The 57,671-nt window shown below is 45.9% G+C and carries 44 protein-coding genes (2 of these 44 cut by a window edge); 24 read left to right on the top strand and 20 right to left on the bottom strand.

All coding sequences use genetic code 11. The features are described 5' to 3' along the window. Positions 1–606, bottom strand: partial view of a tyrosine--tRNA ligase gene (tyrS, locus tag ACQEXP_RS10665; RefSeq protein WP_269377421.1) — the 5' portion only. Its footprint begins 582 nt before the window's first position; only the first 606 of its 1,188 coding nucleotides appear in the window; it begins with the start codon at positions 604–606; the stop codon falls past the left edge of the window. Between the two features lie 129 nt (positions 607–735). Between tyrS and ACQEXP_RS10660 the strand changes: the two genes are divergently transcribed. Continuing rightward, positions 736–2,022 (top strand): peptidoglycan DD-metalloendopeptidase family protein, encoded by a 1,287-nt coding sequence (locus tag ACQEXP_RS10660; RefSeq protein WP_269377422.1) that lies wholly within the window; start codon positions 736–738, stop codon positions 2,020–2,022. A 32-nt stretch (positions 2,023–2,054) separates the two neighbouring features. Here ACQEXP_RS10660 and ACQEXP_RS10655 read toward each other — a convergent pair whose 3' ends face one another. The 3 genes from ACQEXP_RS10655 to erpA form a co-directional block, all read right to left on the bottom strand. Beyond that, on the bottom strand, positions 2,055–5,171 hold the full coding sequence (locus tag ACQEXP_RS10655; protein ID WP_426969796.1) for an efflux RND transporter permease subunit: 3,117 nt from the start codon (positions 5,169–5,171) through the stop codon (positions 2,055–2,057). Positions 5,172–5,182: 11 nt separating this feature from the next. After that, positions 5,183–6,265 carry an efflux RND transporter periplasmic adaptor subunit gene (locus tag ACQEXP_RS10650; protein ID WP_426969794.1) on the bottom strand — a complete coding sequence of 361 codons (1,083 nt, stop codon included), beginning with the start codon at positions 6,263–6,265 and terminating at the stop codon, positions 5,183–5,185. 252 nt (positions 6,266–6,517) lie between these two features. Beyond that, positions 6,518–6,859, bottom strand: coding sequence for an iron-sulfur cluster insertion protein ErpA (gene erpA, locus ACQEXP_RS10645; RefSeq protein WP_006878298.1), 342 nt, complete (start codon positions 6,857–6,859; stop codon positions 6,518–6,520). 252 nt (positions 6,860–7,111) lie between these two features. On the opposite strand from erpA, the gene hemL reads away from it, so the two are divergent. The 14 genes from hemL to ACQEXP_RS10575 all read left to right on the top strand — a co-directional run bounded on the left by hemL (position 7,112) and on the right by ACQEXP_RS10575 (position 29,579). After that, positions 7,112–8,404, top strand: a complete 1,293-nt coding sequence (gene hemL / locus ACQEXP_RS10640; RefSeq protein WP_269377426.1) for a glutamate-1-semialdehyde 2,1-aminomutase — start codon at positions 7,112–7,114, stop codon at positions 8,402–8,404. Positions 8,405–8,689: 285 nt separating this feature from the next. Beyond that, on the top strand, positions 8,690–9,775 hold the full coding sequence (locus ACQEXP_RS10635) for an AI-2E family transporter (RefSeq protein ID WP_269377427.1): 1,086 nt from the start codon (positions 8,690–8,692) through the stop codon (positions 9,773–9,775). A 79-nt stretch (positions 9,776–9,854) separates the two neighbouring features. After that, a complete protein-coding gene (rsmC, locus tag ACQEXP_RS10630; protein WP_426969793.1) occupies positions 9,855–10,877 on the top strand; it encodes a 16S rRNA (guanine(1207)-N(2))-methyltransferase RsmC in 1,023 nt (340 codons plus the stop codon). Positions 10,878–11,086: 209 nt separating this feature from the next. Continuing rightward, complete coding sequence (locus ACQEXP_RS10625) at positions 11,087–14,473, top strand: response regulator (protein ID WP_426969791.1); 3,387 nt, start codon at positions 11,087–11,089, stop codon at positions 14,471–14,473. 655 nt (positions 14,474–15,128) lie between these two features. After that, the gene (locus ACQEXP_RS10620) at positions 15,129–16,811 is read left to right on the top strand and encodes an ABC transporter substrate-binding protein (RefSeq protein ID WP_269377431.1); all 1,683 of its coding nucleotides are present in this window, start codon (positions 15,129–15,131) and stop codon (positions 16,809–16,811) included. 172 nt (positions 16,812–16,983) lie between these two features. Next, on the top strand, positions 16,984–17,970 hold the full coding sequence (locus tag ACQEXP_RS10615; RefSeq protein WP_269377432.1) for an ABC transporter permease: 987 nt from the start codon (positions 16,984–16,986) through the stop codon (positions 17,968–17,970). A 2-nt stretch (positions 17,971–17,972) separates the two neighbouring features. Then, positions 17,973–18,998: an ABC transporter permease gene (locus tag ACQEXP_RS10610; protein WP_426969788.1), complete on the top strand. Its 1,026-nt coding sequence runs from the start codon at positions 17,973–17,975 to the stop codon at positions 18,996–18,998. Between the two features lie 2 nt (positions 18,999–19,000). Beyond that, positions 19,001–19,984: an ABC transporter ATP-binding protein gene (locus ACQEXP_RS10605; RefSeq protein WP_138972153.1), complete on the top strand. Its 984-nt coding sequence runs from the start codon at positions 19,001–19,003 to the stop codon at positions 19,982–19,984. A gap of 41 nt (positions 19,985–20,025) precedes the next feature. Next, positions 20,026–21,021, top strand: coding sequence for an ABC transporter ATP-binding protein (locus tag ACQEXP_RS10600; RefSeq protein ID WP_426969787.1), 996 nt, complete (start codon positions 20,026–20,028; stop codon positions 21,019–21,021). A 69-nt stretch (positions 21,022–21,090) separates the two neighbouring features. After that, positions 21,091–22,812 (top strand): glycoside hydrolase family 9 protein, encoded by a 1,722-nt coding sequence (locus tag ACQEXP_RS10595; protein ID WP_426969785.1) that lies wholly within the window; start codon positions 21,091–21,093, stop codon positions 22,810–22,812. A 1-nt stretch (position 22,813) separates the two neighbouring features. After that, the gene (locus tag ACQEXP_RS10590) at positions 22,814–23,689 is read left to right on the top strand and encodes a BadF/BadG/BcrA/BcrD ATPase family protein (RefSeq protein ID WP_426969783.1); all 876 of its coding nucleotides are present in this window, start codon (positions 22,814–22,816) and stop codon (positions 23,687–23,689) included. 9 nt (positions 23,690–23,698) lie between these two features. Next, the gene (locus ACQEXP_RS10585) at positions 23,699–25,612 is read left to right on the top strand and encodes a beta-N-acetylhexosaminidase (RefSeq protein ID WP_269377437.1); all 1,914 of its coding nucleotides are present in this window, start codon (positions 23,699–23,701) and stop codon (positions 25,610–25,612) included. Positions 25,613–25,700: 88 nt separating this feature from the next. Next, positions 25,701–28,109, top strand: a complete 2,409-nt coding sequence (locus ACQEXP_RS10580; protein WP_426969781.1) for a GH36-type glycosyl hydrolase domain-containing protein — start codon at positions 25,701–25,703, stop codon at positions 28,107–28,109. Between the two features lie 57 nt (positions 28,110–28,166). Then, entirely contained in the window at positions 28,167–29,579 is a 1,413-nt protein-coding gene (locus ACQEXP_RS10575; protein ID WP_426969779.1) for a phosphoglucomutase/phosphomannomutase family protein, read from the top strand. 216 nt (positions 29,580–29,795) lie between these two features. Here the strand turns inward: ACQEXP_RS10575 and ACQEXP_RS10570 are convergent, their stop codons facing one another. The 3 genes from ACQEXP_RS10570 to ACQEXP_RS10560 all read right to left on the bottom strand — a co-directional run bounded on the left by ACQEXP_RS10570 (position 29,796) and on the right by ACQEXP_RS10560 (position 31,234). Next, positions 29,796–30,209 (bottom strand): hypothetical protein, encoded by a 414-nt coding sequence (locus ACQEXP_RS10570; RefSeq protein ID WP_426969777.1) that lies wholly within the window; start codon positions 30,207–30,209, stop codon positions 29,796–29,798. Positions 30,210–30,375: 166 nt separating this feature from the next. Further along, entirely contained in the window at positions 30,376–30,795 is a 420-nt protein-coding gene (locus ACQEXP_RS10565) for a hypothetical protein (RefSeq protein ID WP_426969775.1), read from the bottom strand. Continuing rightward, positions 30,785–31,234, bottom strand: a complete 450-nt coding sequence (locus ACQEXP_RS10560; protein WP_426969774.1) for a hypothetical protein — start codon at positions 31,232–31,234, stop codon at positions 30,785–30,787. Before ACQEXP_RS10560 ends, ACQEXP_RS10565 begins: the two co-directional genes overlap by 11 nt. A gap of 111 nt (positions 31,235–31,345) precedes the next feature. Between ACQEXP_RS10560 and ACQEXP_RS10555 the strand changes: the two genes are divergently transcribed. Beyond that, positions 31,346–31,906 carry a DJ-1/PfpI family protein gene (locus tag ACQEXP_RS10555; protein WP_426969772.1) on the top strand — a complete coding sequence of 187 codons (561 nt, stop codon included), beginning with the start codon at positions 31,346–31,348 and terminating at the stop codon, positions 31,904–31,906. Positions 31,907–31,974: 68 nt separating this feature from the next. After that, positions 31,975–32,250 (top strand): ribbon-helix-helix domain-containing protein, encoded by a 276-nt coding sequence (locus tag ACQEXP_RS10550; RefSeq protein WP_269377441.1) that lies wholly within the window; start codon positions 31,975–31,977, stop codon positions 32,248–32,250. A gap of 9 nt (positions 32,251–32,259) precedes the next feature. On the opposite strand, the gene ACQEXP_RS10545 is transcribed toward ACQEXP_RS10550, so the two are convergent. From ACQEXP_RS10545 to hrpB, 10 genes are all read right to left on the bottom strand, one after another. Continuing rightward, positions 32,260–33,291, bottom strand: a complete 1,032-nt coding sequence (locus tag ACQEXP_RS10545) for an ABC transporter ATP-binding protein (RefSeq protein ID WP_426969770.1) — start codon at positions 33,289–33,291, stop codon at positions 32,260–32,262. After that, positions 33,291–34,916 (bottom strand): ABC transporter permease, encoded by a 1,626-nt coding sequence (locus ACQEXP_RS10540; RefSeq protein WP_269377443.1) that lies wholly within the window; start codon positions 34,914–34,916, stop codon positions 33,291–33,293. The genes ACQEXP_RS10545 and ACQEXP_RS10540 overlap by 1 nt, the downstream gene beginning before the upstream one ends. A gap of 220 nt (positions 34,917–35,136) precedes the next feature. Further along, a complete protein-coding gene (locus ACQEXP_RS10535) occupies positions 35,137–36,153 on the bottom strand; it encodes a Fe(3+) ABC transporter substrate-binding protein (RefSeq protein WP_269377444.1) in 1,017 nt (338 codons plus the stop codon). A 161-nt stretch (positions 36,154–36,314) separates the two neighbouring features. Next, positions 36,315–37,544, bottom strand: a complete 1,230-nt coding sequence (locus ACQEXP_RS10530) for an ammonium transporter (protein WP_426969767.1) — start codon at positions 37,542–37,544, stop codon at positions 36,315–36,317. A 26-nt stretch (positions 37,545–37,570) separates the two neighbouring features. Then, positions 37,571–37,909, bottom strand: a complete 339-nt coding sequence (glnK, locus tag ACQEXP_RS10525) for a P-II family nitrogen regulator (RefSeq protein WP_269377446.1) — start codon at positions 37,907–37,909, stop codon at positions 37,571–37,573. Positions 37,910–38,098: 189 nt separating this feature from the next. Continuing rightward, entirely contained in the window at positions 38,099–38,470 is a 372-nt protein-coding gene (locus ACQEXP_RS10520) for a YacL family protein (RefSeq protein ID WP_269377447.1), read from the bottom strand. 212 nt (positions 38,471–38,682) lie between these two features. Next, entirely contained in the window at positions 38,683–41,271 is a 2,589-nt protein-coding gene (gene acnB / locus ACQEXP_RS10515; protein ID WP_269377448.1) for a bifunctional aconitate hydratase 2/2-methylisocitrate dehydratase, read from the bottom strand. 297 nt (positions 41,272–41,568) lie between these two features. After that, a complete protein-coding gene (locus ACQEXP_RS10510; RefSeq protein WP_426969765.1) occupies positions 41,569–43,857 on the bottom strand; it encodes a patatin-like phospholipase family protein in 2,289 nt (762 codons plus the stop codon). 86 nt (positions 43,858–43,943) lie between these two features. Continuing rightward, positions 43,944–46,319: a penicillin-binding protein 1B gene (mrcB, locus tag ACQEXP_RS10505; protein WP_426969763.1), complete on the bottom strand. Its 2,376-nt coding sequence runs from the start codon at positions 46,317–46,319 to the stop codon at positions 43,944–43,946. Then, positions 46,316–48,769, bottom strand: coding sequence for an ATP-dependent helicase HrpB (gene hrpB, locus ACQEXP_RS10500; protein WP_426969761.1), 2,454 nt, complete (start codon positions 48,767–48,769; stop codon positions 46,316–46,318). Before hrpB ends, mrcB begins: the two co-directional genes overlap by 4 nt. 54 nt (positions 48,770–48,823) lie before the next feature. Here hrpB and sfsA point away from each other — a divergent pair, with 54 nt between their 5' ends. From sfsA to panC, 7 genes are all read left to right on the top strand, one after another. After that, the gene (gene sfsA / locus ACQEXP_RS10495; RefSeq protein ID WP_269377451.1) at positions 48,824–49,537 is read left to right on the top strand and encodes a DNA/RNA nuclease SfsA; all 714 of its coding nucleotides are present in this window, start codon (positions 48,824–48,826) and stop codon (positions 49,535–49,537) included. Positions 49,538–49,676: 139 nt separating this feature from the next. Then, complete coding sequence (gene dksA, locus ACQEXP_RS10490) at positions 49,677–50,123, top strand: RNA polymerase-binding protein DksA (RefSeq protein WP_006878271.1); 447 nt, start codon at positions 49,677–49,679, stop codon at positions 50,121–50,123. Between the two features lie 77 nt (positions 50,124–50,200). Beyond that, complete coding sequence (gluQRS, locus tag ACQEXP_RS10485) at positions 50,201–51,091, top strand: tRNA glutamyl-Q(34) synthetase GluQRS (protein WP_426969759.1); 891 nt, start codon at positions 50,201–50,203, stop codon at positions 51,089–51,091. A gap of 81 nt (positions 51,092–51,172) precedes the next feature. Beyond that, on the top strand, positions 51,173–52,534 hold the full coding sequence (pcnB, locus tag ACQEXP_RS10480) for a polynucleotide adenylyltransferase PcnB (RefSeq protein WP_269377453.1): 1,362 nt from the start codon (positions 51,173–51,175) through the stop codon (positions 52,532–52,534). A gap of 2 nt (positions 52,535–52,536) precedes the next feature. Continuing rightward, positions 52,537–53,022, top strand: a complete 486-nt coding sequence (folK, locus tag ACQEXP_RS10475) for a 2-amino-4-hydroxy-6-hydroxymethyldihydropteridine diphosphokinase (protein WP_269377454.1) — start codon at positions 52,537–52,539, stop codon at positions 53,020–53,022. Positions 53,023–53,044: 22 nt separating this feature from the next. After that, positions 53,045–53,839, top strand: coding sequence for a 3-methyl-2-oxobutanoate hydroxymethyltransferase (panB, locus tag ACQEXP_RS10470; RefSeq protein WP_426969757.1), 795 nt, complete (start codon positions 53,045–53,047; stop codon positions 53,837–53,839). 12 nt (positions 53,840–53,851) lie between these two features. Further along, positions 53,852–54,754, top strand: a complete 903-nt coding sequence (panC, locus tag ACQEXP_RS10465; RefSeq protein WP_269377455.1) for a pantoate--beta-alanine ligase — start codon at positions 53,852–53,854, stop codon at positions 54,752–54,754. A 62-nt stretch (positions 54,755–54,816) separates the two neighbouring features. Here panC and ACQEXP_RS10460 read toward each other — a convergent pair whose 3' ends face one another. The 3 genes from ACQEXP_RS10460 to ACQEXP_RS10450 form a co-directional block, all read right to left on the bottom strand. After that, a complete protein-coding gene (locus ACQEXP_RS10460) occupies positions 54,817–55,587 on the bottom strand; it encodes an ABC transporter permease (RefSeq protein WP_269377456.1) in 771 nt (256 codons plus the stop codon). Position 55,588: 1 nt separating this feature from the next. Then, positions 55,589–56,506 (bottom strand): ABC transporter ATP-binding protein, encoded by a 918-nt coding sequence (locus tag ACQEXP_RS10455; protein WP_426969756.1) that lies wholly within the window; start codon positions 56,504–56,506, stop codon positions 55,589–55,591. 172 nt (positions 56,507–56,678) lie between these two features. After that, positions 56,679–57,671: the 3' portion of a SulP family inorganic anion transporter gene (locus ACQEXP_RS10450; RefSeq protein ID WP_269377458.1), read on the bottom strand. 678 nt of this gene lie beyond the right edge of the window; the window shows 993 of its 1,671 coding nt (coding positions 679–1,671); the start codon falls outside the window, past its right edge; its stop codon occupies positions 56,679–56,681.

Below are 57,671 nucleotides of genomic sequence, written 5' to 3'. Positions count from 1 at the left end.
TTGCAGCTCACGACCCATCAATAAGTTAAACTTCTGGTCAGTACCACCCAGTTCAACGTCTGTCTCCATTGCTACTGAGTCATAACCTTGTAGGAGTGGATACATAAACTCATGGATAGCAATTGGCTGACCGCCAGTGTAACGCTTTTTAAAATCATCACGTTCCAGCATACGAGCAACCGTTTGATTTGCAGCAAGGCGAATCATACCCTCTGCACCTAGCTCAGAAAGCCACTCAGAGTTAAATTGAATCTTAGTTTTCGCTGGATCAAGAATCTTAAACACCTGCTCTTTATACGTTTCTGCATTACGCAGTACGTCTTCGCGAGTTAGAGGTGGGCGAGTTGTGTTCTTACCTGTTGGGTCACCAACCATACCAGTGAAATCACCGATTAAGAACGTCACATCATGACCAAGTTCTTGGAACGCACGTAGCTTGTTCAAAATAACTGTGTGGCCTAGGTGTATATCAGGAGCCGTTGGATCGGCACCCAGTTTGATGCGAAGAGGACGACCCTCTTTCAACTTAGCAATCAGTTCTTCTTCTGGAATCAGTTCATCAACACCGCGCTTAATCTCCGCTAGTGCAGCTTCAATGCTCGCCATTCTTGTTCACTCCCACAGATTTGGCAAAAATTTGTTAGTTTGCCATCTTACTTGAATAGCGATGCTTTTTGAAACCAGTTAGACTAAACAGCTGAGCTTTTTTACTGAATTTTTTAGAACGGACATACGATGTTGTCTCTTTTTGCTCGACTACCTTGGATTCATCGAGCCCTTATCGCCTTTTTCAGCGCATTTATTGTCATCGCGCTATTTCTGCCTGCTCCTAACGATCTCCGTCAAGAAGAGAGCAACTATCAAGTGGGTAAAGCTTACCCATTAACGCTGAATATCGACCAACTTGCTCAGCAAGAGTCCATCTCCCCACTGGCAGTTTTGCGTTGGGAAAAACACACCATTGGTACTGGTGACAGTATGGCTCTACTGTTTCAACGTGCAGGGCTATCATCTCGTTTGCTTTATCAACTGACATCGACCAATAAGGACATTGAGACGCAACTTACTCGAGTGAGACCGGGAGACACCTTCGAGCTGGGCTTTGACGCCGACAATGAGCTGATACAAATTAAACGAACTCTCAGCCCCTATGAAAGCTTTCTAGTGACTAAATCAGAAACGGGTTATCGATCTTCATTCGACAAAAAAGAACTGTTTTACCAATACAACTACGCTGAAGCGGATATCACCTCAAACTTCTGGAATGCAGGCGTCAATGCCGGTTTAACCGCAAACCAAATTATGGAGTTAGCCGGTATTTTTGGCTGGGATATCGACTTTGCGTTGGATATTCGTAGTGGTGACAACTTTAAGATTCTCTATCAAGAGAAGGTGGTTGAAGGAGAAGTCGTCGGAAGAGGAAAGATCATTGCCGCCGTATTTACCAACCAAGGGGATACATTCAAAGCCATTTTGGATGATAAAACGGGCAACTACTATGACGAGAATGGCCGTGCAATGAAAAAAGCATTCTTGCGTTCACCCCTTGATTTCCGTCGTGTGACCTCTAACTTCAATCCGACTCGACGCCATCCAGTGACGGGCAAAGTCGTTGCCCATCGAGGAACAGACTATGCTGCACCTGTCGGAACGCCTATTTGGGCTGCGGGTGACGGTATTGTGCAAAAATCTAGCTACAACCAGTTCAACGGCAACTACGTCTTTATTAAGCACAGCAATACTTACATTACTAAGTATCTCCACTTAACAAAACGTACCGTGAAAACCGGTCAGAGGGTTAAACAAGGTCAGACAATCGGCACCCTTGGAGGCACAGGTCGTGTCACTGGTCCACACTTACACTATGAGTTTCTAGTTAATGGCGTCCACAAAAACGCTAGGACGGTCAAATTGCCACAGTCTAAATCACTCACAGGTTCAGACAAGGCGACCTTCATTGCCAACGCGAAGATCAGATTAGATAAACTGAATCGCTACGGTGAGTTACTTGCTACACCATAAGTCAAAGGCCCGGATCATCCGGGCCTTTGTCATTAATCGGCTTCAATAACTCTATTACCCTGCTCTTCCACTTTATGCTCTTTGCCCAGCATTAATAAACACGGAGTCAATACTAGAGTGAGAACAGTGGCAAACGCCAGACCACCAGCAACGGCTGTGGCGAGTTGCGACCACCACTGGGTACTAGGTGCACCAAATTCGATTTTTTGGTTGATCAGGTCGATGTTCATTTCCAGTACCATCGGCAATAAGCCAAGAATCGTCGTTACTGTCGTCAGCATCACAGGTCGCAGACGTTGAACTCCAGTTCGCAGTATTGCTTCTCGCTTATCTAAGCCACGATTACGCAATTGGTTATAGGTATCGATCAAAACAATATTGTTGTTGACCACAATGCCTGCCAACGCAATAACCCCTATCCCAGACATAATGATACCGAATGGCTTCTGGAATATTAGCAAGCCAACAAACACGCCGACGGTTGAAAATAGTACGGCACTTAAAATTAAGAATGCCTGATAAAAGCTATTGAACTGAGTAATTAGAATAAGCGCCATTACCACCAATGCCACAAGGAAGGCATTTTGTAGAAAAGCAGAAGAGTTTTCTTGCTCTTCATTCTGCCCACGAATTTTAAACTCAACACCATCAGGTAAACCGAGCTCAGCGACCGCTTGATTGATTTTGGGCAACTCGAGAGCCAGGTTATAACCCTCTTTCATATCCGCCATAATATTGGTGACCCGATGCCCATCAATGCGTCGTATCGTGTCTTGCTTGTGCTCAGGTACGATAGTCGCAAAGTTAGTGATAGGAACTAAGCCGGCTTGAGTTTTAACTCGAAGTTGATCAAAACGACCTATGTCGCGCTTGTCCTGCGGGTAACGAACCAAAATGTCGACTTCTTCATTGGCATCATCAGGCAGATAATCACCGATTTTCAGACCATTCGTCACAAACTGGACCGTATTACCCACTAAGGTCGCATCGGCAGCAAAACGAGACGCGTCATCACGACGAATGTCGATCTGCCAATCTATGCCATCTTTACTTGAAGTATCACTTAGATTGGTAAAAGCCGGATAATTGTCAGCCCAATGCCTAACTTTTTTAGCCGCCGCATCCAATTCAGCAGGGATACGAGCCGATAGCTCTATCACCAGATCATGTTCAACCGGTGGACCAGCATCAGGGAATTTATACTCAATTTCGACCCCAGCATAACCATCCGTTTGAAGCTTGAGTTCCTCAATGATCTCTTTGACCTTGCGGCGATACTGCCAATCAACAGGAGTAATCTGAATCTGACCAATTTCATCATCGCCACCGGTCCGCGTATACACACTCTCAAACTCATCATGATTGAGCATTACCGCTTCAATATCGCGAATAATCACATCTTTCTCATCCAAGGAAAGATCACCATAAGATCGGACTTTGACCGTGAAAAACGGTGGATCTACTTCGGGGAAAAACTCCGCCCCCAAACCTGCTTTGGCGTAGGTAAAACCAACGCCAATCGCAAGCAAAATGGCGCTAATGAGGATTTTGATCGGGTGCTTTATCGCAATGTCTAAGGTATGGAAGTAGAGCTTAGTAATACCTGTTGCCTTAGAAAAATCGCCATCATGTAGAGCAACCATTTTCTCCCGTTGCGCTTTAGTCACATGCTGAGGTCGTCCTATTAAACTGCCTAAAACAGGCACCAATAGTAGCGCCATCGCTAGAGATGCGCTCAAAGTCGCAATCAGAGTCAGCGGCAGATACTTCATAAATTCGCCAGTGACATCTGGCCAGAAAAGCAAAGGGGCAAAAGCGGCTAGTGTGGTCGCCGTGGAGGCGGTAATCGGCCATGCCATTCGCTTGGCGGCGTCACGATAAGCTTCCCTTCTTGGCGTGCCTTCTTGCATACGTCGATCGGCAAACTCAGTCACAACGATAGCACCGTCAACCAACATACCTACCGCCATGATCAATGAAAAGAGCACGACAATATTGATGGTTAGGCCAAAAACAGACAGAACCAGCAAACCGGTTAAGAATGAGCCTGGAATCGAAATACCCACCAACAAGGCAGTACGAACACCAAGAATGGCAATAATGACAATCACAACCAAAATGATCGCTGACAAGATATTGTTCTGCAGATCGCTGAGCATCATCTCAACATCTTTAGACTGATCCCAAGTGTATTTGACCATCAGGTTATTCGGCCAATCTGGACGCGCTTGAGCTTCAGCCAACACCGCTTTTATTAACGCGACAGTCTCGATGATATTCTCTCCAGCGCGTTTTTTGGCATCAAGTACAACGGCAGATTTTCCATCTAGACGTGCGTAGCTTTCTGGATCTCGGAATGCCCGTCTAACGGTTGCCACATCACCAAAGGTAATGACCTGCTTACCATCAACCTTTACAGGTAATTCAAGCACATCTTTAAGCGAATCGAAGACCGAAGGAACCTTAACCGAAAAGCGCCCATACCCCGTATCAACGAAACCTGCGGCAACCACTCTGTTATTTAGTGCGATCAGATTGTAGATATCCCCCTGATCTAAGCCATAACTCTCCATCAGTAGTGGATCAACAATGATCTCAACAATATCCTCGCGATCACCTGCAATATCCACTTCTAGGATTTGGCGGTAACTTTCCAGCTTATCTCTTAACTGACGCGCTATCTGCACGATGGTTCGCTCGGGTACCGTACCGTAAAGTACAATTGACAGCGCAGGTTCCTCCGATGCCAAAGTCACTTCATTGACTGTCGGTTCATCGCTGTCGCTGGGTAATTTGGGTTTTGCCAAATCAACCGCTTCACGCACATCGGCCATCGCTTTGTTCAGGTCGACACCAACACTGAACTCAAGCATTACTGAGGCATGACCTTCAGAAGCGGTAGAGGTCATCTCTTTGACCCCTTCAATGGTTCTCAATTCTTGCTCAATCGGGCGAACAAGCAATCGTTCGGCGTCTGATGGCGATATGCCCTGATGGCCTACCGACACATAAATAATCGGAATTGTAATGTCAGGGCTAGATTCTTTAGGAATGGTGATATACGTTCCCGCACCGGCGAATAGAATAAAAACCAGAAGCACCATCATGGTTCTAGTACGAGATAGAGCCGCATCAATCAATGCATACATAGTGTCGGCTCCTATCTGCTTTGCTCAATCGCAATTACACTATCACCATCGCGCACAAATCCCTGCCCAGTAGTGATGATATCGACTTGCTCACCGAGTCCCGTCAACCAAACCCCATCCTGTTCCGCTTTAACCAGCTTTATTGGCACAAATTTGACCTGATTAGCGACCAGTGTTTTGACACCTAAGTTGCCCATTTCATCCAGAGCCAGCATTGCAGGGGTAATTTTAATTGCCAGCTGGTCTTGAAGGTTGAGTTTCACTTCAGCACTGACACCCGCTGGGATTTTCTGCCCAGGGTTTGCCAGTTCAATTTCAATTGGGAAAGTGTTTGTTGCAGGAGAGGAGACTCGTGATATGTAACGCACCGCCCCCATGGCTTGGTCACCATTAATAAAACGAACACTCGCTTGTTGATTAAGCTCTAACGCTTGAATGTGTCGCTCGCTCACGTCGGCTTCAATCACTATCTTGCTTAAATCGAGTAATGTCGCGACAGGATCACCAACTCCAACAAAATCACCCGTTTCAATAAACAGATGATCCACTACGCCTGTAAACGGCGCTTTTACCGAGGTATTACGCAAAGCAATTTGGGCATTGCTCACCATCGCTTTCGCTTCGACTAAACCAGCCTGAGCCGTAGTAAACGCTACCTCACCTTGCAAACCTTTACTTTTGAGAGACTGTGCGGCTTTATATTCCTTCTCTTTCACTTTCAGCAAGGCTTCGGCACGCTGCAACTGACTCTCTAAATCGCCCTTATCAATCAGCGCAATCACTTGCCCCTGCTTAACACTTTCACCCTTAGTTACCTTTAACTGGACAATTTTGCCGGCAATTTCTGCCCCGAGTCTGGCCTTTTTATTTGGCGCAGTCCGTCCGTAAAGCTCAATGGTTTTGTGTGTTGATTCGGCGACAAACGAGGTGAACTGAACTTTGGCTAATGGAATGTCTTCAGTCTCTTGGTGAGGCGTGGTGTCTTGTGCTTTCAACATTCCTACCCCCAACCAAAGAGAGAGGAGTAATACCAATATCAGTGACACAAGATAAGGTCTAACCGCAAGAAAACGCAGAGGAGAAATACTAGCCATAACTATCCTTATTATTTCTATATCACATCCAAAACAAACAACAGCAGCGACTTACGGCTACACGTTGTGGATATAGCAATTCACAGAGTTCTACTGCGAATGTATCAATTAGGATATAAATTAACCGTCCAAAAATAAAATGACATTGATGACTATTTATCTGAGGTCTCAGTTTCTGGATAAATAAGGAAGGAAAAGCCAGTAGTAGATAGGCAATAGGCTGCAGAGGGACTGCAGCCTAGAAAGAGAAATTTAAACGCTGAATGAAGCACCGCAGCCACATGTTGTGGTCGCATTTGGGTTATTCACAAAGAAACGCGAGCCCTCAAGCCCTTCAGTGTAGTCCACTTGGCCACCAACTAAATATTGAAGGCTCATAGGGTCAACTACCAAAGTCACACCACTGTTTACGATGGTTGTGTCTCCTTCATTCACGTTCTCGTCAAAAGTGAAACCATATTGGAAACCACTGCAACCACCACCAGTAATGTAAACTCGCAGTTTCAGGTTCGGGTTCTCTTCTTCAGCAATCAATGCACCTACTCGCTGAGCCGCTGCATCTGAAAATGTTAGTGGAATATTTACTTCGCTCACGATGATCTCTCTCAGTCGTCTGGCTCCAGAATGACTGAACTTTCTGGAACTTCATCTTTTAATATTAGGGGGATTATCTAATACCTGAGTGAAGCGTTCAAGTATTCACCACTTTTGAAGCAACTTTTTATCCCAATTCTTCTTTATTTGCTGTGAAACTACTCAGAATGTGCAGCAAAGCGTTTTATTGTATGGGAATCGACAGGTACAATGCGTCCCAAATTGGTCCGAGCAATCAAAAGAGGATATCCCATGACCAAATCCGCAGATCTATTTGAGAAAGCACAGCAAACCATTCCTGGTGGCGTGAACTCTCCTGTACGTGCTTTTAACGGCGTTGGCGGCGCACCGATTTTCGTTGAACGAGCTGACGGCCCGTTGATTTTTGATGCTGACGGCAAAGCGTACATTGATTATGTGGGTTCTTGGGGTCCGATGATTCTTGGTCACAACCACGCGGTAATTCGTGAAGCGGTTATTGACGCAGCACAGCGCGGTTTGAGCTTTGGCGCACCAACCGAAATGGAAATCGCGATGGCTGAACTGGTTTCAGAACTTGTACCATCGATGGAACAAATTCGTATGGTGAGTTCAGGCACTGAAGCAACCATGAGCGCAATTCGTCTTGCTCGTGGTTATACAGGTCGCGACAAAATCATGAAATTTGAAGGTTGTTACCATGGTCATGCAGACAGCCTGCTCGTTAAAGCGGGTTCGGGTGCTCTGACTCTTGGTCAACCAAGTTCACCAGGTGTTCCAGCGGATTTCGCCAAGCACACTCTAACAGCAACATTTAACGATTTAGACTCAGTGCGCGAACTCTTTGCGGCAAACAAAGGTGAAATCGCATGTATTATCGTTGAGCCCGTTGCTGGCAACATGAACTGTATTCCGCCAGTGGAAGGGTTCCATGAGGGACTGCGTCAAATCTGTGATGAAGAAGGCGCGCTTCTGATTTTTGATGAAGTAATGACAGGTTTCCGCGTAGCTCTAGGTGGCGCTCAGGCTTACTACAACATCAAACCAGACCTAACAACATTAGGTAAAGTTATTGGTGGTGGTATGCCAGTGGGTGCATTCGGTGGTCGCAAAGAAGTGATGCAATACATTGCACCTACAGGCCCTGTTTACCAAGCTGGCACTCTATCAGGTAACCCTGTAGCGATGGCGGCAGGTTTCGCTTGTCTGAACCTACTCAAAGAAGAAGGTAACGAAAAGCGCCTTGCTTCTAAAACTAAACAGCTAGCAGATGGCTTTAAGCAACTAGCAGACAACCACGGTATTCCTCTTGTCGTCAATCAAGTTGGCGGAATGTTTGGTTTCTTCTTTACCGATCAAGAAAGCATCACCAGCTACGAAGACGTGACTAAGTGCGACATCGAGCGCTTCAAACGTTTCTTCCACCTAATGCTGGATCACGGCGTTTATCTTGCGCCATCGGCTTTCGAAGCGAGCTTTACTTCTCTGGCACACGGCAGCAAAGAGATTGAAGCGACGCTGGAAGCGGCAGATCGCTGTTTCGCTATCATCGCACAAGAAGCTTAACCTCTACTGCATCAAGCAGAAGCTTAACCTCTACTGCATATGGAAAAGGCTGCATTGAGCAGCCTTTTTTATTGCCAGTTAAACAAGACTAACAAAACCAATCCTGCCATTACCAAGGCGAACCAAGGTATAGAAGGTTTGCGTTTTGATGCTGACTTACAGCCTTTGTCATTATTACAGCATCCCATGTTTTGACTCACCTCTGATACAAATCTGATTCTTGATTGATAACTGCCTGTTTTAAAGCCATTATACTGATACATCGTCAAACAATTGGACAAGATTGTGTCAGATAAAATTAAAATAACCTCCAGTCACTGGGTACTAGTGATAGCCCTGTTGGCTGCAGCGTTCGCGTGTTTTTTATTGGTAGAACCTTACATCAATTCGATCGTAATGGCGTTTATCATTTCGCTGTTGATGTTCCCTATTCATGATTGGATTGAGAGCAAACTGCCAAATCATAAAAATGTGGTTTCTCTGCTCTCCTGTGTTGTGTTGACCTTTATCATTGTCGTCCCACTACTGTTCGTCTTTGCTGCTATCGTTCAGCAAGGATCTGCATTTTCTCAAAACGTTTATCAATGGGTCACTCAAGGGGGCATCCAAACACTCTTCGAACACCCTTGGGTTGTGAAAGGTTTGTCTTTAGCGAACACTTACTTACCTTTCGATAAGGTAGAGCCTCAAGAGATTGCTCAGAAAGTCGCGCAGTTTGCCACGAGTTTTGGCAGTAATCTTGTCGGTATCAGCGCGAAGATTTTAGGTGATGCGACTAACTTCCTAATGGACTTTTTCCTGATGTTATTCGTGCTATTTTTCTTACTTCGAGATCACGATAAGATCATCAGTGCTATCCGCCATATCCTTCCTTTGTCACGCAGCCAAGAAGATAAACTACTGGATGAAGTTGAGCAGGTAGCTAAGTCTGCCGTCATGGGTTCATTCCTGACTGCAATTGCTCAAGGTATCGCGGGTGGACTCGGTATGTGGCTCGCCGGATTCCCAGGTCTATTCTGGGGAACCATGATGGGCTTTGCTTCATTTATTCCGGTTGTTGGTACTGCGCTCATTTGGATCCCAGCAGCAATCTACCTCTTCCTCATAGGAGATACCACATGGGCTATCTTCCTGACCGTTTGGAGCGTCGCTGTGGTAGGTTCGATAGACAACTTGCTCCGTCCATTCCTAATGCAAGGTAGCGCAGGAATGAACACGCTAATGATCTTCTTCTCTTTATTAGGTGGTCTACACTTATTTGGCTTAATTGGCCTAATCTACGGCCCGATCATTTTTGCTGTGACCATGGTATTGTTCAATATCTATGAAGAGGAGTTTCAAGGCTTCTTAGATCAACAAGATCGCAGCTAAACAGCAAAACGGTTTAATACTTCAAGATGAGGGAGGATTGTGCGAAAATCCCCCCTCATTTTTTTCTACTGAGTGCTCTATGTCTGCCTATATCGCGCCAAGTCAAATTGCCGAGCGACAACTTGCTTACTTCGAAGGTAAACACGTTCTTGTTGCTGGTGAAGCTGAAGACCTATTTCCTGTTGAACTGGTAAAACACTGTCAGTCTGTAACCGTCTTTACCACCAACTATGGTTATCATCGTCAGCTTGAATCCTATTCGCAAATTACCCGTGTCTTTGGTGCAGAGTTCACACAACAAACTCAGGCAGATTTGGTCCTGCTCTACTGGCCAAAAGCGAAAGCGGAAGCCGAGTATCTGCTGGCCATGTTGATGTCCAAGCTAGGAACCGGAACTGAAATCGTGGTTGTGGGTGAGAATCGCTCTGGTATTAAAAGCGTTGAGAAAATGTTTAAGGCCTATGGCCCGATGACTAAATACGACTCCGCACGCCGTTGTTCTTTCTACTGGGGGCAATGTACTCAGGCACCCGCAGCTTTCCAGCTAGATGAATGGTATAAAACCTATCAGGTTAGCTACAAAGAGCGCACTCTGACCATTAAAAGCTTACCGGGTGTGTTCAGTCACGGAGAGTTTGATATTGGCAGTAAACTGCTGCTCGATACCCTACCCGATCTGACTGGCAAGGTTTTAGACTTTGGCTGTGGAGCGGGAGTCATCGGCAGCGTGATGGCACTACTTAATCCAGACATCGAGCTAGAAATGTGTGACATCAGCGCACTCGCGGTAGCGTCTAGCCAAGCCACACTCGAAGCTAACGGTTTGACTGGTCATGTTTTTGCCTCTGATGTTTATTCGGATACCAGTAAGGATTACAACTTCATTATCAGTAATCCTCCTTTCCATGCAGGTCTCGATACTAGCTACAGCGCAACGGAGACTCTGTTGGCAAAAGCGCCACAACATCTAAACCCGCACGGACAACTATTTATCGTTGCCAATAGTTTTCTTAAATATCAGCCGATTATTGAGCAAGCCTTCAGTAATTGCGAGACGCTAAATAAGACCAATAAATTCGCGATTTATCACGCTAAGAAGTAGTCGACTTGCCCAATTCTTACCAAGGATTGGGCAACATCTCCCCTCCCAAAGTAAAAACTGCGCTTTTCTCCACGCTTTCCTTGCAACTTACTTGTCAAAGTAAAAAAACTCGTTAATTTTGTCACTATAGGAAAATAACGTTTTTATCCCGCTTACAGGTTTTTAGGCCCCAACCTTTAAGCCGAACTCTTGGAAACTCTAGTTAGATCATGTTTAAGTTGTATCGGAAACAGAAATTTAAGCGTCTTCAAAGCACTCTGATGCTGGCATTTCTGGTCTTAAGTATCACACCTCTTACCGTTATTGCTATCTTCTTCTTGCAATCACACACCAAAGACTTGCAAGAGCAGAGCACATTGCATTTGGTTTCTGTTCGCGATAGCAAGCAGCAGCAAGTCGTCGACTACCTATACGCTAAAGAGTCGGAAGTCATGGGATTTGTACGCTCAGAGTTAGCGTATGCGAGTGGTGGTCGATTCTACGGCTTGGTCAATGCATTTGGCAGCTTAGGCCTTGATATTGAGCAGGCACGCGAGTACGCACAAAAGCGCTATATCCAAGGTTCGGGCGATCAAATCAAAACCTCTATTTTGCCTCAGTCTAGCCTCTTTAATGGTACAGAGCGCTATCGCTTGCTCCATAAACGCTATCACTGGGCTTATCTGGAACTGCTCAAACGTTCAGATTTCGATGACATCTTATTGGTCGATCGAGAGGGAAACGTCACTTACTCGACGTATAAATATGACAATTTCGGCACTAACTTGCTCACTGGTAAATATAAAGATGCCAACTTGGGACGCACTTTTACCAAACTAAGAAATCTGGTCACTGAAAAACGTAAAACCAACGAAGACTTTACGCCAGTTATTATTTCCGATTTTGCACAAGAGCAAGGCAAGTCAGTGGCATGGCTAGGCGCACCCATTGTGCAGCAAGGTTATCTGCACAGCTACGCCATGTTTCGTCTGCCGAACAACGGCATAACCAAGCTCATCGCTGATACCAAAAACATCCCTTCAATGAAGACCCTTTTGGTTGGTGCCGATCATCAATCCCGTACTCTCGCATACCAGCAGGAAGATATTGATAAAAGTCGACAAGTGGTGGATCTCGCCTTGTCTGGATTAACCAGCTTTGGAACCTACTCAAACTCAGAGAAAGAGGCCACCATTGCCGCCTACGCGCCGATTTCGGTTAAAGGTATCGACTGGGCACTGGTCGTTGAAGTACCAGAAAGTGTAGCCTTTGCTCGCGTTCATCAACTTGAAACTGTGTTTATTTTCGCGATGTTAACGGCGATCTTACTGGTTGTTATGGCCTCCCACTACCTGTCCAATTTCATCACATCCCCACTTCTTAAATTGACTTGGGCTGCCGAGAAGGTATCCGCTGGCGATCTTGATGCCACCATGATCAACACGCAGCGTAAAGATGAAATCGGGCGTCTTGCGGTCAGTTTTGAGCGGATGCAACGCTCAATTCGTGAAAAGATCCTCTTAATCAAAGAGCAAAATGAAGAGCTAGAAAGCAACCTCAAACTCATTCAAAAACAAAATGATGAGTTACAACTCGCCAATAAGCTCAAAGATGAATTCCTCGCGACAACCTCTCATGAGTTACGAACGCCTTTACACGGCATGGTGGGGATTGCCGAGGCACTCACTTCAGGAGCTAACGGCCCGATCACAGCAGAGCACAAATACCAGTTAGATATCATTATCAGCAGTGGTCAGCGTCTTGCTACCTTGGTTGATGACTTACTTGATTACCATAAGATGCGTTATGGAAACTTGGATATCGACACCAGTGCCGTAGATTTATCCGGTTCAACGCGCTTAGTACTTGAGCTTTCTTCCCATCTGCTAGGTAACAAACCCATCAGAATTATCAACCAAGTACCTAGTGACCCCGTGTGGGTAAGTGCTGACCCGCAAAGACTTGAACAGGTGCTATATAACTTGGTTGGCAATGCAATCAAATACACCAGCGAAGGTAAAATCGTCATTTCTGCGAACGTTATCGACGATCATATCCGTGTTCAGGTCGTCGATACTGGCCAAGGTATTCCTGCTGACCAACTCGAACATATTTTTGAGCCTCTGATTCAAGCGGGCAGCGACTCAAGCCGCTACCGTCAAGGCGCAGGACTGGGCTTGTCTATCAGTCGTCAGTTGATCGAACTGATGCAAGGGTCTTTGTACGTGAGTAGTCAGCCAATGGTTGGCACCACGTTCAGCTTTACATTGCCTATCGCGAGTGAAGAGCAAATTCAGCAAGCAAACCACTATGAAGCGCCCCACTTTATCGCGCCAGATAGTGGAGAGATAGAGTTAGCCGAACCTGTTAGCCTACCAGAAAACCCTGAAGGCCCTCTGCTGCTCGTGGTTGATGACGAGCCTGTGAACCTTAGAGTCTTGGATAGTTTCCTAAGACTTGAAGGCTATCGCGTGCGCACGGCTAAAGATGGTCACGAAGCACTGGAATCGATTGAGAAAGAGAAACCAGAGCTACTCTTACTGGATATTATGATGCCAGCTATGAGCGGATATCAGGTGTGTGAAACGGTACGTAAAAAGTACGATCATGCCGCCCTGCCTGTCATCATGCTGACTGCACTTAATCAAACGGATGACCGAATTCGCGGGTTTAACGCCGGGGCTAACGATTACCTGTCGAAACCATTTAACAAGCAAGAGCTTGCTGCCCGTATCATTGCCCATCTAACGGCCAGCAAAGCTGAACTACGCCGACTTGAGAACCAACAACTCCAGCTTGAACTCAAGCACCGAGCAATGGTTGAAGCCAGCCTGTTAGAAACTCAAGGACGCTTACTCGAGCAACTAGAAACGGCGCCAGAAGCCATCATCTGTATTCGCGAAGATAACAAGATTCGCTTTGCCAATGAGGCGGCTTCAAAGCTATTTAAACGATCCACCGAACAACTAAAACGCTCAAGCGCAGACGAACTTATCGCACCCAAATTCCTTAATGTTGAACAAGAGCATTACTGCGGTACGATTGATGTTTACGTCGAAGATGTCCGACAGCACCTTTCTGCGGATATTTTGAAACTTCCTCAAGGTTCAGGCCTGCGTTCGATTTACATCTTCAACGTTGGCGGCAGCATCAATGCAAGCCGCATTAATAACTTGGAAACCGCAATTGAAGCGTTGTCCAGTTTTGCCTTTGAAGGTGATAAAGCCAAACTGCAAGAACTCAAAGAACTGGGAGGAGAGTTTACGCGATTGGCTGATCGAGTTGCCGGAGACAGTAAATCCAAACAAGATATTATGCGCGAAGTGTTAGTTGACGCGATGACAAGCGCACTCAACTACTGGGAGTCCGTCACAGGACAAACCAAGTTCTCGTTCGCAGAACAAAGTGGTTTATGGCGCGTCTATCTCGACCGCAGTACTTTGCAAACACGCACACTCGATAAATATCTACGTACCGAGACGCTACCGAAGACACCGCGCTGGAGAACGGTTCTAAGCTCACTGGATTACATCCTAGAGCACTGTAACGAACAAGGCCCAGAGAGAACGCATATTGAAGGGCTAAGAGATAAACTTCAGCACTTACTGACAAGCTAATACACCTTCAATGCCAAACTAAAAAGCCCGCAGTAAGCGGGCTTTTTAGTCTCATCATTTTGCCTTGGTTAATGTTCAAATACAGTTATTACGACTCGTAAAACAACCTATTGCTTGCCGCCATTTAGCCCCTATTTTTTTGTCTATCAGGTACTCTAATTGATACGAAACCACCAAGAATGCGTAAAAAGAACTCAGTTTGCGAAGCCAATCACAACAAGACGGCAGTTTTAATTTAACCAAAAAAATTAACAGAAAACCTCCAAGTGACCCACATCTCACATTTTACACTCACAAAAGTAAGCCTTATAAAATAAAGAAAATGAAGTTAGCAACCACTTACAAACAAACTAACAAACATGGACTATTGCGACTCACTTCAAAGGCCTTTTCGTGATTACAATTTAATCAAATTTGGGATTTTTAACAGTATTAACGGAGATGGTGATGGTTTTGACGTTTTTAACGGGAATAGCAATTGCGAAAATTGACGTTAAGGTGTTTTCTTAGTGTGCCTAAGGCCTACAGGCCACTCTGGATTTTCATATCACCTCCGATTGAAAATCATTAACAAGAGGTGGGCCTTAGTGAGTGTTTATCAATTGATGACATTCCATTCCATAAGTGAAATGAAAGCAAATAGTAAGGAACAGCTATGCTTGCCAACATAAAAAAAACAGCACTAGCAACAGCAATTATTGCTACAGCAACTACCGGATTCGCATCGGTAGCTACAGCCGCTGAACGTAGTGAACTAACTATCCACCCTAAAGAGTTCACAACTTTTGTTCGTAACTTTAACCCATACTTAGGTGCAACTCACTTGCACACTACTTGGGACTTCATTTACGAGCCTCTAGTTGTGTTCAACGAAATGCACGGTAACACGCCAGTATTCCGTTTAGCAGAAAACTTTAAAATGGCTGACGACCTAAAGAGCGTAACTTTCGATATTCGTAAAGGCGTGAAATGGTCTGACGGCGAAACATTTGATGCTAACGATGTCGTGTTCTCTTTCAACCTAGTTAAAGAGAAATCAGAGCTAGACCAAAGCGGTATCAACTCTTGGGTATCTTCTGTTGAGAAACTAAACGACTACCAAGTTAAATTTAACCTAACAGAAGCGAACTCAAACGTTCCTTACGAAATTGCTAAAGTACCTGTTGTACCTGAGCACATTTGGAAAGACGTGAAAGATCCTTCAACCTTCACTAACGAGAACCCTGTAGGCTCTGGTCCATTTACAGAAATCGATACGTTCACTGCTCAGCTATACATCCAGTGTGCTAACCCGAATTACTGGGATGCAGACAACCTAGATGTTGACTGTCTACGTGTTCCTCAAATTGCAAACAACGACCAGTTCCTAGGTAAAGTTGTTAACGGTGAAATGGACTGGACGTCTTCATTCATTCCTGACATCGACCGTACTTACGCTGCGGCAAGCCCTAATCACCAGTACTGGTACCCGCCAGCAGGTACTCAGGCGTTCGTTGTTAACTTCAAAAACCCTGATGCAGCGAAGAACGAAGCACTTACTAACGTAGACTTCCGCCGTGCATTCTCTATGGCTCTAGACCGTCAAACTATTATCGACATCGCGTTCTACGGTGGCGGTACAGTGAACGACTTCGCATCTGGCCTTGGCTATGCATTCGAAGCTTGGTCTGACGAAAAGACTCACAGCAAGTACAAAGGCTACAACACATACAACGTTGAAGGTGCTAAAGAGTTACTGAAGAAAGCGGGCTTTAAAGATGTAAACAAAGATGGTTTCGTTGACACTCCATCTGGTAAGTCTTTCGAGCTACTAATCCAATCTCCAAACGGTTGGACTGACTTCAACAACACCGTTCAACTTGCAGTTGAGCAACTTGCTGAAGTAGGCATCAAAGCGAAAGCACGTACTCCAGATTTCTCTGTTTACAACCAAGCAATGCTTGAAGGTACGTACGACGTAGCTTACACAAACTACTTCCACGGTGCAGACCCATACACTTACTGGAACAGTGCTTACAACTCAGCACTTCAATCTGGTGAAGGTATGCCTCGCTTCGCGATGCACTTCTACAAAAATGACAAGCTAGATGGCCTACTAAACAGCTTCTACAAAACAGCTGATAAGAACGAGCAGCTAGAAATCGCTCACGGCATCCAGCAAATCATCGCTTCTGACCAAGTTACGATTCCTGTAATGTCTGGTGCTTACATGTACCAATACAATACAACTCGATTCACTGGTTGGTGGAACGAAGAAAATCCAAAAGGCCGTCCAAACATTTGGGCTGGTATCCCAGAGCGTCTACTACACGTACTGGACCTAAAACCAGTTAAATAAGTAGTTGTTCTAACGACGCGGCATACGCTCTGTATGCCGCAAAATCCCCCAACGTTTTGATGTGTTCTTTATATGGCGCCAGTCGTCAGGGGATTGTTCGCTCTAAATTTTGTTTTCGCTAGGAGCGACCTGAAACCAGAAACAGGGAAAATCTGGGTAAGTAAGGTGAGTTATGGGTTATTTTTTAAGACGTTTGTCGTTCTATTTGGTCGCATTGTTAGTTGCTGCGACATTAAACTTTATTATTCCTCGTGCAATGCCGGGAGATCCGGTAACCATGATGTTCGCTAACGCTTCGGTACAGGTGACTCCGGAACGTATCGCTGCGATGAAAGAGCTGCTCGGCTTTGTTGAGGGCGGACTCTTTACTCAATACATCGCCTACATGAAAAACATCCTCAGCTGGGAACTTGGTACTTCGATCCAGTTCTACCCACTATCAGTGAACCAGCTACTAGGTGGTGCATTCGGCTGGTCTCTGTTCCTAGCAGGCAGTGCCGTTATTCTCTCATTCTCTTTGGGTTCAGTGCTGGGTATTTTTGCAGCATGGAAACGTGGCAGTAAGTACGACGCTTTTGTCACTCCAGGCATGCTTATCATTCAGGCGGTTCCTCAAGTCGTTATCGCCATGTTGACGCTATTCGTCTTTGCTATTGGTCTGAAGTGGTTCCCTACTGGCTACGCATACACCGCAGGCACCGTGCCTGATTGGACAAGCTGGGCATTCTACAAGGACGCCGCATATCACGCTGTGCTACCGCTATTCTGTGCTTCGATCATTCAAATTGGTGGCTTCCTAGTCAACATGCGTAACAACATGATCAACTTGCTTGCAGAAGACTACATCACTATGGCCAAAGGTAAGGGTCTGAGTGAGAACCGTGTGGTATTCAACTATGCCGCGCGTAACGCTCTACTTCCAAGTGTTACTGCACTTTCAATGTCGCTAGGTATGGCCATCGGTGGTCAGCTAATCGTTGAAATCATCTTCAACTACCCGGGTCTAGGTACTGTATTACTTAACGCTATCCACGCTCGTGACTACCAAGTTCTTCAGGGTCAATTGATCATCATGACGATGTTTATGCTGTCATTTAACCTTATCGCCGACATGCTTTACGTAGTACTTGATCCTCGCCTTCGTAAGGGAGGGAAATAATTATGAAAGATCTATTTAAACTGATTCTAGGTAACGCTTACGCTCGTACGGGCTTAACCATTGTTGTACTGTTCATTTTCATGGCGATTGCCGCACCTTTGGTTACCAAACACGCGCCAGATAAGCGCACGGGCAATCCACATGAATACCCAGGTTTCGTCGTTAAGTCAGCAAAAGCAAATCCTGATGGCTGGATCGCACAAAACCTAGCCACCGATCGCCGTACCATGTTGTTGTCGAAAAAAGCAGATCACGTACTGGGTACTAGCCGTATGGGTCGCGACATCTGGTCACAACTGGTTTACGGAGCTCGTATCTCTCTAGGTGTTGGCTTCGGTGCAGGTATCACTGTTTGTTTCCTAGCGACGATCATTGGTATCTCTGCGGGTTACTTCGGTGGCCGTGTTGACGATGTCCTGACCGCAGCAATGAACATCATGCTGGTTATTCCTCAGTATCCTTTACTGTTCGTACTCGCCGCCTTTATCGGTGAAGCAGGCCCGTTAACCATTGCCATCATCATCGGCTGTACCTCCTGGGCATGGGGGGCAAGGGTAATCCGCTCTCAAACTCTGGCTTTACGTGAAAAAGAGTTTGTAAAAGCGGCAGAAGTTCTCGGTGAATCATCGTTCCGTATCATCTTTGTTGAAATCTTACCAAACCTTATCCCAATCGTAGGCGCGAGCTTCATTGGTTCGGTTATGTACGCAATCGGCATGGAATCTATTATTTCGTTCCTAGGTCTAGGCGACCCTAGCACCATCAGTTGGGGCATCATGCTTTACAACGTACAGACCTCTTCAGCAATGCTAATCGGCGCTTGGTGGGAAGTTCTTGCACCTTGTGCAGCCTTAACTCTACTCGTAACAGGTCTTGCTCTACTGAACTTTGCGGTTGACGAAATTGCTAACCCGCAGCTTCGCTCTCACAAAGGTATGAAACGCTGGAAAAAACTGGCTGAGCAGGACAAGAAAGAGCGCCAGCCAGAACTGCCACCACAAAATGCACTATGGAGCGGAGATAAATAATCATGACAGCACCACTCATTTCTATCCGCAACCTTTGCGTTGACTACATTACTGATGCAGGTGACGTACGTGCCTGTAACAATGTGAGCTTTGATATTGCACCTGGCGAAGTATTTGGCCTTGCAGGCGAGTCTGGTTGTGGTAAATCCACCGTTGCTTTCTCTCTGATGCGCCTACATAAGCCACCAGCGTTTATCACAGGTGGCGAGGTTATCTTTAATGGTGAAGACATCCTTAAATACAGCGATGAGCGCATGCAATCGTTCCGTTGGAGCGAGATGTCTATGGTCTTCCAAAGTGCGATGAATGCGCTTAACCCAGTATTGACCATGGAAGATCAGTTCTGCGACGTAATCATGCGCCACACGAACATGACACGTGAACAGGCTCGTAAACGTGCAGAAGGATTGCTTGAAATCGTAGATATTCACCCTAGCCGTTTGAATGACTACCCTCACCAGTTCTCTGGTGGTATGCGTCAACGTCTGGTTATCGCGATTGCACTGGCGCTAAATCCAAAAATGATCATTATGGATGAGCCAACCACCGCTCTCGACGTAGTGGTTCAGCGCGAAATACTGCAAAAGATCTACGCGTTAAAAGAAGAGTTTGGTTTCTCTATTCTGTTCATTACTCACGATCTCTCTTTGATGGTCGAGTTCTCAGATCGCATCGGCATCATGTATTCCGGTGAGTTGATTGAAGTCGCACCATCAAAACAGATTCTGGAAAGTCCTTACCACCCTTACACGAAAGGTCTGGGTAGCTCTTTCCCTCCATTAACTGGCCCAAAAACGAAGCTTACTGGTATTCCAGGCAACCCACTTAACCTTCTAGAAATACCACAAGGTTGTCGCTTCCAAGCTCGTTGTGACCGCGTGCATGAAACATGTACTCAAGTCCCAACCGCACTAAGACAAATTGAGCCAAATCGTTTCTCTAACTGTCACCTCTATGGCGAGCCGATTGCACAGAGAAAACTCTAGCAAGACGCTGAGAAACAAAGAAAAGATTACTGGAGACAAATATGAGCAAAGATTTTGGCCAACTACTTGTTGAGGGAAAAAACCTAGTAAAGGATTTCCCGATCAACAGTAATGCCCTAAACCAACCTATGATGCGTGCGATCAACGACGTATCTTTCAAAATGTACAAAAGCCGCGGCCTATCCGTGGTTGGTGAATCAGGTTCGGGTAAATCCACTACAGCGAAGATGATCGCTAAAATGTACGCGCCAACAGCAGGTGTGATTGAGTACAAAGGCCGTGACATTCAAACCATCGATTCACGTTCGGATCTGATGGCATACCGAGAAGGCGTGCAGATGGTTTGGCAAGACCCATTTGGCTCACTAAACCCTACTCATAACATCTTTCACCATATTGCACGACCACTGCTTATCCACAAGAAGGTGTCACCTGGCAATAAGAAGGAACTGGAAGAGCGCGTTTATGATTTGCTTGAGCAAGTTGGTCTGATCCCACCCAAAGAGACATCACAAAAATTCCCGCACCAGCTATCAGGCGGTCAGCGTCAGCGTGTCAACCTTGCCCGTAACATCGCGGTTGGTGCTGAAGTTGTGCTCGCCGACGAACCAACATCAATGCTGGACGTATCGATTCGTGCAGGTGTCCTAAACCTGATGGAAGAGATGAAGTTCGAAAAGCAGATGTCTCTACTTTACATCACTCACGATATCGCAACCGCTCGTTACATTGCGGAAGATCTGGCAGTTATGTACGTAGGACACATGGTTGAATGGGGAGATACTGACGAGATCATCCACGATCCTCAACACCCATACACGCAACTTTTGGTCTCAGCCGTACCAGATCCAAGTAAGTCGATTCACGAAAAGCTCAAAGGTAACAAAGGCGAGATTCCGTTGTGGACACCAGCCTCAGCGGGCTGTCCATTTGCCGGACGCTGCCAACACGCTACTGATAAGTGCAGTGAGAAGTTACCAGAAGTAACTCAATTGTCTGACAACCACTTTGTGCGTTGTTACCTATACGAAAATTAATGCCATAAGAGCCAGGAGCACAAGCTCTTGGCTCAACAACTCAATCACACCCTATTTTCGGAGATTTTGATGCTGCTACTTACTAACCATATTGGTTATGAAGCCCTTGGGCCTAAGCAGGCTGTTTTGATGACACGTAAAGCACGTCTTTCATCTACCACTGCGCTGTTAGTCTGTGCTGATAGTCACCAAACTGTAGCGACTTTTGCTGTCGAAAAAGGCACAAAAGTGGCCAATTGGCACCAAGGGAATTTTTTTCGCATCGAGTTCTCATCATTCGAACGCTCAGGTCGTTACTACCTGCGTGTCGATAACCTACGCTCTGAAGTTTTTAGCATTGCACAGGGATTACTGTTTAACACTACGCTTTCAGATGTTCTGCACTACTTTAAGTCTCAGCGCTGCGGCGGACGCTTTGACAAGCAAGATCATTCGATCCCTCTACTTGGCTCAGAGACTCGCGTTGACGTACACGGTGGCTGGTATGATGCATCCGGAGATGTGAGCAAATACCTTAGTCATCTCTCTTATGCCAACTATCTCAACCCTCAGCAGACCCCTATGGTGGTCTGGAATCTACTTCAAGGGTTAGAACAACTCAAAGAGAATGAGCAAGTCGCTCAATTTACTAAAGTACGCATGACAGAAGAAGCGCTGTTTGGCGCAGACTTCTTAGTTCGAATGCAAAATGAACAAGGCTTTTTCTATATGACCATTTTTGATAAGTGGTCAAAAGACACCAAGCAACGCGAAATCTGTGCATACGAAACTCAACAAGGGCATAAATCAGACGATTTCCAAGCTGGCTTCAGACAAGGTGGTGGCGTTTCAATTGCCGCTTTAGCCGCCGCATCACGCCTAGATGAAAGCGGTGAATACTCATCGAATGATTACCTTAAAGCGGCAGAAAAAGGCTACTGGCATTTACGCGAATGCAACACTCAATATCTCAATGATCAGCAAGAGAACATCATTGATGAATACTGCGCCCTACTTGCCGCCGTTGAGTTGTATAAATCGACACAGAAATCAGAGTACTTAAGTGAAAGTCGTCAATGGGCTGCAAAGCTTCACAGCAGGCAACGTAGCGATGACCGCTTTGATCATTTTTGGTCAGCCAATCAAGACGGCTCTCGCCCTTATTACCATGCCGCAGAAGCAGGTTTACCCACCCTTGCTCTATGCCACTATTTATCGATTGAAAGCGATCCACAACAGGCGGCTATCAGCCAATCTGTTGTACAGAGAAGTGTTGAGTTTGAACTGGCGATTACTCAAGCAACAGCCAACCCGTTTGGTTACCCACGCCAATATGTAAAAGGTGTTGGAGAACAAAAACGCGATGCTTTCTTTGTCGCCCAGAACAACGAAACAGGTTACTGGTGGCAAGGTGAGAACGCTCGTTTAGGTTCCTTATGTGCCATGGCGTTTTTCGCACTACCACATATCCAAAACCAAGAAACGAAACAACAACTACTGCGTTTTTCTCAAAACGCTTTGAACTGGATCCTTGGTCTCAACCCATACCACATGTGCATGCTTGATGGCCACGGACACAATAATCCCGACTACCTTCCTCAGTATGGATTTTTCAACGCAAAAGGGGGGGTCTGTAACGGTATCACCGCTGGCTTTGAAGATGCGCAAGATATCGCTTTTAATCCGCCGGGACAAAAAGACGACATGTTGCAGAACTGGCGTTGGGGGGAGCAATGGATCCCTCATGGTGCTTGGTACCTACTGGCCGTAATTACTCAATTTAGCCACTTTTGTCAGCAAGAGGAGCAGTAACATGACGCTTTACTATGTCGGGATAGACGGTGGCGGTACTTCATGTCGAGCACGCATTCGCGATGCGGCAGGTCAGTTGGTCGGCGAAGCCAAAAGCGGCAGCGCCAATATCTTACTGGGTGTCAACGTCGCCATGGAATCGATTATCGATGCGATTGCTCAGGCAGCCACGCTTGGTGGGCTGACAGAAGCCGACTTCAGCAAGATGCATGTAGGTTTAGCTCTAGCAGGGGCTGAGCAAAAGTCTGCATGGCAAGACTTTATGGCACAACCTCATCCTTTTGCTTCCGTCGTACTCAATACGGATGCTTACGGTGCTTGCATCGGTGCCCATAACGGTGACGAAGGCGCCATTATGATTGCTGGTACGGGTTCGTGCGGTATCTATCTTAGCGGTAATCAGCAGCATGTGGTTGGTGGTCGTGAGTTTCCAATATCTGACCAAGGTGGTGGCGCGGTTATGGGCCTACGCCTAATTCAACAAGTCCTGCTGGCTGATGATGGTATCGTCGAGAAAACGCCACTTGCAGAGCATGTTCTTGGCCACTTCAACCATGATATCGACCAAATCGTCACATGGTCTAAAAACGCGTTACCACGCGACTATGGTCAATTTTCCCCTGCGATTTTCCACTATGCAACCGTAGGCGATAGCCTTGCTATCTCAATGCTTAAGCAGACGGCTGCTGACATTGAGATGTTCCTAGTCGCTCTAAACCAAAAAGGAGCCACTCGTATCTGTTTGATGGGTAGCATTGCTGAGCGAATCAAGGCTTGGCTATCACCTCCGGTACAAGCTTGGGTGGTTGACGCTCAGTTTGATGCCATTGAAGGTGCCCTTATGTTCGCGGCTAAACCCGAACATAACTTGTATTAAGGATCTGTAATGAGCTTTCGTGTCGAACTCGCCGTTCTATCTGAACAAAAACAGTTTTGTCGCTTTGGCTTAACTGTCCATAATCTTTCTGATCAGGATCTTGCTCAGTGGCAGATCCAATTCATTACTGATCGCTATATTCTGCCAGACAGTTTCACTAACGGGACGATCAAGCAGATCGGTAGTTTCTGCACCGTAGTGCCTGAATGTGACATTCTCACGGCTAATCAACACTACTACTGTGAGTTCAGCATCAACACAGCGCCCTTGCGTTTTTACACTGATGGGTTCAAAGATGCCCTGATCATTGCTAACGACGGTGCAACACAGTACCCAGTCACTTTAACGCCGATAGCGCTTGCCTCTCCCTATAGAGAGCGCACCCAATTGCCAGAGGTCGAGAGTGCGTCAATTGCATTGATTCCCAAGCCTCACAAAATTGAGCAACTGGACGGAAGTTTTCGACTGACTCGCTCCAGCCAAATAACATTACAAACTTCGCTGGCTGAAAAAGCCGCGACGTGGCTGCAAGTTGAGCTCGAGCGATTGTTTGAGTTTACAGTACAGACCATCGGGCAAAGCGATATCGTGTTTCGCAACAATCCTACCCTTGACGAAGGTGAATACCATCTTACCGTCAGCGGAACGGGGATCAGACTAGAATCAGGGTCACATGCTGGGTTTGTTCATGCCAGCGCCAGCTTGCTTCAACTCATTCAATTCAGTCAGCAAAACAAAGAGTTATCGGTACCTTATGTAAAAATTCATGATGCACCACGCTTTAAATACCGTGGCATGATGCTCGACTGTGCTCGCCACTTTCACTCAGTGGATATGGTCAAACGGCTGATTAACCAATTGGCACACTACAAGTTTAATACCTTCCATTGGCATCTCACTGATGATGAAGGATGGCGAATTGAAATAAAGGCATTCCCTCAACTAACCGAGTCGGGAGCCTACCGCGGTCCAGGTACCGTACTGGAACCACAATACAGTCACTTAAATCAATGTTACGGCGGTTACTACAGCCAAGAACAGATTAAGGACGTCATCGCTTACGCGCAAGAACGAGGCATCAACGTCATTCCGGAGATTGATATCCCAGGTCATTGCCGTGCAGCAATCAAATCACTACCAGAGTTGTTGTGCGACCCTGCTGATCAATCCCAATATCACAGTATTCAACATTATGACGATAACGTCCTATCACCAGCTTTGCCTGGCACTTATCAGTTTTTAGACAAGGTACTAGAAGAAGTTTCTGAACTCTTCCCTTCTCCTTGGGTACACATTGGTGCAGATGAAGTCCCTGCTGGTGTTTGGCTAGAAAGCCCTGCCTGTCAGGAGTTGATGGCTCAAGAGGGCTACCAAAGCGCTAAAGAGCTGCAAGGACACCTACTCCGTTACGCAGAACAGAAACTGCGTTCACTGGGTAAACGTATGGTCGGATGGGAAGAGGCTCAACACGGTAATAAAGTCAGCAAAGACACGGTTATCTACTCTTGGCTGAGTGAAGAGGCGGCTCTTAACTGCGCTAAGCAAGGTTTTGACGTCATTCTCCAACCTGGCCAATCCACTTATCTCGACATGACTCAAGATTATCGTCCAGAAGAGCCTGGCGTTGATTGGGCGGCGGTGATCCCACTGGAGAACGCCTACCGCTATGAGCCATTGGCGCAAGTGCCAGATACCGACCCGATTCGCAAACGTATTCTAGGAATTCAGTGTGCTCTGTGGAGTGAAATTGTCACTCACCAGTCACGATTGGATTACATGATATTCCCAAGACTCACTGCGCTGGCTGAAGCCTGCTGGACTGACAGAGCAGGTCGAGATTGGCTCGACTATCTATCACGGTTGAAAGGCCATTTACCTTTGCTCGACAAGCAGCAAATCGAATATCGCCAACCGTGGAATTAACAAAGGTGCAAATGCATGGCATTTGCAGTTTTCTCTAGCATTAAAGTTTTGGCTACCAAAGTGGTAGCTTGGTAAAAAGGAAATTAACATGAAATACGGCTATTTCGATAACGACAATCGTGAATACGTCATTACTCGACCTGACGTCCCTGCACCATGGACGAACTATTTAGGCACAGAGAAATTCTGTACGGTTATCTCGCATAACGCGGGGGGATACTCTTTCTACAACTCGCCTGAATATAACCGTGTTACTAAATTCCGCCCGAACGCGACATTTGATCGTCCAGGGCACTATGTGTACCTACGCGATGACGAAACTGGTGATTACTGGTCAATCTCATGGCAACCAGTAGCGAAAAGCCTAGACGAGGCGAACTATGAAGTTCGTCATGGCCTTTCATACTCGAAATTCAAGTGTGAGTACAACGACATCACTGCAACCAAGACACTATTTGTTCCTAAAGGTGAAGATGCAGAAATTTGGGATGTTGTGATTAAGAACACTTCAGACAAGCCTCGCACTATCAGCGCCTTCTCGTTTGTTGAATTCTCATTTAGCCACATTCAGTCGGACAATCAGAACCACCAGATGTCTCTATACTCGGCAGGTACGGCATACAAAGATGGTGTGATTGAATACGACTTGTATTACAACACCAACGATTTTGAAGGATTCTACTACCTAGCTTCTACATTTGAACCAGACTCTTACGATGGTCAGCGTGACAGCTTCCTAGGTTTATACCGCGACGAAGCAAACCCGATTGCTGTAGAGAAAGGTAAATGTTCGAACAGCGCTCAAATCTGTTACAACCACTGCGGTTCACTGCATAAACAATTCACGATTCAACCGGGTGAAGAAGTCCGCTTTGCTTACATTCTGGGTATCGGTAAAGGCAACGGCGAGCGCTTACGCGCTAAGTATCAGGATCTAGCAAACGTTGATGCAGCATTTGCGGGTATCAAAGCTCACTGGGACGAACGTTGTTCTAAGTTCCAAGTGAAGTCACCAAACGAAGGTCTGGATACCATGATCAATGCTTGGACTCTTTACCAAGCTGAAACATGTGTTGTCTGGTCGCGTTTTGCTTCCTTCATCGAAGTTGGTGGTCGTACTGGTCTTGGCTATCGTGATACCGCTCAGGATGCAATTTCAGTCCCACATGCCAACCCTGCGATGACACGCAAGCGCATCGTTGATCTTCTTCGCGGTCAGGTAAAAGCGGGATACGGTCTGCACCTATTCGATCCAGACTGGTTTGATCCTGAAAAAGCTGACGTTAAGCCTTCAAAATCACCAACAGTCGTACCGACACCATCAGATGAAGATAAGATCCATGGCATCGAAGATACGTGTTCTGACGATCATCTATGGCTGGTTCCTACCATCTGTAAATACGTGATGGAAACAGGTGAACACAGCTTCTTTGATCAAGTCATCCCATACGCAGATGGCGGTGAAGCAAGTGTTTACGAGCATATGAAAGCCGCTTTAGATTTCTCTGCCGAGTACGTAGGTCAAACTGGCATCTGTAAAGGTCTACGAGCCGACTGGAACGACTGTCTAAACCTAGGTGGCGGTGAATCTTCAATGGTGTCTTTCCTTCACTTCTGGGCACTACAAGAGTTTATCGACCTTGCTAAATACCTTGGCAAAGACGCTGATGTTGCTAAGTACACTGAAATGGCAGCTAACGTACGTGAAGCGTGTGAAACTCACCTGTGGGATGAAGAAGGTGGTTGGTACATCCGTGGCCTAACTAAGAACGGCGACAAGATTGGTACGGCACAACAGAAAGAAGGCCGTGTTCACCTAGAATCAAACACACTAGCGGTTCTATCTGGCGCGGTATCGCAAGAACGAGGTGAAAAAGCAATGGACGCCGTAGATGAGAACCTGTTCTCCGAATACGGTCTACACCTAAACTCACCATCATTTGCAACGCCAAACGACGATATCGGCTTTGTTACTCGCGTTTACCAAGGCGTGAAGGAAAACGGCGCGATCTTCTCGCATCCAAACCCTTGGGCATGGGTTGCTGAAGCTAAGCTAGGTCGCGGTGACCGTGCAATGAAGTTCTACGACGCACTTAACCCATATAACCAGAATGACATTATCGAAAAACGTATCGCGGAACCATACTCGTACGTTCAATTCATCATGGGTCGCGACCACCAAGATCATGGTCGTGCTAACCACCCTTGGTTAACAGGAACTTCTGGTTGGGCTTACTTTGCAGTGACCAACTTTATTCTGGGTGTGCGTACTGGCTTCGACGGTCTAACGATTGATCCTTGTATTCCAACTAGCTGGCCAGGCTTTGAAGTAACTCGTCAGTGGCTTGGCGCAACCTACAACATCAAGGTTGAAAACCCTAGCTCTGTAAGCAAAGGCATCAAGTCAATCACAGTGAACGGTCAGGCCGTGGAAGGAACATCTGTACCGGTTCAGGCTGAAGGCAGTGTAAACGACGTGGTGGTTGTGCTTGGTTAATCACCAGCAATGAGCCTCTTTCGAGAGGCTCATTACTTTCAATAAAGGATTATTCATATGATCAAATTTGGTACTGGTGGCTGGCGTGCATTCATAGGCGAAGAGTTCACCAAAGATAATGTCCGTTTAGTGGCACAAGCGGTTGCCAATATTATTAACCATGAGAACGTTGCCCAACGCGGCTTTGTTATCGGTTACGATCGACGTTTCCTGTCCGACAAAGCCGGACGCTGGTTCGCGGAAGTTCTAGCGGCCAACCGTATCAACGTTAGCTTTATCGACAAGTTCGTTCCGACGCCAATCGTCATGTTCAAAGCTAAAGAGATGGGCTGTGCGTACTCTGCATGTATTACCGCATCTCACAACCCAGCTGATTACAACGGCATCAAAGTGTTTATTGAAGGCGGACGTGATGCGGATGAGATCATTACTGAAAAGATCGAGTCTCAAGTCGCCACCTTGACTCAACAACAAGTTCAGTCAGTCGACTTTGAGCAAGCCGTCGAAGACAAGTTGATCGAAATTATCAATCCGATGAACGAATTCGTTGACTCGATCATCGACTTTATCGACATCGAGGCAATCAAAAAAGCCAATCTAAGAGTGTTGATCGATCCCATGTTTGGCGTTGCTAAGAATGCGCTGCAAACCGTGCTGATCAACGGTCGATGTGATGTTGATGTGATCAACGACGGTAAAAACCCAGACTTTGGTGGATTAATGCCGTCTCCAAGTGCTGCAACCTTGTACCGTCTAAAACACCTAGTCGCGGCTGAAGGATACGATATCGGTATTGGTACCGATGGTGACGCTGACCGTTTAGGCATTATTGATGAGAAAGGAAACTTTATTCATCCAAATGAAGTACTGATGCTGCTCTATTACTACTTGCTCGAATACAAAGGCTGGAAAGGCTCTGTCGTGCGTAACATTGCGACCACTCATCTGCTCGATAAGATCGCGGCGGATCATGGTGAGAAGAGCTTTGAGGTACCCGTTGGTTTCAAACACATTAGCTCACAGATGGAAGCCGATGACTCTCTTATCGGTGGCGAAAGCTCAGGTGGTTTAACGATTCGAGGTCACATCAAGGGTAAGGATGGCGTCTTTGCTTCAAGCTTACTGGTCGAAATGATCTCCGTTACAGGCAAAAAGCTTTCTGAGCTGCTTGACGAAATTTATGGTAAGTACGGCTATGCCTACACGGCGGAAGGCGATTGCACATTCAAGCCAGCGCAAAAACAAGCTCTGTACGACAAAATCTACGTAGAAAAACAACTGCCTCAATTTGAGTTCGAGATTGATAAAGTGAGCTACGAGGATGGGGCAAAAGTTTACTTTAAAAACGGTGGTTGGGTGATTGCACGTTTCTCTGGAACTGAACCACTACTGCGCATTTTTGCCGAAATGGAAGATAAACAGACAGCGGAATGTGTTCTTCAACAAGTCAAAGAGTTTTTGCAATTGTAATGCTCTCATGACCCATCCTACCCTATAGGTGAAGAACACTTGCCCGGCTTAATCGCCGGGCTTTTTTGTTGCAACATCTTGGCGTTCTACGCCGAAATTTCCGATCTGAGATTTTCATGATCTTAGCGCTCTTCAATAGCACCTTCATCATTAACTACTTGAACCAACAGCTGTTGCTCTGTGGTTAAGAAGACCATGATTATCCTCAAGATAGCGTTAATCACATGTTTCCGGTGGAAGAACGTACGTCTTGCTTGAGTACTTCAATGTAAACTCTCTCTGAGATGTGCATTCTATGTAGTTTGATATTTTTACTTTATCCCTTAACGAGGTATCTACATAATGTCCTATCAGAGCACCAATTAATGCACCAAATAGCATTAACCTTAGAGTTAATCTAGGGAGTTGAATACCTGTAACAACATTGAGTAATGCCATTGGGATAGAAGGAAGGAAAAAACCAAATAATACAAATGACGATGTATTGTTAAGGTATCCCGACACCTTTATTACGGGTTCAATTCCTAAACCTTTCACGCTATGAATCAAATCATAAATTCCCAACCCACACCATGCCGAAAACCCTATAAAAAATAGTAAAAATGCAAGCTTTTTTAATAAATCTATCATGCTGATCAATTAAAGACTCTACTGTTTCTTTCATAGGTTTGGTGAATTGGTGCTGAGTATCCAAGTCAGATATATAGCCCCCGATCTTAAATGCTGAATAAGCAAATAAACCTAATCCAATTGTTGCTCTGTGGTTAAGAAGACCATGATTATCCTCAAGATAACGTTAATCACATGTTTCCGGTGGAATAACGTACGTCTTGCTTGAGTACTTCAATGTAAACTCTCTCTCAGATGTGCATTCGATATAGCCCTGTTCGTAGAGCTTTTCTTTTAATGCTACATTCATTCCCCAACCAAGGAAAAAAGAGATTATTGTTATTATACCGATAGCAATAAATACTATTTTGGGTATCCATGTTAATGTTCTTCCGGTCACAAACCCTATTGAGAACAGGATAAATATCCCACCAAAAAGGGCGAATCCTGCTAGTGATGAGGCATCGTTAATAGCTCCGCTAACCTTTATTAATTTACTTTGATTATTGAAGTCATTAATGATGTTTAATGATTGCTCCCAACATATCCAAACAAACGGTATTAGTCCGAGAATGAACAGAAAGGCTTTAACTCGACTAATTTTCATCAATTAATCTCTCCATTCCTTTTTTCATTGGTTCTGTGAACTTGTATTGTTCATCTAATGTAGATACTTCATACCCAATGGCAAATACAGCTATAGCAAAAGCTCCAAGTAAAATAGCCGTTGGAGGAGTTAAAGCAAAAAACATAAGACCTGCTCTTAATATAAAACTCCCCCCTTGAGCTATCACACCAGCAACCACTCCCTTAGATATATCCGCCGTAAATTGCCCTACGACTTCACCGAGTGTCTTTTCATCATGAAGCATATAGTCAACCGCATTGACCGCACCACTAAACACGGCTTCGACATAAATGTTGCCTCTCAAAAAGCTGATATTGCCTTCAACAGTAGCTAAATTATTAAAGAACATCTGCCCATTGGGTCTATTTGATTGTAAACACTTGATCTTTATGCCAGTTTCAAATCTCGATTTGGTCATATCTCGTCGGTGACTCAAGCATGAGGGACTTTCTGTAGTAACCCACTACTACCCACAGTTGTAAATAACTTGTTAAATTGCCATTCCAACAATCAAAAGTGGAGATTTAACATGGCAAGTGTACTCATCATCGCCGGTGACTTTGTTGAAGACTATGAACTGATGGTGCCGTTTCAAGCATTACAAATGGTTGGGCATCAAGTCAAAGTCGTTTGCCCTGGAAAGCAGAGTGGTGAAACCATTAAAACCGCGATTCATGATTTCGAGGGGGATCAAACTTACACTGAAAAGGTTGGTCATCTATTCAGCCTCAATGCGGATTTTGCACAGCTCAACGTTAACCAGTTTGATGCGCTGTTAATTCCAGGCGGCCGCGCCCCAGAATACCTACGCCTCAACCCTCAAGTGATTGAAATTGTTCAGAGCTTTGTGGCGCAAGACAAGCCTATCGCCGCGATCTGCCACGGAGCTCAATTACTGGCTGCAGCCAATGTTATTCAAGGAAAATCCATCTCGGCCTACCCAGCTTGCGCTCCCGAAGTCACCCTAGCCGGAGCGCAATATGCAGAGCTTGAAATGGATCAAGCACTCACGGATGGCTTATTTGTTACAGCACCTGCTTGGCCCGCTCATCCGGCTTGGCTGGCACAGTTCCACGCACTAATAAGCTAGACCAAAGGCGTAGTGAGTTTTGCGCGAAATTCACTATGCTAAGAAAAAACAGCTGGGTTAGGAAAGCTATGTGTGAAATCTATTCCGGAGCAGAAGAGCAACTCTTTGAGCTCAAATCTCGTTCAGTTCGTATCGATGGTGTCGTCACTAGTATCAGGCTGGAAGCGGTATTTTGGAAGATAATAGAGGACATTGCGAGCGATGCGGATATCTCTGTCGCAGAATTTTTAACTCGAATTTACAATGAAGTGATACAACAAAGAGGTGAGTTGGGTAACTTCACCTCTTTGCTACGTGTCGCGTGTACCACCTATCTAAATGGTGGCAAACGGATTCAGATCTAACCTAAATGGCTAAAACGCCAGTACGCCTTGCGTTTCCACTTTAACGGAGACTTGCTGACCAATACTCAAAGGTTCTGATGAGCTGGCAAGTAAACGGTGACCACCCGCGTCAATCACGTAACGGCAATGATCTCCCATAAACTGTTGCTCAAGCACTGTCACACTGCTCTCTTCTGCTGCACTGATCTGGACATGCTGAGGGCGAAGTAATAACTCGCAATGCTGACCAACTTCAATGTTCTGCTGTGCTTTCGCTTCTACCATGCCTAGCTGGGTCTCATATTCTAAGTCTGAAGCCCGAGTCGCTTTGAGATAGCTACCACCACCCAAAAAGTCAGCAACAAACTTACTTGAAGGCTGATAGTAGAGCTCGCTAGCCGTACCATATTGCTCAATCACGCCATGGTTCATCACCGCCATTTTATCAGCGAACGCGAAGGCTTCTTCACGGCTGTGGGTAACGAAAATGGCAGTAACACCCTGTTTCTTAAAAATCTTACGAATCTCGCCAATTAACTCATGGCGAACCTGCGTATCGATATTAGAAAATGGTTCATCAAGTAACAAAAGGTCCGGTTTGTACGCTAGTGAACGCGCTATTGCCACCCGCTGTTGCTGACCACCTGAGAGTTGGTGTGGGTATCGCTCCCCGTAACCATTGAGATGCACTAATTCAAGCATCTCTTCCACTTTGGCATTCTGTTCCGCAACCGACAATTCACGTAACCCAAACGCAACGTTCTGAGCCACAGTAAGATGTGGAAACAGCGCATAATCCTGAAAGATCATACCAATATTACGCTGCTCGGGAGGAAGCCAGTTTTTGCCATCATCGATCAGCATGCAATTTAGGCTCATCACGCCAGAACTTAACGGCAACAAGCCTGCAATCGCTTTCAATAGTGTTGTTTTACCGCAGCCACTTGCCCCAAGCAGACAAACAATTTCCCCCTGCTCCACTTCGAGAGAAAGTGATTCAAGAACAGTCGTCTCTTGATCGTACTTACACGTTAAGTTTTGTATTGATAGGGCACAGCTCATCAGTGTGAATGCTCCAGTGAACGGTTAACAATAACTAAAGGGACAAGACCAACTAAAACCAGTAGCACAGCTGGTAACGCCGCTAACTCTAACTTCTCATCAGACGCGAAGTTATAAACATAAGTCGCCAATGTTTCAAAGTTAAATGGTCGTAGCAATAAAGCGGCGTTTAGCTCTTTCATTGACTCAATAAAGACCAGCAAAGCCGCTATCAGAGCCCCACGACGGACAAGAGGCAAATGAACTCGTCTTAGCATCTCGTTGGAGTTACATCCCATAGTGCGTGATGCCATATCAAGAGACGGTGAAACTTTGCTTAAACTGCTTTCAATACTGCCAATCGCCACAGCAGAAAAACGCACCACCATAGCAAAAACAATCGCAAACATTGAGCCAGAGAAAATCAACCCAGGACGCCCCCACTCCATGTACTTTGCAACATCATTGACTAAGTGGTCCATAGACAATACCGGAACCATAACACCAATGGCTAAAACCGTTCCTGGAACAGCATAGCCCATCGACGATAAGCGCATAAAGGCTAAGCTTTGACGGCTAGGGTTGACACGCTGAGAAAAATTAACGATCAACGCAACCATTACACCAATGAATGCAGCCGCAAGAGATACGTAAAGACTATTTAACGCATATTCGCGGAACTCCGCCGTCCAACTCTGTGCGAAATACTTGTATGCATAGATAAGCAGTTGACCAAGTGGGAGAATGAATGCCACGCAAACCAGCCCCCAACACCATGTTAGCGCCAGCCACTTTTTCCACCCGACAAGCTCGTAACGAAAATCTTCACGGCTACTAAACTGGCTCTGAAATAGCTTCTGTTTTCTGCGGCTATAGCGTTCTGCACTTAAGAGTAAAATCACCACAACGAGCATAATGGCTGAAATTTTTGCCGCAGCAGTGAGGCTTGAATAGCCTAACCAAGTGTCATAAACCGCGGTAGTTAATGTATTGACTGCAAAGTAGCTAACCGTTCCAAAATCACCAACGGTTTCCATTGCCACCAAGGAGAGGCCGACGGCCATAGAGGGGCGTGCAAGAGGAAGCGAGATCCGACGGAAACTTTCCCACGGTGAACACTTGAGCAATCGAGCCGATTGCAGCAAAGAGACATTCTGCTCCATAAACGCTGCACGGCATAATAAGTAGACGTATGGATAGAGCACCAGTGACAGTACAATAGTCGCTCCTGTCAGTGTTCGAATATCAGGGAACCAATACTCACCGGGTCCCCACCCTGTCAGATCGCGGAGAAAAATCTGTACCGGACCTGCAAAATCAAACCAGTCCGTAAAGATATAACCGACGATATAGCCAGGCATCGCCAGTGGTAACACCAATGCCCATTGTAAAATGCGTTCACTCGGAAGGCGGCACATCGCCATAATCCAAGCCGATGGAATACCAAGTAGCAAGGATAACAACATCGTTCCTATAACAAGAACGACGGTGTTATACGCATAGGTCGGCATTACCGTTGACATCAAATGACTAAAAAGCTCATTTGTTTCGCCCACAGCAGTAGTGAATATCGCTAAGATCGGCAAAACCAGTAGTAAAGCAAGCGCTCCACTACTGGTTTTCCATAGGTAATTTTTTTCTTTCATCGCCTAATTACAACGAGGCTGTATGAAACATAAATGCAGTTGCAAATACATCTCATATCCCTTTAATAGTTTAAGGGTATTTATACCCATATACTTCAAGGAGTTCAAGGTGAACAGCTCTTAGCCGTGAGTATAAAAACAAACAACCCCAAGTAACTTAACGAAAAGCGACTTGAGGCTGTATTTTAGTCAGTCATATTCGACTCACTACCTAAAACTATTATAGGTCGAACTTCACTTCGTCTAGCAGTTTGATTGCTGCTTCGTGGTAGTTAGCAACGTCATCTAGAGAAATCGTGTCAGGCTTGAAGTCACCCCAAGATGCCACTAGCTCAGAACGCTTAACACCCTCTTTTACTGGGTATTCGTAGTTAACTTCTGCGTACATGCTTTGTGCTGTATCACCCGCTAGGAACTCCATCAGTTTCTGAGCGTTTTCTTTATTTGGTGCGTACTTAGCCATTGCCATACCAGAGATATTTACGTGAGTACCTGTAGTTTTCTGGTTAGGGAAGTTAATGTAAACCGCGTCAGCCCAAGCTTTTTGCTCAGCATCGTTAATCATGTTACCTAGGTAGTAGCTGTTACCTAGAGAAACATCACATAGACCTTCTTTGATCGCTTTAACTTGTGCACGGTCGTTACCTTGAGGTTTACGTGCTAGGTTCGCTTTTACGCCTTCCAACCACTCTTTAGTCGCTGCTTCACCTTCGTGAGCAATCATCGCAGAAACTAGAGATACGTTGTATGGGTGCTTACCGCTACGTGTACAAATTTTGCCTTTAAATTCAGGCTTAGCTAGGTCTGCGTATGTAAAGTCTTCACCTAGACGACCAACACGGTCACGAGAAGAGTAAACGCTACGAGTACGAGTTGTTAGAGCAAACCACTCGTTATTTGTATCTTGGTATTGAGCTGGGATGTTCTTTTCTAGCACTTCACTCTCTACAGCTTGAACTAGGTTTTTCTTAGTCAGCTCAGAAAGACGGCTAATATCAACGGTTAGGATAACGTCTGCTGGGCTGTATTCACCCTCTTGCGCTAGCTTCTCTGCCAGACCTGTCTTAGCAAACTTAACGTTTACTTTGATACCAGTTTCTTTTGTGAACTCGTTGAACATTGGCTCAACTAGGAATGGCTGGCGGTAAGAGTATACGTTAACTTCTTCTGCAGCCATCGCAGCTGAAGGAGCAATTGTTGCACATGCTAATGCAGAAAGAGTTAGCAGCTTTTTCATTGGTTCAATCCTTTAGTATTCGAAATGATAACGTTTATCAGTTGCGTTATTATATTCATCATAGTCGAGAAAACAATGATGCAAAACAAAAAAACCTGCTCATTTGAGCAGGTTTTTGATAAGTTTATTTGTAACTGTTTGTTACGTCACATCTAGTATAATTACTTCACTGTCACGAATTCAGGGTAAGCACCTACGCCACAGTCATGCATATCCATGCCTTCCATCTCTTCATCTTCAGAGACGCGAATACCCATAGTGGCTTTCAGTACTGCCCACACCGCAAGGCTTGCACCAAATACCCAAGCGAAGATAACTCCAGCACCCAGAAGCTGTGCACCAAATGATGCATCACCATTGCTTAGTGGAACAACCATCAGGCCGAAGAAACCACATACACCGTGAACCGAAATCGCACCAACTGGATCATCAATCTTCAGTTTGTCCAAGCCGATGATGCTGAACACCACGATCGCTCCCGATACCGAGCCAATAGCAACCGCATACAGTGGCGATGGAGACAGAGGATCTGCAGTAATAGCGACTAGACCTGCTAACGCACCATTTAGAATCATCGTAAGGTCGGCTTTACCCCAAGTGGTCTTACATACAAGCAGTGCTGCAATGGCACCCGCCGCCGCTGCTGCGTTGGTGTTCAGGAAGATCTGACCCACTGCTGTCGCATTTTCAAAGTCTGACACCATCAGCTGTGAACCACCGTTGAAGCCAAACCAACCAAACCACAGGATGAATGTACCCAGTGTCGCTAGCGGCATGTTAGAACCAGGAATTGGGTAGATTTCACCATTTTTACCGTACTTACCTTTACGTGCACCCAGTAGTAGAACACCCGCTAGTGCTGCTGCTGCACCCGCCATGTGTACGATACCTGAACCTGCAAAGTCACTGAATCCCGCTTCAGATAGGAAGCCTCCGCCCCAAGTCCAGTAGCCTTCCATTGGGTAGATAAACGCTGTCAGTACCGCAGAGAAGATAAGGAATGACCAAAGCTTCATACGCTCAGCAACCGCTCCTGATACTACCGACATCGCTGTAGCAACAAAAACTACTTGGAAGAAAAAGTCAGATTCAAGTGAATGATCCGCACCCTCTCCTTGCGTACCAATCAAGGCACCAAATGATGGTAGCCAACCACCTTCGCCGTTATCGACATACATGATGTTGTAGCCAACGACTAAATAGGTGGTACATGCGATCGCGTACAAGCAGACGTTCTTAGTTAAAATTTCTGTCGTGTTTTTTGAGCGAACAAGACCCGCCTCCAACATTGCAAAGCCTGCAGCCATCCACATAACCAACGCACCTGAAATGAGGAAGAAAAAGGTGTCTAGTGCGTAACGTAACTCTGTTACTGTTGTCGTTAATTCCATCGTATTATCTCCAGTCCTTTGAATTCTTAAAGTGCTTCAACGTCCATTTCACCCGTACGGATGCGGACCGCCTGACTCAGGTCGTAGACAAAAATCTTGCCGTCACCGATTTTTCCCGTGTGCGCAGCTTTAGATATCGCCTCAATGACGCGGTCTACATTGTCTGCCTGTGTCGCTATCTCTAACTTTACCTTTGGTAGGAAGTCGACTTGATATTCCGCACCACGGTAAAGCTCGGTGTGTCCTTTCTGGCGGCCGAAGCCTTTCACTTCTGAAACCGTCATCCCTTCGATACCGACATCAGCAAGCGCTTCTCGAACATCGTCTAATTTAAATGGTTTGATAATCGCGTTTATAAGTTTCATTGCATCCTCTCTGAAGCTGTCATCCTTTTTGTTATTAAGTAATCCAAGCTGCGTGCCAAGTTTTTAAGTTGTTGATAATTAATGAAAACACATAAAATCCATGACCCAATAACAAAAAAGGCGCACCATTTAGGTGCGCCTTGCTCACAATTTTAAGGCAAGCGTTCAATCGCTCACCATAGAAGTGCATTACTTGGTCGTCAGGAATGTTTTCCACTGTGCGATCAGATCTTCAAAGTCCTCAATGCCGCAACTTGCCGTGCTTTCACTATCATAAAAATCAAACTCACTATCACTGTCCATTTGCTGACCATGAGCCAGCACGTTTTCTTGAACAATGACCTCATCTCCTTGAATACTCAGTGAGATCTCAGTTCCTTCGAGTTGGTGCTCCAGTTGAGGGTTTAAGCGGGCGTTTTCGATCAAGCGTTCGACTTGTTCGATTTTCTGCCAGTCTTTACTTACTTCTTCCTGCAACCAGCGACCTACGATTTCATGCCCCATACTGGACTTAACATAGTATTCGCCCATGAGGGTATTTCTAATAAATTCAAATTCCATCGGACGCCTCTGTTTATTCCACCAAACTTAATCGGCGGCAGTATACAGGGTCAAGAATCGAGAACCGAGAAAATTATGGTTTGTTTAGGCGTCATACTACCCACTTCTTTAGCCACAAAGCTTCTATCACCTCAGATTCGAAGGGCACAACCAAAAAAAAGCGCCCACCTTACGGTGGGCGCTTTATCAGCTATTCAGTATTCCAGAGCTTGTTAAGCTGGCTCTTGGAAAATCACTGTATCGGCTTTTGCCGTGTACTGAGACATCTTATGGAAGTTCAAGTAACGGTATGTATCCGCTGCCGTTGCATCAATCTTAGATGCGTACTCTAAGTACTCTTCTTTCGTTGGGATACGACCAAGAATCGCACCCACCGCAGAAAGTTCAGCAGAAGCTAGGTAAACATTCGCACCAGTACCTAGACGGTTCGGGAAGTTACGAGTCGACGTAGACATCACTGTCGACTTATCAGCAACACGTGCCTGGTTACCCATACATAGTGAACATCCCGGAGTTTCAATACGAACCCCAGCACGGCCGAAGATACCGTAGTAACCTTCTTCTGTTAGCTGATCCTTATCCATCTTAGTTGGTGGAGCAACCCACAGACGAGTGCTAAGAGAACCATTGAACTCTTCTAGCATCTTACCCGCAGCACGGAAGTGACCAATGTTGGTCATACAAGAACCGATAAACACTTCTTGAATCTCAGTGCCTTGAACGTCAGACAGTAGACGAGCATCATCTGGGTCATTAGGAGCACATAGGATTGGCTGGTCGATGTCAGCAAGATCGATTTCGATAACGTGAGCGTACTCTGCATCAGAGTCAGCTGTTAGCAGTTCAGGATTTGCTAACCACTCTTCCATCCCTTTAATACGACGCTCAATAGTACGTACATCACCGTAACCTTCCGCGATCATCCACTTAAGCATAGTGATGTTCGAGTTTAGGTACTCTTCGATAGACTCTTTTGAAAGCTTCACGGTACAGCCAGCTGCACTACGCTCTGCCGAAGCATCAGAAAGCTCAAATGCCTGCTCTACAGATAGATGCTCAACACCTTCAATCTCTAGAATACGACCAGAGAATTCATTGATCTTACCTGCTTTTTCAACCGTCAATAGACCTTGCTGAATTGCGTAGTAAGGAATCGCATGTACTAGGTCACGTAGAGTAATACCTGGCTGCATTTCACCTTTAAAGCGAACCAAAATTGACTCTGGCATATCCAGTGGCATTACACCAGTCGCGGCTGCAAATGCAACAAGACCAGAACCTGCTGGGAACGAGATGCCTAGAGGGAAACGAGTATGCGAGTCACCACCTGTACCGACGGTATCAGGCAGTAGCATACGGTTTAGCCATGAGTGAATAACACCGTCACCAGGGCGTAGAGAGACACCACCACGGTTCATGATGAAATCAGGTAGAGTGTGGTGAGTGTTAACATCAACTGGTTTAGGGTACGCAGATGTGTGACAGAATGACTGCATCACAAGATCCGCAGAGAAGCCAAGACACGCAAGGTCTTTTAGCTCATCACGCGTCATTGGGCCAGTTGTATCCTGTGAACCGACTGTTGTCATCTTAGGTTCGCAGTATTGACCTGCGCGAACACCTTCAACGCCACACGCTTTACCAACCATCTTCTGAGCTAGCGTGTAACCTTTAGTTGAAGCTGAAGGATCGACTGGCTTAGCAAACAGATCCGTTTCGCCTAAACCAAGCGATGCACGAGCACGGCTTGTTAGACCACGACCGATAATCAGAGGGATACGACCACCAGCGCGAACTTCATCCAGCAGAACTTTACCTAGCTCAAAGCTAGAAATTTCAACGCCATCTTTACGAACAACACCTTCATAAGGATAGATATCAATCACATCACCCATGTTCATGTCTTGCACGTTCAGTTCGATAGGTAGTGCACCAGAATCTTCCATTGTGTTGTAGAAGATTGGAGCAATTTTACCACCCAGACACACGCCACCAGTGCGTTTGTTTGGTACGTAAGGAATATCTTCACCCATAAACCAAAGAACAGAGTTTGTCGCTGATTTACGAGAAGAACCTGTACCAACAACGTCACCAACATACGCTAGTGGGATGCCGTCTTTTTGTAGCTCTTCGATCTGGCTAATAGGACCAACGCTGCCTGGTTGATCTGGATTGATACCTTCACGTTCCATTTTTAGCATCGCTTTTGCGTGCACTGGAATATCAGGACGAGACCAAGCATCTGGTGCTGGAGATAAGTCATCAGTGTTCGTTTCACCGGTAACTTTGAATACTTTAACAGTAATTTTTTCCGCTACTTTCTCTTTAGCAGTAAACCACTCAGCATCCGCCCAAGATTGTAGGACTTGCTTAGCTGAATCATTACCTGCTTTTGCTTTCTCTTCTACATCATAGAAAGCATCAAACATCAGTAGAGTATGAGAAAGAGCTTTAACAGCGATAGGAGCCAACTCAGCGTCATCTAGAAGAGAGACTAATGGCTCGATGTTGTAACCACCTTGCATAGTGCCAAGCAGCTCCGCCGCTTTTGCTTTGCTGACAAGTGGTGATGAAACCTCACCTTTAGTGATAGCGGTTAAGAAACCTGCTTTAACATACGCAGCTTCGTCTACACCTGGTGGGATACGGTTTTCTAGGAGGTCAAGAATAAACTCTTCTTCACCTTGAGGCGGGTTCTTCAGAAGTTCCACAAGGCCTGCAACTTGCTCGGCATCTAGTGGTTTAGGAACAACTCCTTCGGCAGCACGCTCTTCGACGTGTTTACGGTAGGCTTCAAGCACGACTTTTTCCTCTCATTGCGGTTCCTCCCTCTTATTGCTATTTGTTCAAAGAATAAGGGAGTGAACATCCTTGGAAACTTGGCTCTCCATGCCATATTTTTCATTCAATCTTGACTGAGAAACAGTGCCAGAGAGGCCAAACTGTGGGCGGTAGAATAGCAAATTTAACCTTAAATTAAAATCTCATCATTTTGACCAACATAGCAACTTAAGACTAAAGTTCTATGATTTTCACTGGTCAATCCCGCCTATTCCCATACTTTGAGAATGGCGAAAATGGACATATAAACAGCAAAACTACTTAAAGGTAGTACCGATAATTAGGTAGTATGAATCATAGTTATTTTCGGTACGCCCGTAACCAAACATAACCGGCCCAATCGGTGAGTCAACCCCTGCAAATACAGAACCTGCGGTATACAAAGGTGCTTCGTTGATTTCGATATCAGGATCAGACCAAACCCCACCATACTCAAGCGATGCACCGACATAAAACGGGGAGCTAAACAGCCCAAAGTCGTTATCAAACCAACGATAACGATAGACTAGGCTACCAAAGACCTTATTCTGCCCAATGAGGCTATTTCTAGGAATACCTGACAGGTTCAAAAACCCGCCAATTTCCTGTGGGTCAATAGGTACAGATGAATTTTTGCTCTCGACGAAACCAAGGTCGACATTTGCGACCAAAGTATGGCGATAAAAAGTATGGGCGGCGATTATTCTCGCCCCAATTTCATAGGAAGTATCTTCGTCGGTCTGCTCATCAACCAAAACCGTGTTGCTGATACTTTGATCGTGAGAGACAAGATAATTAAGATCCAGATAAAGTCCTGAACGAGGAAGACTGAAGTTATCCAGTGTATCGATACGGTAGTTCGCAAAGGCTCCGAGGCGCTGGAATGTAACGTCACCAAGGCTAGGTAAGGTCGAAAGCTCGCCTTTTCCATCCGTAAATCTTGCCCCTATCATAAAACGTCGCCACAAGGTGTCCTGATAACCTAATGCCCACTGAGCAACCCACTCAGTGTAGGCAATTGGGGCATAGTTTTTTGTTGCATCAAGGCTGGTGTCATCGAAACCGGTGACAGGCGCGTTGCGAGTCTCATTACTGTAGGTTAACGCCAAGGTGGTGAAGGTTTTCTGGCTAGAGAAAAATGGTGAATAGAGCTCTGCTTCTATCAGTTTATCTGTACCGATTTCAAAATTGGTACGTAACTCTGCGCCATGGGAGTTGAGGTCAGTAAAATTCGTCGACACACCAATGGAATACTGGCTATCGGTTGAAAAGTCATCTTCAAGGAAAAAACGGAAGTTTACGTAATTTGGTCCCCAAGACTTCTCATCAACATCAACGATCAGGGCATCTTGCCCATCGACTTCATCGTAGCGATAAGTCACTAGTTCAAAACGGTCTAAAGCGTAAAGATCTTGGATACTTTTCTCTACCTGATTCAAGGTGTACTGCTTACCTGCTTCAAGCTCAAGACGGTTTTCAAGAAGGGTGTCTGTATAGTGGGTGTGATTGTTGATGACCACTTTTTCAACGGTAATTTCATCACCATATCGCAGTTCACGTCGGACATTCTGTTTCTGTTCAATATAGTGTTGGTAGTCTGCCGTGGATAAGCTCAGTTTCTGCAACTCAGCTTTCCTTGCCATCGTTGCCTGATAACCTTTTTCAAATGCCTGCGGCATTTTATCAAACTCAGTGGTTTCCATATCGCCAACATCTGGCTGCAAGAAAAAGTCTTTGTCTGTCAGTAATTCAGCCTGACGAGCAGTCGTACTGCGAACTAAATAGTTGGAGAGTTGGTCTGCCACCGTTAGGAACGTGGTGAAGTCTTCTTCATTTTTGTATTCCGTACCAATATCAACCGCGATAACAACATCAGCCCCCAAGTCACGTGCAACGTCCACTGGCATATTGTTCGTCACGCCACCATCCACCAACATCTGACCATTGAGTTGGTAAGGAGGCAGTGCGCCGGGAACCGACATACTGGCCATCATGGCATCGACCAGATAGCCCTGACTGAGCACAACTGGTTTCAGTTCAATAATATCTGTCGCGACAGAACGGTAGGGAATGGCGAGATCATCAAAAGAAGCAAACGGAGGTAAATTGCCCGTCGTTTCACGGAGCAATTTCAGCATTCCCTGCCCCTGCACGATCCCACGACTAGCTCGAACTTCCCCCCAGCGTAAGCCAAGGTCGGTGGTTAACTGATATCTGTCTTCGTATTCCTTGTCTTGTACTTTTCGCTGACTGCGGTCGACTCGATCTCGATAACCACTGTTCCAGTCAACGGTATCAATGAAAGACTCGATTTCATCGGCACTCATACCGGTCGCATACAAGCCCCCGACGTAAGAACCCATACTGGTGCCAGTGATCACATCAACAGGCACCCTTAGTTCTTCAAGCGCTTTTAGCACACCAATATGCGCTGCGCCTTTCGCGCCTCCACCGGCTAAAACAACTGCTACTTTTGGCCGCGTATCAGGTTGCGGCTCTGTCTGTGCTATCGCATTAAAGGCAACGCTTCCAAACAAGCATAATAGGAGGCCTGCTAATTTTTTCACGATACAAATCCCTTTCTACAGTCGTTCTAACGTTTATACTGACAGACTTAATCAGCGTAAAGTACTAATATTCAACACCATGCGTGTTACCAACTAAATAGTTTCTTTAACCATTGTTTAGGCTGGCTATCACACTGCTGCTTCATTGCGCCATTGATGTCCCACACTGGCAATGTAAACTCGTTTCCACAATCCAAATCCAGACTACCCTGAGCCGTTTTGGCAAAACCAAGCGTACTGATTCCCTGAGGCCAAGGTAGGGTTAACTTTTCAGGAATACGGTGCTCTAGGTACTCAGCGTATACTCGCAACGCACCACTTGAACCAGTTAACTTCGTCGGTTTGTTGTCATCTCGGCCTAACCAAATCGTGGTCACTTCTCGCCCATCGACGCCGACAAACCAACTGTCCCGAGTATCGTTACTGGTTCCGGTTTTTCCTGCTAACGCCGCCCAGCCAAACTGGCTGTTGAGATGACGCCCAGTTCCTTCCAAGACGCCTCGCTTCATTGCGTATGTCGTTAACCACGCGGCCTGCTGGTCAACGGTTTGTGACACTTTAGGTAATGACTGGTACAGCACATTCCCTTCCAAATCGATCACGGACCGCAAGGCTGACAACTGAGCTTGTTTTCCTGAATTCGTCAGCGTTTGGTACATCTGAGCAACTTGAAAAGGCGTTAATGTAAATGAACCAAGAAACATCGACGGAACCGGACGAATTTCATTCTTGTCTACGCCAAGTTTTTCCAACGTGTTAACCACATTGGCAATACCAACCTGCATCCCTAGCTCGACCGTAGGTACATTGAGCGACTTAGCTAAAGCGATATACAAAGGCACATCACCACGGAACTGACGGTCATAATTTCTAGGCGACCAGACATCACCTTTACTGCCTTTCAAGCTAATCGGTTTATCGTGCAGCGTCGTGGCGAGATTGTATTTCTCTGGTTGTTCCAAAGCCGTGAGGTAAACCGCAGGCTTGGCTAATGAACCAATTTGGCGGCTGGCATTCAGAGCTCGGTTGAAACCATCGTAACCGGTTCGTTTCCCTCCGACCATGGCTCGTATTTCCCCAGTGTGCCTGTCGACCGCGACAGCCGCGCCTTCAAGGGATTTACCCGCCACATCAGCAAGTTGCGGAATTTTCTTTGCGATTGCTCGTTCAAGTTCTTGCTGAGAAACAGGATCCAATGACGTGAATACACGTAAACCGACATCTGACTGAAATGCATCCCCTGCCTTCTGTTCTAGTTCAATCTTCAACTGCTGGAAATAGGCGGGTTGGCGGCTAGCAATTTTAGGATTGTCCTGAATATCAAGGGGGCGACTTGCCGCCATATCATACTGTTCTGCCGTGAGAATATTTTGCTGCATCATCAGGCGTAACACTAAGTCTCGACGCTCTTTGGCACGCTCAGGAAAGCGCACCGGATTGTAGTAAGAGGGACCTTTTACCATACCCACCAGCAGAGCAAGCTGGTCAATGCGCAGCTCTTGGATCGGCTGACCAAAGTAAAGTCGCGAAGCAAGACCAAAGCCATGAATCGCTTCGCCGCCACTTTGACCGAGATAAACCTCGTTCAGATACGCCTCTAGTATGCGATCTTTGCTGTAACGATAATCCAGAATCAAAGCAATGTAGGCTTCTCGAACTTTGCGCCATAAGGTTCGATCGCTGGATAGAAAAATATTCTTGGCCAACTGCTGAGTCAGGGTACTGCCACCTTGCACAGTCCTGCCCGCCTTTACGTTAGCAACCATCGCTCGTGCAATCGCAACCGGCGAAACGCCATCATGTTGGTAAAAGTTGCGATCTTCTGTGACGAGTAGAGCATCAACCATGACTTCTGGGAACTGGTCTCGACGCAAAAACAGCCGCTGTTCATCGTGATTTTTCTCCAACATACCAAGCATTTTCGGCTCAATACGTAAGTAGCCTAAATCGCCTTCCTTTTCTAATGATTGAATTCGCTCTAGCTGGCTTGAAGAGAAATGGAGCATCACATGACGATCAGGCTCTGGACCATCACTAAATTCAAATGGTCGACGAATCACTTCGATTTTTGTCGAAGAAGAAGAGTACTCGCCAGGGTAACGAGGTTGGCGAACTTTGCGGTAATTGAGCACATCTAACTCATTGCGCACTTCTTGAATCGTAATATCTTCGCCCGGAGCCAAGTTAAGGATTCGCGCATAAACCACCGTAGGCAAATCAAATAATTGCCCTTCAAAGCGTTGTTTCACCACACTATCTAGATAGATACCAACAAACAGCAACAAAGCGAAGCCAGCTAAGCCGACCTTCCAGCTAATGCCCCACAATGTCTTCAGCCACCTACGTTGGGGCGGCTTACTGGGCTTACGCTGAGGCGATTTCGAGCTTCGTTTACCAGTTGGCTTCTTGGCGGTTGTGGATGTTTTTGCCTTACTGGTCGTGGTGGTATTTTTCTTGGTCATGAGTTCAATTGTCGTTTTGTTTTCGTTGTCGCTACATGGTTAGCGGGATCATCAGGCCAAACGTGTTTTGGGTAGCGACCTTTCATCTCTTTTTGCACTTCGATATAAGCACCCGCCCAAAAGCTAGCAAGATCTCTGGTCACTTGCAGAGGTCGTTGTGCCGGAGAGAGTAGTTCCAAGACTAAGCGCTTCCTGCCCTGTGCTATTTCTGGAGAAGCCTGTTCACCAAATACTTCTTGCATTCGGACTGATAACACGGGCTCCTGACCTTGCTGATAGCGAATTTTTTTCTTGCTGCCTGTCGGTAACTGGTAATGCGTGGGTAGCCATTTATCAATGTCTTGGTTCAGTGGCCAACCTAAATACGCCAATAACGCCGCTTCTAATTCGACTTTGCTTAGCGCTTTAACCGATCCAATCCCATTGAGATAGGGTTCTAGCCACTGCTCTAAATTGTCTAACAGTGCGTCGTCTGTTAACTCGGGCCACGCTTGCTCTGGTATCCATTCTTGCCCACAACGCACTCTTTCCAGTAACTCAAGGCTGTGTGGCGTCCAATTTAATACCGAAAGACCGTTACGACGAATGAAATTAAGTAAAGCTTGCGTCATTTTTTCGCGAGGTGGTTCAGGCAACGCTTTTCTCTCTACCACTAAGCGACCAAGTTTACGCTGTTGTTCAGCAATAAGTCGCCCTTTCTGCTCATCCCAGTCAACAACCTCCTGATCAACAAACAGATCGGGAAAGAGATTGTGTAAAACAAGCATATCCAGTTCGGCAGCAGAATAAATCATTGAAGAGTCAGACTGGCTGCGCATCAGGTCAATAACCACCAAATACTCACTTGCAGCAAGCTTTTCTACCTCTTGCAATTCAGCACCATGTCCATTGGCGAGAATAAATCGTCCCTGCTGATGACTTCTCGCTTGGGCGATTCGGTCAGGAAAGGCTGTGGCCAACAAAGGAGCCACCAGTGACTCATCAAGCGCCGCGAGTTCAAACCGACACCCAATTCTATTGGCAAGCGTATTCGCACGCTGTAGAACCACTTTCTGTCGGCTATGGCGTCCTTCTTTTAAGCGATGAACACTATGCATAAAGTTAATCGTGTTTCGCTCAGCGTCTTCCAGCAGTGCGACGACAGCAATTGCTGTCGCCTGCGAATGCTCGGCTCGGGCAATAAGACTTGCCATTCTCGGATCTAGTCCTAATTTTGCAGCCAGTGAGCCTGATTCCGTCAGTTGACCTTTTTCATCCAATAAGTTGAGCTGACACAATAACCCTTTTGCCTGACTGATTGCGCTAAAAGGCGGAACATCCAGCCAACTTAATTCGTCTGGGTTCTGGGTTCCCCACTGAGCCAACTCTAAAACTAAGTTTGATAAGTCTGAATGAAGAATCTCGGCTTGAGGAACGTAGGGCTGTTGCGCGAGTTGAGCTTCGCTGTAAAGGCGTACACAAATACCCGATTCGATACGCCCTGCACGTCCTGCTCTCTGCTCTGACGAAGATTGGGAAATACGAACTTGCTGGAGCCTTGTAACACCGCTTTTCAAATCAAATTTGGCTACTCGCTCCAACCCTGAATCGACCACCAATCTGATCCCTTCGATTGTCAGGGAGGTTTCAGCAATATTGGTCGCCAACACCACTTTTCTTTTGCCTTGTTGGCAAGGTTCGATAGCGGCTTGCTGCTGTGCAAAATCTAACTGGCCATATAATGGGCAAACCTGAATATCGTCGGTGAGGTTATGCAAACGCTCTTCAACTCGTTTGATGGCAGAAACCCCCGGTAAAAACGCAAGTAAAGAGCCCGTTTCTTTCGCCATAAGAGAGGTAATCTGTTTGACCATCAGATCCTCGAGTCGCTCATTTGGTTTCGCTGGCTGATAGCGATACTCAACAGGGTAGCTTCGCCCATGAGATTCAATATAGGTCGCAAGAGGAAGCAATTGACTTAGCGCATTTTGGTCTAATGTTGCAGACATCACGACCAGTTTAAGATCTTCACGCAGTGCTTCCTGAATTTCTAAACAGAAAGCCAGCGCAGTATCTGCATGGATACTGCGCTCATGGAACTCATCAAAAATAATCAAATCGATTCCCGTTAACTCAGGATCCGATTGAATCATTCGCGTCAGAATCCCTTCCGTCACCACTTCTAACTGAGTATTCGCACTCGTTTTGTTCTCGCCTCGAACACGATAACCCACACGTTGCCCCACACTTTCACCCAATTGGTTCGCCAAATAACGGGCAATATTGCGTGCGGCAAGCCGTCTTGGTTCCAACATGACAATTTTTCCTTCCACCGTCCGTTCGAGAAGCAGTTGCAAAGGAAAATAGGTCGATTTGCCGGCTCCTGGAGCAGCTTTAAGGATCAATTGCGAGTTTGAGCGAATACCAGAGAGTATATCTGGCATCACGCCTTGAATAGGCAGTTGTGACAATGGGAAGGCCTTATGGTGTAATGATGCAAATATTGTACATAAATCCAGTTGTAAATGAAGTTTGAACCTATACTTGAGCCTGCTGTCCTCATTAGGCGCTATAAACGCTTTTTAGCGGATATCACTTTACCTGATGGTAGTGAACGAACCATTCACTGCGCCAACACTGGCGCTATGACGGGGTGCGCCACTGCGGGAAATAAAGTTTGGTACTCGACCTCAGACAATCCTAAACGCAAGTACCCAAATAGTTGGGAGTTAAGTGAGACGGAAGCAGGTCATCGCATCTGCATTAATACCGCTCGCGCTAACCAATTAGCAGTCGAAGCGATAAAGTCTGGGGTGATAACTGAACTCCAAGAGTACGACCAACTTCAAACTGAAGTAAAATATGGCAATGAAAATAGCCGGATTGATATCTTGCTCAACGCCGAAAATAAACCAAAATGCTATATAGAGGTAAAAAGCGTCACCTTATTGGATGAGGACAAACTAGGCCAAGGCTATTTCCCTGATGCAGTGACCACTAGAGGTCAAAAACATTTGAGAGAGCTGGCTCAGATGGCTCAAAATGGAAGCAGAGCTGTACTTTTATTCGCTGTTTTACATTCAGGTATTGAAAAAGTATCTCCTGCCCACCATATAGACGCCGACTATTCACAATTACTTAAATATGCACAAGAACAAGGGGTGGAAATCCTGTGCTATAAAGCACAACTTTCACACCATGAGATAAAGCTGGTTAAGGCACTAGATTTCAGCCATTAACAAGCAAAAGTGATGTAACCTTCACATTGACAGTAAGTTTACTCACCAGTATTTGCCTCAAAAGATTCTTTTTGCTATAGATACCCGCCTTAAAATAAACTGCGAGCGCAGTTGACTAGGTGTTAGTAGGAGATGCTGCATGCCAGAATCAAAGAAAAAAGCGCTAGGCATCCTAGCCATTGCAGGGGTTGAGCCATACCAAGAGAAAGCAGGTGAAGAATACATGTCACCTGAGCAGATGGCTCATTTTACAAAAATTCTGTCCGCTTGGCGCAACCAGCTCAGGGAAGAAGTTGATCGCACTGTACACCACATGCAGGATGAAGCAGCAAACTTTCCAGATCCAGTTGACCGCGCGTCTCAGGAAGAAGAGTTCAGTTTAGAACTACGCAACCGTGATCGTGAGCGTCGTCTAATCAAGAAAATTGAAAAAACTCTTAATAAGATTGAAGAAGATGATTTTGGCTTCTGTGAATCTTGTGGCGTTGAAATCGGTATCCGCCGTTTAGAAGCACGCCCAACGGCTGACCTTTGTATTGACTGTAAAACTCTTGCAGAAATCAAAGAGAAGCAAATGCAAGGCTAATTATGGCTTTGTTATGACTACTGAAGGGAGCCTTGGCTCCCTTTTTGGTTTGTGATACCTATCAGCGCAATAATACTATGAGTTACATCGGTCGCTTCGCCCCATCCCCTTCAGGACCTCTTCATTTTGGTTCACTGATCGCTGCGCTTGGCAGTTACTTTCAAGCAAAATCTAACCAAGGTAAATGGCTAGTTCGAATTGAAGATTTAGATCCCCCACGCGAAATGCCGGGCGCGAGCCGCCTGATTTTGGAAACACTGGAGGCGTATCATCTTCACTGGGATGGAGAGGTCGTTTACCAAAGTCAACGTCATTCACTTTACCAACAACAGATTGATAGTTGGTTAGACTCTGGCCAAGCGTATTTTTGCCACTGCACACGCAAGCAAATTAAAGAATTAGGTGGCTTTTACACCGGTACTTGCCGCGATCTTAAACTCACTAACGATGGACAATGTGCCGTTCGTCTGCGAATGTCTCATCCCGTGTATCAGTTTGAAGATAGACGCCACGGTATACTCAGCATTCCAACCGCTCTGGCAGATGAAGATTTTATTATAAAGCGACGAGATGGCTTATTTGCGTACAACCTTGCGGTAGTATTAGATGATATTGACCAAGGGGTGACGGAAGTCGTCAGAGGGGCAGATCTGATTGAGCCAACAGGAAGGCAAATCAGCTTATATCAAATGCTTGATGCTAAACCAGTAAACTATTTGCATCTGCCTTTAGCGCTTGATAATAATGGACAAAAATTGTCCAAACAAAATCATGCGAAAGCCATTGATAACCAGAATCCTAAGCCAGCACTCATCGATGCTATGACATTCTTAGGGTTTGATATTGATGAGGAAATTAGTACTGCGAGTTTAGATGAAATCATCCTTTGGGGGATAGAGAATTGGCACTTATCGCAACTGCCTTCATCGACTGAGATCACACCAATATTCTCAAACCGCTCGCTGTAAGCTATTATTAGCCGCAAATTCGCCCCTTATGGGCCTAAGAAATTAAACTCAAGCAAGGTTGGCTTGACCAATTATTGCCATATGCACATGAATAAAAACGATTATACACCCGGCGAAACAGGAAAATTTTCTGAGCTCGCTCTAAATATTATTACTCGCCAAGAGCACAATATCTCGCGCAAACAGATCAGTGATAATGCATTGAAGGTGCTATACCGTCTTCATGGTGCAGGCTTCGACGCATATCTTGTCGGAGGCGGTGTTCGAGACTTGCTGCTTTCTCAGCAGCCGAAAGATTTCGACATCGCGACCAATGCAACCCCTGAACAAATCAGACAGCTTTTTAAAAACTGCCGTCTCATTGGCCGCCGTTTCCGCCTAGCGCATATTATGTTTGGTCGCGACATTATCGAAGTGGCGACCTTCCGAGGCCACCACCAAGAACCAAGTAAAAACGTTTCTCAGCAATCAAAAGAAGGCATGCTTTTGCGTGACAACGTCTATGGCACCATAGATGAAGATGCTGAACGTCGCGACTTTACCGTCAACGCAATGTATTACAACATCGGCGATTACTCTATCCACGACTACGCACGTGGTATCGAAGATTTAGAGGATAAACTCATTCGCCTGATTGGTGATCCTGATACCCGTTACCGCGAAGATCCAGTGCGTATGCTGCGTGCGATCAGATTCGCGGTAAAACTGGACTTCGATATTGAAGAAGACACCGCGGCTCCGATAGAAGAACTAGCAACATTACTGCAAGAGATCCCTGCTGCCCGACTCTATGAAGAGTCCCTTAAAATGCTTCAGTCTGGCCATGGCCTAGAAACTTATCACCTGATGCGTGAATACAACCTTTTCCAACAGCTTTTCCCGACCATTGCTGAGTTCTTCACTGAAGATTACTCATCGCAAACTGAGCAAATGCTGGATCTCGTGCTCGATTCTACTGATCAGCGTATCGAAGAAGGTAAACGCATCAACCCTGCATTTATGTTTGCAGCCATGCTGTGGTATCCACTGCAAGAGAAAGCCAAACAGCTGATGGAAAAGCGCAATCTCTCGTTCTACGACGCGATAATGGAAGCAAGCAACTTTGTACTTGATGATCAAGTTCGAACAATTGCGATCCCACGCCGCCACACCGCGACTATCCGCGAAATTTGGCAGCTCCAGCTACGTATGCCACGCCGTAATGGCAAACGCGCATTCCGTCTAATGGAACTTAACAAGTTCCGTGCAGGCTACGACTTCCTCGAAATGCGAGGTGAAGTGGAGCAAGGTGAAACCGCACAGTTAGCCAAATGGTGGGAAACGTTCCAGAACGCGGGTCGCAATATGCGCCAAGCCATGGTTGCAGATCTTGACGCCTCCGTCGAAGGTCAACCTAAACAGCGCCGCCGTAAGAACTACCGCAAGAAGAAGCCTAAGGCATAACAATGATCACTGTTTTTATCGCAGTAGGCAGTAATCTTAGTGATCCTGTCTCTCAAGCTAATGCGGCAATTGATGCCTTAAAACAACTCCCTAAGTCCGAGTTTATCCAAACCTCATCGCTGTACAGCAGTACACCGATGGGACCTCAGGATCAACCTGACTACATCAACGCAGTTGTCGAAATTAAAACCGAATTAACGCCTCTTGAACTACTTGATTGCACACAAACAATTGAACTAGAGCAAGGGCGTGTCCGTAAAGAAGAACGCTGGGGCCCAAGAACCTTAGATCTCGATTTGATTCTTTATGGCAATGAGGTGATTGATTCCGAGCGTTTGGTCGTTCCTCATTATGGAATGAAAGAGCGTGAATTCGTGCTCTACCCGCTCGCAGAAATCGCACCAAATTTAACCCTCCCATGTGGGACCAGACTGGAAGACTTACTTAAAGTCGTTGAGCAAAACGGTCTGCGTATTTGGCAATCATAGCCAACTCCTGTAAGGAACAATCATGAAAAAAATTACTATTAGCGACTTGATGAAATGGAAGCAAGAAGGTCGTAAATTTGCCACTTCTACCGCTTACGATGCGAGCTTTGGTCAGTTATTTGAAAGCCAAGAGATGCCGGTGCTGCTAGTCGGAGACTCACTAGGAATGGTTTTACAAGGCACTCGTGACACACTACCAGTGACTGTCGATGATATTGCCTACCACACGCGCTGTGTGCGTGCTGGCAGCCCAAACTGCCTACTAATGGCTGATATGCCATTTATGAGCTATGCAACGCCTGAACAGGCTTGTGAGAGCGCAGCTGCTTTAATGCGTGCTGGCGCCAATATGGTCAAAATTGAAGGTGGCGACTGGCTAGTCGACACAGTGAAAACACTAACAGAGCGTGCCGTTCCTGTATGTGCACACCTCGGCCTGACACCACAGTCAGTCAACATCTTTGGTGGCTTCAAAGTTCAGGGACGTGAGCAAGACAAAGCGGATCGCATGGTACGTGACGCACTTGCACTACAAGAAGCAGGAGCTCAAATCATCCTGCTTGAGTGTGTACCGCAAGAACTTGCAGCGCGCATTACCGAAGTGTGTGAAGTGCCAGTGATCGGCATCGGTGCGGGTAATGTGACTGACGGCCAGATCTTAGTGATGCACGATATGTTCGGCATTTCAGCTAACTACATGCCAAAATTCTCGAAAAACTTCCTTGCTGAAACGGGTGATATGCGCAGCGCTGTCGCGAAGTACAAGCAAGATGTTGAAAGCGGTGCCTTCCCTGACGAAGCACATACAATCGCCTAAGGAATGATAGCCATGCAAACTTTTGCTGAAATTTCCGCTCTGCGTGAGCAAATCAAACAGCACAAACGTGATGGCCGCAAAGTTGCGTTTGTACCAACTATGGGCAACCTCCATGAAGGTCACCTTACGTTAGTCCGTAAGGCGCGCGAAAATGCGGACATCGTTGTTGTTAGCATCTTCGTAAACCCAATGCAGTTTGATCGTGCTGACGACCTCAACAACTATCCACGCACGTTAGATGATGACTTAAGCAAGTTAACGACTGAAGGCGTTGATTTGGTCTTTACCCCGACTCCAGAGATTATCTATCCACTGGGAATTGAGAATCAGACCACTGTTGAAGTTCCTGTGCTGTCTAATATTCTTGAAGGTGCGTCTCGTCCAGGGCATTTCCGTGGCGTTGCGACCGTTGTAACCAAGTTGTTCAATATCGTCCAACCTGACGTTGCTTGTTTTGGTGAAAAAGACTTCCAGCAACTCGCCATTATTCGCAAAATGACGGAAGACTTGGCTCTGGATATCGAAATCATTGGCGTACCAACCGTTCGTGAAATGGATGGACTGGCAATGAGCTCACGCAATGGCTTACTCACAATTGACGAACGCCAACGAGCCCCTGTTCTGGCACGCACGATGCGTTGGATCAGTAGCGCCATTCGTGGTGGCCGAGATGACTACGCGTCTGTGATTGAAGATGCCAGCGATCAGTTACGCGCTGCCGGGCTACACCCAGATGAAATCTTCATCCGCGACGCCCGTACACTTCAAGTGGTATCCGCTGAAACCACGCAGATCGTTATCTTGATGTCTGCGTTCTTAGGTAAAGCACGCCTGATTGATAATCAAGTGGTGGAAATCTCAGTTGAGAGCAAAGAAGAAGATCCGTCTGAATCGACTTCAAGCTCGGCGGAATAACTGAATCTTCCCCAAAAAAAAGGGTTGGCAGTTAAGCCAACCCTTTTTTGTTATCTTACTCTTTAGCTTCTCAAGCCAATTCCTCGTGTCACTAGATAATGTGCAACGCCGTATAGCAATACGACAAAAACACCAAGGACACTGAATGAAGTGACTATGCCAACATCAGAGACACCGAGAAAGCCATAACGGAATGCGTTTACCATGTAGACGATTGGGTTGATCTTCGACACACCCTGCCAAAATTCTGGTAGCAAGCTGATTGAGTAAAACACACCACCAAGATAGGTCAGTGGAGTCAACACAAAGGTTGGGATGATCGAGATATCATCGAAGGTTTTAGCATAGACCGCATTGATCAAACCACCCAATGCAAATACTACTGAGGTCATAAATACCGTTGCAATGATAATGCCCCAGTGATCAACTTGGAGATCAACAAAGAACAATGACACAAAAGTAACGATCGTACCAACCAATAAACCACGCACGACCCCGCCCATCACAAAGCCTAAAATGATCACATAATTTGGTACTGGCGCGACCAACAACTCTTCTATATTCCTCTGAAACTTCGCGCTAAAGAAAGAGGACGCAACGTTAGAGTACGAGTTGGTAATCACCGACATCATGATCAATCCCGGGACGATATATTCCATATAACTGAAACCATTCATTTCACCAATTCGCGAACCAATTAGGCTACCGAAAATGATGAAGTACAAGGTCATCGTAATGGCTGGTGGCACCAGTGTTTGTACCCAGATACGCGTAAAACGGTTAACCTCTTTAGTCAGTAGGCTACAAAACGCTGTCCAATATAAACGATACATATTATTGGCTCCCCTCTAGTACAATACTGACAAACAATTCTTCAAGGCGATTGGCTTTGTTACGCATCGACAACACCTTAATACCCTGCTCCGATAGCTGAGAAAATATGCCGTTCAATCCCTGAGTTTTCTCTATTTCGATCTCTAACGAATCATTAGAAAAAATCTGACTCTTCACCCCATGCAACTCTGGTTGTGCCGAGCCTTCTTCAAGATCAAGAATAAATGTCTCCACATCCAGTTTGCTTAGTAGCGCCTTCATTGTTGTGTTTTCGATCAGTTCACCTTTATTGATGATCCCAATGTTACGACACAACATTTCTGCTTCTTCTAGATAGTGAGTCGTTAGAATGATAGTGATCCCCTGCTCTTGATTGATTTCTTTCAGGAACTCCCACATTGAACGGCGTAGCTCAATATCGACACCCGCAGTAGGTTCATCCAGAATCAATAGCTGAGGTTCGTGCATAAGCGCCCTAGCGATCATTAAACGTCGCTTCATCCCGCCAGACAAATTTCGTGAACGTTCGCTACGTTTTTCCCACAGATCGAGCTTAGATAAATACTTTTTTGCTCTCTCTTTGGCTACGGATTTTGACACACCATAGTAACCAGCCTGCTGAAGCACTATCTGTTCAACGGTTTCAAACTGATTAAAATTGAATTCTTGTGGCACAAGACCGAGGTGCTGCTTGGCGAGCTCAAGATCTTTATCAATATCAAAGCCAAACACTTTTACCTGACCAGAACTCTTATTAACCAATGATGATATGACTCCGATCGTGGTCGATTTTCCGGCACCATTTGGACCGAGTAAGGCGTAAAAATCACCTTTTTTGACATTTAAGCTAATGCCTTTTAGCGCTTCAAGTCCCCCCGCGTAAGTCTTGCGGAGCTGCTCAATTTCTAATGCATACATAAGTTACGACTGCCATTGCTTTGCGTATTCGAAATTCAGTTTATCGTTGAATGACGATGATTACAATTAAACCTTTCGAATATTTTGGAAATAAGATTTGCCTAACTTAACCACAAATAAAAACGCCACCGAACAAGGTCGGTGGCGCTTTTTCTACTCTAAAGCATCAGACTTATATCGCTTCGTCCTGATGCTCATCACTTCCCACATGCTTCACTGCGGCTTTTAATGCTTCATAGCGGAATTTATACGTGTTCCCTTCTGGCACTAAGTCAATGACGTGGAATTTATCCAATTGTTGACGTGTCTGTTCATTCGGGCATAGCAAGTAAACCTGACAGTTGGCATCCAATGCATCCTTGATAGCGTTTTCCAGTGCCAGTCCCACCGTAACATCAATCATAGGCACATCGGTCAAGTCTAGGATCATGACTTCATAATCAGAAATGCTGCTATGTTGACGCGAAATTGCCTTAGATACACTGAAAATCATCGGTCCAGACAAGTAGAAAAAGAGAACCTTACCATTCGCTTTATCCAACAAACCTCGTTCACTGTCAGTTAAAGGCACATCATCTTCATCTGCATCACTGATGGCTTTCACTTGTCTTGCTTGCTCACGGCTTAAACGCTCAATAATAATAATATTGGAAATAAATACACCCAGTCCAACAGCTGCAATCAAGTCAACGAATACAGTCAGCAGCATAACACCATACATGATCGCCATACCAGAAAAACTGACTTTGTGCGCGCGTTGGATAAAACTCCAATCTAGGATATTGAAGCCAACATAGACCGCGATACCGGCTAGCACCGCCATTGGGATCGGCTCAGTCAAACCACCCGCGACAAGAACCACCAGTGCCAACACCAGAGCACGAATCACACCAGATAACGGAGAGCGTGCACCAACTTGGATGTTGGTTACCGTTCCCATTGTTGCCCCTGCACCAGGCAGGGCGCCAAACAGACCTGAGATCATGTTTGCCAAACCTTGGCCACGGAGCTCTTTATCTGAGTCGTGTTCTTTACGCGTTAAGGAATCACCAATGACCGCTGTTAGCAATGTGTCAATACAGCCTAAAGTACCCAGCACTAAGGCATCGATCACCATCTCAGTAAACATCGCCGGATCAATCTGAGGGATCACCAAAGAAGGCAG

Source organism: Vibrio sp. TRT 1302 (assembly GCF_050113875.1).
Classification (GTDB): Bacteria; Pseudomonadota; Gammaproteobacteria; order Enterobacterales; family Vibrionaceae; genus Vibrio.
Note: the sequence above shows the minus strand (reverse complement) of the source record. Positions and strands in the feature narration are given on the sequence as shown.

Bases quoted from the DNA above. Each gene is read 5' to 3' on its own strand.
- panC (WP_269377455.1), top strand. From the start codon at position 53,852: ATGCAAACTTTTGCTGAAATTTCCGCTCTGCGTGAGCAAATCAAACAG.
- ACQEXP_RS10660 (WP_269377422.1), top strand. From the start codon at position 736: ATGTTGTCTCTTTTTGCTCGACTACCTTGGATTCATCGAGCCCTTATC.
- ACQEXP_RS10595 (WP_426969785.1), top strand. From the start codon at position 21,091: ATGCTGCTACTTACTAACCATATTGGTTATGAAGCCCTTGGGCCTAAG.
- ACQEXP_RS10575 (WP_426969779.1), top strand. From the start codon at position 28,167: ATGATCAAATTTGGTACTGGTGGCTGGCGTGCATTCATAGGCGAAGAG.
- mrcB (WP_426969763.1), bottom strand. From the start codon at position 46,319: ATGACCAAGAAAAATACCACCACGACCAGTAAGGCAAAAACATCCACA.
- ACQEXP_RS10545 (WP_426969770.1), bottom strand. From the start codon at position 33,291: ATGAGCTGTGCCCTATCAATACAAAACTTAACGTGTAAGTACGATCAA.
- ACQEXP_RS10535 (WP_269377444.1), bottom strand. From the start codon at position 36,153: ATGAAAAAGCTGCTAACTCTTTCTGCATTAGCATGTGCAACAATTGCT.
- rsmC (WP_426969793.1), top strand. From the start codon at position 9,855: ATGTCTGCCTATATCGCGCCAAGTCAAATTGCCGAGCGACAACTTGCT.
- ACQEXP_RS10600 (WP_426969787.1), top strand. From the start codon at position 20,026: ATGAGCAAAGATTTTGGCCAACTACTTGTTGAGGGAAAAAACCTAGTA.
- ACQEXP_RS10620 (WP_269377431.1), top strand. From the start codon at position 15,129: ATGCTTGCCAACATAAAAAAAACAGCACTAGCAACAGCAATTATTGCT.
- ACQEXP_RS10610 (WP_426969788.1), top strand. From the start codon at position 17,973: ATGAAAGATCTATTTAAACTGATTCTAGGTAACGCTTACGCTCGTACG.
- ACQEXP_RS10520 (WP_269377447.1), bottom strand. From the start codon at position 38,470: ATGGAATTTGAATTTATTAGAAATACCCTCATGGGCGAATACTATGTT.
- ACQEXP_RS10580 (WP_426969781.1), top strand. From the start codon at position 25,701: ATGAAATACGGCTATTTCGATAACGACAATCGTGAATACGTCATTACT.
- ACQEXP_RS10615 (WP_269377432.1), top strand. From the start codon at position 16,984: ATGGGTTATTTTTTAAGACGTTTGTCGTTCTATTTGGTCGCATTGTTA.
- hemL (WP_269377426.1), top strand. From the start codon at position 7,112: ATGACCAAATCCGCAGATCTATTTGAGAAAGCACAGCAAACCATTCCT.
- ACQEXP_RS10605 (WP_138972153.1), top strand. From the start codon at position 19,001: ATGACAGCACCACTCATTTCTATCCGCAACCTTTGCGTTGACTACATT.
- ACQEXP_RS10530 (WP_426969767.1), bottom strand. From the start codon at position 37,544: ATGGAATTAACGACAACAGTAACAGAGTTACGTTACGCACTAGACACC.
- pcnB (WP_269377453.1), top strand. From the start codon at position 51,173: ATGCACATGAATAAAAACGATTATACACCCGGCGAAACAGGAAAATTT.
- ACQEXP_RS10550 (WP_269377441.1), top strand. From the start codon at position 31,975: ATGTGTGAAATCTATTCCGGAGCAGAAGAGCAACTCTTTGAGCTCAAA.
- ACQEXP_RS10570 (WP_426969777.1), bottom strand. From the start codon at position 30,209: ATGATAGATTTATTAAAAAAGCTTGCATTTTTACTATTTTTTATAGGG.
- ACQEXP_RS10650 (WP_426969794.1), bottom strand. From the start codon at position 6,265: ATGGCTAGTATTTCTCCTCTGCGTTTTCTTGCGGTTAGACCTTATCTT.
- ACQEXP_RS10460 (WP_269377456.1), bottom strand. From the start codon at position 55,587: ATGTATCGTTTATATTGGACAGCGTTTTGTAGCCTACTGACTAAAGAG.
- glnK (WP_269377446.1), bottom strand. From the start codon at position 37,909: ATGAAACTTATAAACGCGATTATCAAACCATTTAAATTAGACGATGTT.
- ACQEXP_RS10540 (WP_269377443.1), bottom strand. From the start codon at position 34,916: ATGAAAGAAAAAAATTACCTATGGAAAACCAGTAGTGGAGCGCTTGCT.
- ACQEXP_RS10565 (WP_426969775.1), bottom strand. From the start codon at position 30,795: ATGAAAATTAGTCGAGTTAAAGCCTTTCTGTTCATTCTCGGACTAATA.
- dksA (WP_006878271.1), top strand. From the start codon at position 49,677: ATGCCAGAATCAAAGAAAAAAGCGCTAGGCATCCTAGCCATTGCAGGG.
- folK (WP_269377454.1), top strand. From the start codon at position 52,537: ATGATCACTGTTTTTATCGCAGTAGGCAGTAATCTTAGTGATCCTGTC.
- ACQEXP_RS10590 (WP_426969783.1), top strand. From the start codon at position 22,814: ATGACGCTTTACTATGTCGGGATAGACGGTGGCGGTACTTCATGTCGA.
- sfsA (WP_269377451.1), top strand. From the start codon at position 48,824: ATGAAGTTTGAACCTATACTTGAGCCTGCTGTCCTCATTAGGCGCTAT.
- ACQEXP_RS10655 (WP_426969796.1), bottom strand. From the start codon at position 5,171: ATGTATGCATTGATTGATGCGGCTCTATCTCGTACTAGAACCATGATG.
- ACQEXP_RS10625 (WP_426969791.1), top strand. From the start codon at position 11,087: ATGTTTAAGTTGTATCGGAAACAGAAATTTAAGCGTCTTCAAAGCACT.
- ACQEXP_RS10585 (WP_269377437.1), top strand. From the start codon at position 23,699: ATGAGCTTTCGTGTCGAACTCGCCGTTCTATCTGAACAAAAACAGTTT.
- gluQRS (WP_426969759.1), top strand. From the start codon at position 50,201: ATGAGTTACATCGGTCGCTTCGCCCCATCCCCTTCAGGACCTCTTCAT.
- panB (WP_426969757.1), top strand. From the start codon at position 53,045: ATGAAAAAAATTACTATTAGCGACTTGATGAAATGGAAGCAAGAAGGT.
- ACQEXP_RS10455 (WP_426969756.1), bottom strand. From the start codon at position 56,506: ATGTATGCATTAGAAATTGAGCAGCTCCGCAAGACTTACGCGGGGGGA.
- ACQEXP_RS10555 (WP_426969772.1), top strand. From the start codon at position 31,346: ATGGCAAGTGTACTCATCATCGCCGGTGACTTTGTTGAAGACTATGAA.
- ACQEXP_RS10560 (WP_426969774.1), bottom strand. From the start codon at position 31,234: ATGACCAAATCGAGATTTGAAACTGGCATAAAGATCAAGTGTTTACAA.